The sequence below is a fragment of the Bacillus sp. FSL W8-0519 genome (genome assembly GCF_038005585.1).
In the GTDB taxonomy this organism is placed as follows: domain Bacteria; phylum Bacillota; class Bacilli; order Bacillales; family Bacillaceae_G; genus Bacillus_A; species Bacillus_A paranthracis.
The window spans coordinates 4,251,568-4,309,238 of the sequence record NZ_JBBOTL010000001.1 but is presented as its reverse complement, the minus strand read 5'-3'; the positions used below and the strand labels follow the sequence as shown (position 1 = coordinate 4,309,238).

55 protein-coding genes, 1 pseudogene and 3 other annotated features (1 of these 59 running past the window's edge) are annotated in these 57,671 nt (G+C 37.0%); of the genes and pseudogenes, 49 read left to right on the top strand and 7 right to left on the bottom strand.

Annotated elements, in window-relative coordinates; all coding sequences use genetic code 11:
• Window positions 1-90 precede the first annotated feature (90 nt).
• Window positions 91-323, top strand: a binding site (T-box leader).
• Window positions 324-361: 38 nt separating this feature from the next.
• From NST14_RS22630 to pheA, 24 genes are all read left to right on the top strand, one after another.
• A complete protein-coding gene (locus tag NST14_RS22630; protein WP_000072229.1) occupies window positions 362-3,007 on the top strand; it encodes a valine--tRNA ligase in 2,646 nt (881 codons plus the stop codon).
• A gap of 92 nt (window positions 3,008-3,099) precedes the next feature.
• Complete coding sequence (locus NST14_RS22625) at window positions 3,100-4,401, top strand: bifunctional folylpolyglutamate synthase/dihydrofolate synthase (RefSeq protein ID WP_000582084.1); 1,302 nt, start codon at window positions 3,100-3,102, stop codon at window positions 4,399-4,401.
• Between the two features lie 165 nt (window positions 4,402-4,566).
• Window positions 4,567-5,529 carry a hypothetical protein gene (locus NST14_RS22620; protein ID WP_000360990.1) on the top strand — a complete coding sequence of 321 codons (963 nt, stop codon included), beginning with the start codon at window positions 4,567-4,569 and terminating at the stop codon, window positions 5,527-5,529.
• Between the two features lie 221 nt (window positions 5,530-5,750).
• Window positions 5,751-6,326, top strand: a complete 576-nt coding sequence (locus NST14_RS22615; protein WP_000720488.1) for a Maf family protein — start codon at window positions 5,751-5,753, stop codon at window positions 6,324-6,326.
• Between the two features lie 46 nt (window positions 6,327-6,372).
• Window positions 6,373-7,050 carry a DNA repair protein RadC gene (radC, locus tag NST14_RS22610; protein ID WP_001013381.1) on the top strand — a complete coding sequence of 226 codons (678 nt, stop codon included), beginning with the start codon at window positions 6,373-6,375 and terminating at the stop codon, window positions 7,048-7,050.
• A gap of 157 nt (window positions 7,051-7,207) precedes the next feature.
• Window positions 7,208-8,227 carry a cell shape-determining protein MreB gene (gene mreB, locus NST14_RS22605; protein WP_000466737.1) on the top strand — a complete coding sequence of 340 codons (1,020 nt, stop codon included), beginning with the start codon at window positions 7,208-7,210 and terminating at the stop codon, window positions 8,225-8,227.
• Between the two features lie 41 nt (window positions 8,228-8,268).
• Window positions 8,269-9,120: a rod shape-determining protein MreC gene (gene mreC, locus NST14_RS22600; RefSeq protein ID WP_001135482.1), complete on the top strand. Its 852-nt coding sequence runs from the start codon at window positions 8,269-8,271 to the stop codon at window positions 9,118-9,120.
• A gap of 14 nt (window positions 9,121-9,134) precedes the next feature.
• Window positions 9,135-9,680: a rod shape-determining protein MreD gene (gene mreD / locus NST14_RS22595; protein ID WP_000975746.1), complete on the top strand. Its 546-nt coding sequence runs from the start codon at window positions 9,135-9,137 to the stop codon at window positions 9,678-9,680.
• 35 nt (window positions 9,681-9,715) lie between these two features.
• Window positions 9,716-10,402, top strand: coding sequence for a septum site-determining protein MinC (gene minC, locus NST14_RS22590; protein ID WP_000391517.1), 687 nt, complete (start codon window positions 9,716-9,718; stop codon window positions 10,400-10,402).
• Between the two features lie 2 nt (window positions 10,403-10,404).
• Window positions 10,405-11,202 carry a septum site-determining protein MinD gene (gene minD, locus NST14_RS22585; RefSeq protein ID WP_000503310.1) on the top strand — a complete coding sequence of 266 codons (798 nt, stop codon included), beginning with the start codon at window positions 10,405-10,407 and terminating at the stop codon, window positions 11,200-11,202.
• Between the two features lie 133 nt (window positions 11,203-11,335).
• A complete protein-coding gene (gene spoIVFA, locus NST14_RS22580) occupies window positions 11,336-12,082 on the top strand; it encodes a stage IV sporulation protein SpoIVFA (protein ID WP_048557564.1) in 747 nt (248 codons plus the stop codon).
• Window positions 12,075-12,935 (top strand): stage IV sporulation intramembrane metalloprotease SpoIVFB, encoded by an 861-nt coding sequence (spoIVFB, locus tag NST14_RS22575; RefSeq protein ID WP_000599049.1) that lies wholly within the window; start codon window positions 12,075-12,077, stop codon window positions 12,933-12,935. The genes spoIVFA and spoIVFB overlap by 8 nt, the downstream gene beginning before the upstream one ends.
• A 67-nt stretch (window positions 12,936-13,002) precedes the next feature.
• Window positions 13,003-14,391, top strand: coding sequence for an Rne/Rng family ribonuclease (locus NST14_RS22570; protein ID WP_103102215.1), 1,389 nt, complete (start codon window positions 13,003-13,005; stop codon window positions 14,389-14,391).
• Window positions 14,392-14,468: 77 nt separating this feature from the next.
• Window positions 14,469-14,546, top strand: a sequence feature (ribosomal protein L21 leader region).
• A 14-nt stretch (window positions 14,547-14,560) separates the two neighbouring features.
• Window positions 14,561-14,869 (top strand): 50S ribosomal protein L21, encoded by a 309-nt coding sequence (gene rplU / locus NST14_RS22565; RefSeq protein WP_000270908.1) that lies wholly within the window; start codon window positions 14,561-14,563, stop codon window positions 14,867-14,869.
• An 11-nt stretch (window positions 14,870-14,880) separates the two neighbouring features.
• Window positions 14,881-15,225, top strand: coding sequence for a ribosomal-processing cysteine protease Prp (locus tag NST14_RS22560; protein WP_001993153.1), 345 nt, complete (start codon window positions 14,881-14,883; stop codon window positions 15,223-15,225).
• Window positions 15,226-15,228: 3 nt separating this feature from the next.
• Window positions 15,229-15,519: a 50S ribosomal protein L27 gene (gene rpmA / locus NST14_RS22555; protein ID WP_000944958.1), complete on the top strand. Its 291-nt coding sequence runs from the start codon at window positions 15,229-15,231 to the stop codon at window positions 15,517-15,519.
• A gap of 63 nt (window positions 15,520-15,582) precedes the next feature.
• Complete coding sequence (locus NST14_RS22550) at window positions 15,583-16,131, top strand: sporulation initiation phosphotransferase B (protein ID WP_001037006.1); 549 nt, start codon at window positions 15,583-15,585, stop codon at window positions 16,129-16,131.
• The gene (gene obgE / locus NST14_RS22545) at window positions 16,131-17,417 is read left to right on the top strand and encodes a GTPase ObgE (protein ID WP_000497115.1); all 1,287 of its coding nucleotides are present in this window, start codon (window positions 16,131-16,133) and stop codon (window positions 17,415-17,417) included. The genes NST14_RS22550 and obgE overlap by 1 nt, the downstream gene beginning before the upstream one ends.
• A gap of 139 nt (window positions 17,418-17,556) precedes the next feature.
• Window positions 17,557-18,264, top strand: a complete 708-nt coding sequence (locus NST14_RS22540) for a response regulator transcription factor (protein WP_000276715.1) — start codon at window positions 17,557-17,559, stop codon at window positions 18,262-18,264.
• Window positions 18,254-19,336, top strand: a complete 1,083-nt coding sequence (locus NST14_RS22535; RefSeq protein WP_000864967.1) for a HAMP domain-containing histidine kinase — start codon at window positions 18,254-18,256, stop codon at window positions 19,334-19,336. Before NST14_RS22540 ends, NST14_RS22535 begins: the two co-directional genes overlap by 11 nt.
• Before the next feature lie 93 nt (window positions 19,337-19,429).
• Window positions 19,430-20,206 carry an ABC transporter ATP-binding protein gene (locus NST14_RS22530; RefSeq protein ID WP_000114533.1) on the top strand — a complete coding sequence of 259 codons (777 nt, stop codon included), beginning with the start codon at window positions 19,430-19,432 and terminating at the stop codon, window positions 20,204-20,206.
• The gene (locus NST14_RS22525) at window positions 20,181-22,103 is read left to right on the top strand and encodes an ABC transporter permease (protein ID WP_229143031.1); all 1,923 of its coding nucleotides are present in this window, start codon (window positions 20,181-20,183) and stop codon (window positions 22,101-22,103) included. Before NST14_RS22530 ends, NST14_RS22525 begins: the two co-directional genes overlap by 26 nt.
• A gap of 49 nt (window positions 22,104-22,152) precedes the next feature.
• Complete coding sequence (locus tag NST14_RS22520; protein ID WP_061185544.1) at window positions 22,153-24,066, top strand: ABC transporter permease; 1,914 nt, start codon at window positions 22,153-22,155, stop codon at window positions 24,064-24,066.
• A 96-nt stretch (window positions 24,067-24,162) separates the two neighbouring features.
• Window positions 24,163-25,014, top strand: coding sequence for a prephenate dehydratase (pheA, locus tag NST14_RS22515; protein WP_229143030.1), 852 nt, complete (start codon window positions 24,163-24,165; stop codon window positions 25,012-25,014).
• 62 nt (window positions 25,015-25,076) lie between these two features.
• On the opposite strand, the gene NST14_RS22510 is transcribed toward pheA, so the two are convergent.
• The 3 genes from NST14_RS22510 to NST14_RS22500 all read right to left on the bottom strand — a co-directional run bounded on the left by NST14_RS22510 (window position 25,077) and on the right by NST14_RS22500 (window position 27,489).
• Window positions 25,077-25,724 carry an MOSC domain-containing protein gene (locus NST14_RS22510; protein WP_000510674.1) on the bottom strand — a complete coding sequence of 216 codons (648 nt, stop codon included), beginning with the start codon at window positions 25,722-25,724 and terminating at the stop codon, window positions 25,077-25,079.
• Window positions 25,725-25,804: 80 nt separating this feature from the next.
• A complete protein-coding gene (locus NST14_RS22505) occupies window positions 25,805-26,347 on the bottom strand; it encodes a transcription repressor NadR (RefSeq protein ID WP_000812272.1) in 543 nt (180 codons plus the stop codon).
• Window positions 26,347-27,489, bottom strand: coding sequence for an IscS subfamily cysteine desulfurase (locus NST14_RS22500; RefSeq protein ID WP_000973745.1), 1,143 nt, complete (start codon window positions 27,487-27,489; stop codon window positions 26,347-26,349). Before NST14_RS22500 ends, NST14_RS22505 begins: the two co-directional genes overlap by 1 nt.
• A gap of 153 nt (window positions 27,490-27,642) precedes the next feature.
• On the opposite strand from NST14_RS22500, the gene nadB reads away from it, so the two are divergent.
• The 5 genes and pseudogenes from nadB (at window position 27,643) to NST14_RS22475 (ending at window position 33,948) form a co-directional block, all read left to right on the top strand.
• Window positions 27,643-29,172: an L-aspartate oxidase gene (nadB, locus tag NST14_RS22495; protein ID WP_001138560.1), complete on the top strand. Its 1,530-nt coding sequence runs from the start codon at window positions 27,643-27,645 to the stop codon at window positions 29,170-29,172.
• Between the two features lie 19 nt (window positions 29,173-29,191).
• Window positions 29,192-30,025, top strand: coding sequence for a carboxylating nicotinate-nucleotide diphosphorylase (gene nadC, locus NST14_RS22490; RefSeq protein WP_001092219.1), 834 nt, complete (start codon window positions 29,192-29,194; stop codon window positions 30,023-30,025).
• Between the two features lie 30 nt (window positions 30,026-30,055).
• Complete coding sequence (gene nadA / locus NST14_RS22485; protein ID WP_000025312.1) at window positions 30,056-31,162, top strand: quinolinate synthase NadA; 1,107 nt, start codon at window positions 30,056-30,058, stop codon at window positions 31,160-31,162.
• Between the two features lie 225 nt (window positions 31,163-31,387).
• Window positions 31,388-31,544: pseudogene (gene safA / locus NST14_RS31030) on the top strand (SafA/ExsA family spore coat assembly protein); the annotation flags it as partial.
• Window positions 31,545-33,306: 1,762 nt separating this feature from the next.
• On the top strand, window positions 33,307-33,948 hold the full coding sequence (locus tag NST14_RS22475) for a YhcN/YlaJ family sporulation lipoprotein (protein WP_001093542.1): 642 nt from the start codon (window positions 33,307-33,309) through the stop codon (window positions 33,946-33,948).
• Window positions 33,949-33,980: 32 nt separating this feature from the next.
• Here the strand turns inward: NST14_RS22475 and NST14_RS22470 are convergent, their stop codons facing one another.
• Window positions 33,981-34,415, bottom strand: a complete 435-nt coding sequence (locus NST14_RS22470) for a hypothetical protein (protein WP_000721229.1) — start codon at window positions 34,413-34,415, stop codon at window positions 33,981-33,983.
• 444 nt (window positions 34,416-34,859) lie between these two features.
• Between NST14_RS22470 and NST14_RS22465 the strand changes: the two genes are divergently transcribed.
• The 3 genes from NST14_RS22465 to NST14_RS22455 all read left to right on the top strand — a co-directional run bounded on the left by NST14_RS22465 (window position 34,860) and on the right by NST14_RS22455 (window position 36,828).
• The gene (locus tag NST14_RS22465) at window positions 34,860-35,180 is read left to right on the top strand and encodes an ArsR/SmtB family transcription factor (RefSeq protein WP_000426918.1); all 321 of its coding nucleotides are present in this window, start codon (window positions 34,860-34,862) and stop codon (window positions 35,178-35,180) included.
• A gap of 67 nt (window positions 35,181-35,247) precedes the next feature.
• A complete protein-coding gene (locus tag NST14_RS22460) occupies window positions 35,248-36,177 on the top strand; it encodes a DMT family transporter (protein WP_000723576.1) in 930 nt (309 codons plus the stop codon).
• 120 nt (window positions 36,178-36,297) lie between these two features.
• Entirely contained in the window at window positions 36,298-36,828 is a 531-nt protein-coding gene (locus tag NST14_RS22455) for a BofC C-terminal domain-containing protein (RefSeq protein ID WP_000871180.1), read from the top strand.
• A gap of 13 nt (window positions 36,829-36,841) precedes the next feature.
• On the opposite strand, the gene NST14_RS22450 is transcribed toward NST14_RS22455, so the two are convergent.
• Window positions 36,842-37,786, bottom strand: coding sequence for an iron-hydroxamate ABC transporter substrate-binding protein (locus NST14_RS22450; RefSeq protein ID WP_000823601.1), 945 nt, complete (start codon window positions 37,784-37,786; stop codon window positions 36,842-36,844).
• 187 nt (window positions 37,787-37,973) lie between these two features.
• Between NST14_RS22450 and ruvA the strand changes: the two genes are divergently transcribed.
• The 6 genes from ruvA to yajC are packed head-to-tail and all read left to right on the top strand — an operon-like array spanning window position 37,974 to window position 42,307.
• Window positions 37,974-38,591: a Holliday junction DNA helicase RuvA gene (ruvA, locus tag NST14_RS22445; RefSeq protein WP_000464511.1), complete on the top strand. Its 618-nt coding sequence runs from the start codon at window positions 37,974-37,976 to the stop codon at window positions 38,589-38,591.
• A 5-nt stretch (window positions 38,592-38,596) separates the two neighbouring features.
• On the top strand, window positions 38,597-39,598 hold the full coding sequence (gene ruvB, locus NST14_RS22440) for a Holliday junction branch migration DNA helicase RuvB (protein ID WP_000344462.1): 1,002 nt from the start codon (window positions 38,597-38,599) through the stop codon (window positions 39,596-39,598).
• A complete protein-coding gene (locus tag NST14_RS22435) occupies window positions 39,595-39,795 on the top strand; it encodes a DUF2905 domain-containing protein (RefSeq protein ID WP_000138162.1) in 201 nt (66 codons plus the stop codon). The genes ruvB and NST14_RS22435 overlap by 4 nt, the downstream gene beginning before the upstream one ends.
• A 19-nt stretch (window positions 39,796-39,814) precedes the next feature.
• Window positions 39,815-40,867, top strand: a complete 1,053-nt coding sequence (gene queA / locus NST14_RS22430; protein WP_000354031.1) for a tRNA preQ1(34) S-adenosylmethionine ribosyltransferase-isomerase QueA — start codon at window positions 39,815-39,817, stop codon at window positions 40,865-40,867.
• 12 nt (window positions 40,868-40,879) lie between these two features.
• On the top strand, window positions 40,880-42,019 hold the full coding sequence (tgt, locus tag NST14_RS22425; protein ID WP_000125362.1) for a tRNA guanosine(34) transglycosylase Tgt: 1,140 nt from the start codon (window positions 40,880-40,882) through the stop codon (window positions 42,017-42,019).
• Window positions 42,020-42,046: 27 nt separating this feature from the next.
• The gene (yajC, locus tag NST14_RS22420) at window positions 42,047-42,307 is read left to right on the top strand and encodes a preprotein translocase subunit YajC (protein WP_001068066.1); all 261 of its coding nucleotides are present in this window, start codon (window positions 42,047-42,049) and stop codon (window positions 42,305-42,307) included.
• Between the two features lie 37 nt (window positions 42,308-42,344).
• Here yajC and NST14_RS22415 read toward each other — a convergent pair whose 3' ends face one another.
• The gene (locus NST14_RS22415) at window positions 42,345-42,728 is read right to left on the bottom strand and encodes a TIGR04086 family membrane protein (RefSeq protein ID WP_000349147.1); all 384 of its coding nucleotides are present in this window, start codon (window positions 42,726-42,728) and stop codon (window positions 42,345-42,347) included.
• Window positions 42,729-42,830: 102 nt separating this feature from the next.
• Here NST14_RS22415 and NST14_RS22410 point away from each other — a divergent pair, with 102 nt between their 5' ends.
• Complete coding sequence (locus NST14_RS22410) at window positions 42,831-43,478, top strand: DUF421 domain-containing protein (RefSeq protein WP_000455393.1); 648 nt, start codon at window positions 42,831-42,833, stop codon at window positions 43,476-43,478.
• 29 nt (window positions 43,479-43,507) lie between these two features.
• On the opposite strand, the gene spoVB is transcribed toward NST14_RS22410, so the two are convergent.
• Window positions 43,508-45,067 (bottom strand): stage V sporulation protein B, encoded by a 1,560-nt coding sequence (gene spoVB / locus NST14_RS22405; RefSeq protein ID WP_000198283.1) that lies wholly within the window; start codon window positions 45,065-45,067, stop codon window positions 43,508-43,510.
• 172 nt (window positions 45,068-45,239) lie between these two features.
• On the opposite strand from spoVB, the gene NST14_RS22400 reads away from it, so the two are divergent.
• The 10 genes from NST14_RS22400 to hisS all read left to right on the top strand — a co-directional run.
• Complete coding sequence (locus NST14_RS22400) at window positions 45,240-45,524, top strand: post-transcriptional regulator (protein WP_000886980.1); 285 nt, start codon at window positions 45,240-45,242, stop codon at window positions 45,522-45,524.
• A 270-nt stretch (window positions 45,525-45,794) separates the two neighbouring features.
• Window positions 45,795-48,059 carry a protein translocase subunit SecDF gene (gene secDF, locus NST14_RS22395; RefSeq protein WP_001119080.1) on the top strand — a complete coding sequence of 755 codons (2,265 nt, stop codon included), beginning with the start codon at window positions 45,795-45,797 and terminating at the stop codon, window positions 48,057-48,059.
• A 153-nt stretch (window positions 48,060-48,212) separates the two neighbouring features.
• Window positions 48,213-49,106: a cation diffusion facilitator family transporter gene (locus NST14_RS22390; protein ID WP_000409725.1), complete on the top strand. Its 894-nt coding sequence runs from the start codon at window positions 48,213-48,215 to the stop codon at window positions 49,104-49,106.
• A gap of 101 nt (window positions 49,107-49,207) precedes the next feature.
• On the top strand, window positions 49,208-51,547 hold the full coding sequence (gene recJ, locus NST14_RS22385; protein WP_000941265.1) for a single-stranded-DNA-specific exonuclease RecJ: 2,340 nt from the start codon (window positions 49,208-49,210) through the stop codon (window positions 51,545-51,547).
• A 47-nt stretch (window positions 51,548-51,594) separates the two neighbouring features.
• Window positions 51,595-52,107: an adenine phosphoribosyltransferase gene (locus tag NST14_RS22380; RefSeq protein WP_000346214.1), complete on the top strand. Its 513-nt coding sequence runs from the start codon at window positions 51,595-51,597 to the stop codon at window positions 52,105-52,107.
• Between the two features lie 210 nt (window positions 52,108-52,317).
• Window positions 52,318-54,501, top strand: a complete 2,184-nt coding sequence (relA, locus tag NST14_RS22375) for a GTP diphosphokinase (protein WP_001262809.1) — start codon at window positions 52,318-52,320, stop codon at window positions 54,499-54,501.
• Between the two features lie 17 nt (window positions 54,502-54,518).
• Window positions 54,519-54,959 carry a D-tyrosyl-tRNA(Tyr) deacylase gene (locus tag NST14_RS22370; RefSeq protein ID WP_001266956.1) on the top strand — a complete coding sequence of 147 codons (441 nt, stop codon included), beginning with the start codon at window positions 54,519-54,521 and terminating at the stop codon, window positions 54,957-54,959.
• A gap of 128 nt (window positions 54,960-55,087) precedes the next feature.
• Complete coding sequence (locus NST14_RS22365; RefSeq protein WP_000447391.1) at window positions 55,088-55,783, top strand: alpha/beta fold hydrolase; 696 nt, start codon at window positions 55,088-55,090, stop codon at window positions 55,781-55,783.
• 264 nt (window positions 55,784-56,047) lie between these two features.
• Window positions 56,048-56,224 (top strand): hypothetical protein, encoded by a 177-nt coding sequence (locus NST14_RS22360; RefSeq protein WP_001242605.1) that lies wholly within the window; start codon window positions 56,048-56,050, stop codon window positions 56,222-56,224.
• A gap of 54 nt (window positions 56,225-56,278) precedes the next feature.
• Window positions 56,279-56,509, top strand: a binding site (T-box leader).
• Between the two features lie 69 nt (window positions 56,510-56,578).
• On the top strand, window positions 56,579-57,671 hold the 5' portion of the coding sequence (gene hisS, locus NST14_RS22355; protein WP_000027087.1) for a histidine--tRNA ligase. Its footprint extends 179 nt past the window's final position; the window shows 1,093 of its 1,272 coding nt (coding positions 1-1,093); it begins with the start codon at window positions 56,579-56,581; the stop codon falls past the right edge of the window.

Below are 57,671 nucleotides of genomic sequence, written 5' to 3'. Positions count from 1 at the left end.
TTTTTTTACTCAAAAAGCTGTAGTATTAAATTTATCTTGACGAATAAGGTTTCGTTTTTTACACTATTGTATATAATAATTAACAATCATATAAATGCCTTGAAGGGGAAGAGTATAACAAGAAACGTCTTCAGAGAGGAGAATCATTAGCTGGGAGATTCTCTAGATAGTTATGTTAGAAGGTAGCCCTGGAGCATCTTTTCTGAACGGAATAGTTCTCATTAGGAAAAGACGGATTTGTCCGTTATCAAATTAAGAGTATAAGCAAATTCCTGAATTTGTTTGTAAATAAAGGTGGTACCGCGATGTCCCTCGTCCTTTTTTGGATGAGGGGCATTTTTTATTTTAAGGAGGGAAAATAATGTCAAACACGGAAAAGAATTTACCAACTAAATATGATCATATGTCCGTTGAAGAAGGCCTTTATCAGTGGTGGTTAGAAGGCAAATATTTTGAAGCAACAGGAGACGAGAAGAAACAACCGTATACAATTGTAATTCCACCTCCGAACGTAACTGGTAAGTTACACTTAGGTCATGCTTGGGATACAACTCTTCAAGATATTTTAACTCGTACGAAGCGTATGCAAGGTTACGATGTATTGTGGCTTCCAGGAATGGACCATGCGGGTATCGCAACACAAGCGAAAGTAGAAGGGAAACTTCGTGAAGAAGGTATTTCACGTTACGATCTTGGCCGTGAGAAATTCCTTGAAAAGGCTTGGGAATGGAAAGAAGAATACGCTTCTCACATTCGTCAACAATGGGGGAAAGTTGGTTTAGGACTAGACTATTCTCGCGAACGTTTCACATTAGACGAAGGTTTATCTGATGCGGTTAATAAAGTATTCGTTCAATTATACGAAAAAGGCTTAATTTACCGCGGTGAATATATTATCAACTGGGACCCGGCAACACGCACAGCTCTTTCTGATATTGAAGTAATTCATAAAGAAGTTCAAGGTGCATTCTACCATATGAACTATCCGTTAACAGATGGATCTGGCCACATTCGTCTTGCAACAACTCGTCCAGAAACGATGCTTGGTGATACAGCGGTAGCGGTTCATCCAGAAGACGATCGTTACAAGCATTTAATCGGAAAAACAGTTACACTTCCAATCGTAGGCCGTGAGATTCCGATTATTGCTGATGAGTATGTAGAAAAAGATTTCGGAACAGGTGTTGTAAAAATTACGCCAGCTCATGACCCGAATGACTTTGAAGTAGGTAACCGTCATGACTTACCACGTATCTTAGTAATGAACGAAGATGGAACGATGAACGAAAAAGCTGGTAAGTATAACGGTATGGATCGTTTCGAGTGCCGTAAAGCGTTAGTAAAAGATTTACAAGAAGCGGGCGTATTAGTAGAAATCGAGCCTCATATGCATTCAGTAGGTCATAGTGAGCGTAGTGGTGCAGTTGTTGAGCCTTACTTATCAACACAATGGTTCGTAAAAATGGCTCCACTTGCTGAGAAGGCAGTAGCGCTTCAGCAAAAAGAAGAAGAGAAAGTAACGTTCGTACCAGAGCGTTTCGAAAACACATATTTACGTTGGATGGAAAATATTCACGACTGGTGTATTTCTCGTCAATTATGGTGGGGACACCGCATTCCAGCTTGGTATCATAAAGAAACTGGTGAAGTATACGTAGGTACAGAAGCACCAGCAGATATTGAAAACTGGAATCAAGATAACGACGTACTTGATACATGGTTCAGTTCAGCACTATGGCCATTCTCAACACTTGGTTGGCCAAATGAAGATGCAGCAGACTTCAAGCGTTACTATTCAACAGATGCACTAGTAACTGGTTATGACATCATCTTCTTCTGGGTATCTCGTATGATTTTCCAAGGTTTAGAGTTTACAGGCGAGCGTCCATTTAAAGATGTATTAATTCACGGTTTAGTTCGTGATGAGCAAGGACGTAAAATGAGTAAATCTCTTGGTAACGGTATTGACCCAATGGAAGTTATCGAGAAGTACGGTGCAGATGCAATGCGTTTCTTCTTATCAACGGGAAGTGCACCAGGTCAAGATTTACGCTTCAGCATGGAGAAAGTAGAATCTACTTGGAACTTCATTAATAAAATTTGGAATGCATCACGTTTCGTATTAATGAACATGGATGACATGAAATATGAAGAAATCGATTTAACTGGTGAAAAATCAGTTGCAGATAAGTGGATTTTAACTCGCTTAAATGAAACAATCGAAAGCGTAACACGTAACATGGATAAATATGAGTTCGGTGAAGCTGGTCGCTCATTATACAACTTTATTTGGGATGATTTCTGTGACTGGTACATTGAAATGGCGAAACTTCCTCTATACGGTGAAGATGAAGCAGCTAAGAAAACAACTCGTTCTATTTTAGCTTACGTATTAGACCAAACAATGCGTCTATTACACCCATTCATGCCATTCGTAACAGAGAAGATTTGGCAACATTTACCGCACGAAGGCGAATCTATTACAGTAGCAGCGTGGCCAACAGTACGCGAAGATTTACAAGATGCAGAAGCTGCAGCAGAAATGCACCTTCTAGTTGATATCATTCGTTCTGTTCGTAATATCCGTGCAGAAGTTAATACGCCAATGAGCAAAAAAGTTCAAATGCAAATTAAAGCAAAAGACGAGGCTGTACTTGCTCAACTTACGAAAAACAGCTCTTACATTGAGCGTTTCTGTAACCCAAGCGAATTAACAATTCAAACGGACTTACAAGCGCCAGAAAAAGCAATGACTGCAATCGTAACAGGTGCAGAGTTATTCTTACCGTTAGCTGATCTTATCAATCTTGATGAAGAGAGAGCGCGTCTTGAGAAAGAGCTTGAGAAGTTCGACAAAGAAGTAGAACGTGTACAGAAGAAACTTTCAAACCAAGGTTTCGTAGCGAAAGCTCCTGCAGCAGTTATTGAAGGAGAGCGTGCGAAAGAGCAAGATTACCTAGAAAAACGCGAAGCAGTTCGCCAACGTCTAGCAGATCTTGAGAAATAAAATGCTTTTTAGAGACTCACTATATTGGTGAGTCTCTTTTCTTTGCGTATAATAGGGTTATGAAGGTTGTTTTTTGAAAGGGGAAAGCATACGTGATACATACATACGAAGAAGCGATAGGGTGGATTCATAGCCGATTGAAGTTTGGTATTAAACCGGGATTAGAAAGAATGAGATGGATGCTAGAAGAGCTCGGAAATCCGGAGCGTCACATAAAATGTGTTCACCTTGCTGGTACAAATGGAAAAGGTTCAACGTTAACATATATGCGCTACATGTTAGAAAATGCAAAATATAAGGTAGGAACATTTACCTCCCCTTATATTGAAACATTTAACGAGCGTATTAGTGTGAATGGAACACCAATTGCAGATGAAGAGATTACTGAACTTGTAAAGATGGTAAAGCCAGTCGTTGAAAAACTAGATGAAACGGATTTAGGGGAAGCGACTGAGTTTGAAATTATTACTGTTATGGCAATTTGTTACTTCGGTAAAGTTAATTTCTGTGATGTTGTTTTATTTGAAACAGGGCTTGGAGGGCGCTTTGATTCTACGAATGTGATTCATCCAGTTCTCACGATTATTACGAATATCGGTCACGATCATATGCATATTTTAGGTAATACATTAGGAGAAATTGCATATGAAAAGGCGGGAATTATTAAGTCTGGTGTTCCGGTTATTACTGGTGTGCAAGATGAGGAAGCGTTGCAAGTCATTCAAAAAGTTGCAAAGGAAAATCAGGCAAACTTATACGAGATGGGCAACCATTTTACAGCGTTACATAAACAGTCTAGTGAAGATGGAGAACAGTTCGATTTCACTTGTCCTTTCGCCTCTTTTGAAGATGTGCGAATCACAATGAAAGGCAGCCATCAAGTAGGAAACGCAGCACTTGCACTTATGGCAGTCATGTATGTAAAAACATACTTATCATTTTTAATTGAGGAAGAAGAAATAAGAACGGGATTACAGGAAGCGTATTGGGTGGGGCGCTTTGAAAAACTGCAAAGTAATCCGGATATTATTATAGATGGTGCTCATAACCCAGAAGGTATTGAAAGTCTTGTGAAAACGGTAGAATCACATTACAAAGATAAAAATGTAATAGTTTTATTTACTGCCCTTGGTGATAAACAATTGCACAATATGGTAGGTCAATTAGAAAGCATCGCCGATGAAATTATTTTTACAACATTCGCCTTTGATCGTGCTATTTCAGCAGGCGAGCTTGCATCGTATGCAAAGGAAGAGTCAAAATTAGTTTTTGAAAATTGGAAAGAGGCAATTGATACGAAGGTTGAAATGCTTGGAGAAAATGATGTTTTTATCATAACAGGTTCTCTTTATTTCATTTCGGAAGTTCGAAAATATATTCGCGAAAAAAACTAGATAGTCTTTGCTATCTAGTTTTTTTGTTCTACAAATGAAGTCAAATGCATACATATAAGATAAATATATAGGGTTATTTGGCGAATTCCTCTGACAAATATCTCGTTTTTTTGTGAAATGAATATGATATGATGCGGACAACGATAAGAGGTGAGGTGTGAGTGTATGGACAAGCAATCACGAACGATCTCAGTGAAAGTGAATGGAACAGAAGCGAAGTATGAGGAGAAGAAGAAAGATGAATTTGACTGGATGGTAGTAGAAAGTGAAAGGCCAAAAAACGTTGTTCCGTTTCAAAAATCGAAAGTAGCGTCTACGGAAAAAAATCGAAAGAAGTGGAGCAATACGTTAATTGCAATCGTTGCAACTGCAATTATTATTGGTACGGCGTTTGGGATGGGGATGCTACAGTTACTGAAAGGACAAGGTGCGACAGGAGGAAGCGAAGTAACAGCTTCGAAGCAGATGCGAAAGGAAGAATCAAAGGTGGGTGGAACGGCAGAACAAACAACAGCACCAAAAGAGGAAAAAACAAAAGCACAGACAGGAACGTCATTAGATCCAATGAAATTATTTTTTGTTCAAGGAGGAATCTATTCTTCTGAAGAAAAGGGACAGGCCGCTCTTGAAGAGTGGAAAGGTAATGGAGGTGTAGCAGCCTTAAAACCGAGCGGTGATAAGTATGCATTAGTTGTTGGTATTGCTAGCGATGAACAAGGCATAAACCAATTAATGACGCAGTATAAAAAAGATAATGTCTCCGTATTGAAAAAGGACTGGGATATAACAGATAAAGCGTTACTTAAAGATGATAAAGAAATCGGGGCGTTTTTAACAAAAGTACAGCCATTATATACTCATTTAGCAAAATATGCTTCTAGCGTACAAGCTAGTGAAAAAAGTAATGCAAAAGATATAAGTGCAATCGAAAAAGAGTGGAAAGCGATTGAAAAAGAAGGGAAAAGTATGAAGCAGGAAGAAGCGAAGAAATTGTATATGTATACGTCGGTAGCTGTGCAAACAGTGAAGGACGGAAAAGATGATAAGGAATCTTTAGCGAAATTAAATCAAGTTATCATTGATGGTATACTTTCATACGAAAAAATTGTTTCACAAAAGGTGAAATAATAGGATAATGAAATGACGAAGGAAGAAGTGTAGAGGCTTCTTTCTTTTCTTTTGAATTTAGAGTAAAGTGCTTTCTCTATGACAGGAATATAATCGTGTTTTGGTAAGGAAGTATTATTTTGTTTAGAGAAAATAATATTTCTTTTATTTGTGGACAAACTATTCCTTTGATACGATTGATATAAATGATTCTGCTTCATGTGAGAAAGGAAGGAGAAAATATGAAAAAAATTATTTTAGCTTCAGGATCACCTCGCAGGAAGGAATTGCTTGAGTTAGCGGGTGTACCATTTGAAATTGTTGTAAGTGAAGTAGAAGAAACGATTGGTGCGTATTCATCGCCTTCTGATATTGTTATGTCCCTTGCCCTGCAAAAAGCATCTGCGGTAGCAGAAAATAACAGTGATTATATTGTGTTAGGTGCAGACACAATTGTTACATATGAGTCGCGTATTCTTGGAAAGCCATCTAATGAGGCTGAGGCGAAAGAAATGTTGCAATTATTATCAGGGAAAACACATGAGGTGTATACAGGTGTTGCAATTATAGCAAAGGACAAAACAGTCACTTTTTACGAGCGTACAGAAGTTACGTTTTGGGAATTAACAGAAGAGGAAATTGACACATACATTGCATCAAAAGAGCCTTTGGATAAAGCAGGAAGTTATGGGATTCAAGGTAAAGGATCTATTTTTGTTCAACATATTCAAGGGGACTACTATAGTGTAGTTGGGTTACCAATTTCACGTCTTGTTCGGGAATTAAAACAATTTAATATTGATGTAACCCATGCGTAAAACTGCATGGGATTTTCTTTGAGAGAACAAATAAAGGGGTGGAGAAATGAACGGTATTCGTGATGTTGTCAAAGAAGAACAGCCACGGGAGCGTTTATTGTTAGAAGGGGCTGGAAGTTTATCAAATCGGGAGCTTCTTGCAGTGTTACTGAGAACAGGTTCTAAGGAAGAAACAGTTTTAAAGTTATCGGATAAAATTTTGCATCATTTTGATGGTTTACGTATGTTGAAAGACGCAACGCTAGAAGAGTTAGTGAGTATACATGGTGTTGGAGTTGCGAAGGCATCACAGCTCATCGCTGCTTTTGAACTCGGTAGAAGAATGGTGCGTTTAGAATATCAAAATAGATACAGCATTCGAAGCCCGGAAGATTGCGCCAGATATATGATGGAAGAAATGCGCTTCTTGCAACAGGAGCATTTTGTATGTCTCTATTTGAACACAAAGAATCAAGTTATACATAGGCAAACGATTTTTATTGGAAGTTTAAACTCTTCAATTGTACATCCCAGGGAAGTTTTTAAAGAAGCATTTCGCCGTGCAGCAGCCTCTATCATATGTCTTCATAACCATCCCTCAGGAGACCCTGCGCCGAGCCGAGAAGATATTGAAGTAACAAAACGCTTAGTAGAATGCGGCCGGATTATCGGAATTGAAGTGCTCGATCATATTATAATAGGTGACCATAAATTCGTGAGTTTAAAGGAAAAAGGTCATATTTAAGACTATGCTTTTTACTTATTTTGTTTTATAATGTGATTTATGAGTTTTTTGTAGAAAATTATCTACAAAAAGGATAAAGATATAAAAAACGTACTGTTTTTATAATATAAAGTAAGAAAAAATGAGTCCGTGAAAACAAGAAAGGAAGATAAATAATATGTTTGGATTTGGTGGCTTTACTCGCGATCTTGGAATAGACTTAGGAACTGCGAACACGCTTGTATATGTAAAGGGAAAAGGTGTAGTTTTACGTGAACCTTCAGTAGTAGCGTTACAAACTGATACGAAACAAATCGTTGCTGTAGGTAGCGATGCAAAACAAATGATTGGTCGTACACCAGGAAACGTTGTGGCACTTCGCCCGATGAAAGACGGTGTAATTGCTGATTACGAAACGACAGCAACAATGATGAAATATTACATTCAACAAGCTCAAAAATCAAATGGATTCTTCTCACGTAAGCCTTATGTAATGGTATGTGTACCATCTGGTATTACAGCTGTAGAAAGACGTGCAGTAATCGATGCGACTCGTCAAGCTGGTGCTCGTGATGCTTATCCTATCGAAGAACCATTTGCAGCAGCAATTGGTGCAAACTTACCTGTTTGGGAACCAACTGGTAGCATGGTTGTTGATATTGGTGGCGGTACAACAGAAGTTGCAATCATTTCTTTAGGTGGTATTGTAACAAGTCAATCAGTTCGTGTTGCTGGTGATGATATGGACGATTCAATCATTCAGTACATTAAGAAAAGCTACAACTTAATGATCGGTGAAAGAACAGCTGAAGCATTAAAATTAGAAATCGGTTCTGCAGGCGAGCCAGAAGGTATCGAACCTATGGAAATTCGCGGTCGTGATTTAGTAAGTGGTTTACCAAAAACAGTACTAATTCAACCAGAAGAAATTGCAGACGCATTAAAAGATACAGTAGATGCAATTGTAGAATCTGTTAAAAATACGTTAGAGAAAACTCCACCTGAATTAGCGGCAGACATTATGGACCGTGGTATCGTATTAACAGGTGGTGGAGCATTACTACGTAACTTAGATAAAGTAATTAGTGAAGAAACAAATATGCCAGTTCTTGTTGCAGAAGACCCATTAGATTGCGTAGCAATTGGAACAGGTAAAGCATTAGACAATATCGATCTTTTCAAAACTGCTGCTCGATAATATTGCAAAATAAAAATCAATGAAATTAAGAGGGTGTGAACGTGCCACAGTTTTTCTTAAACAAAAGATTAATTGTTTTGTTAGTTAGTATTATTCTTCTCGTGGCATTGATTGGAATCTCATTGAAAGAACGGAACAGTTTAACATGGCCAGAGCAGTTTGTTAAAGACACTGTCGGTGTTGTAGAACGTGTATTCCAAAAGCCAGCGAAATACGTAGCTGGATTCTTCGAAAATGTAGAGGATGTAAAGCGCACGTATGAAGAGAATAAAGAATTAAAAGCAAAATTAGACAATTATGCAGGTCTATCAGGGAAAGTAAAACAATTAGAAGATGATAACAAGAAGTTACAAGAGTTAACGGGTAAAGATAAGTTAAATAGCGGTTATACTGAAATTCCAGCGACTGTTGTTTCTCGTAATCCAGATAAATGGTACGATTTAGTTGGACTTGATAAAGGGGCACAGCAAGGAATAAAAAAAGATATGGCTGTATTAACTCCACAAGGTTTAGTGGGACGAGTGAAAAGTGTATCTCAGTTTACATCATCAGTAGAATTGTTAAGTTCTATGAGCCGAACAAATCGTGTTTCTGCTATCGTACAAGGAAATGAGAAAATCTTTGGATTGATTGAAGGTTACGATAAAGAAAAGCACTTACTTCTTTTCACAAAGATTGGCTCTGATGCAGAAGTAAAAGCAGATCAATTAGTTGTAACATCTGGGCTCGGTGATATTTTCCCGAAAGGTCTTGTAATTGGAAAAATCGTTGAAGTTCAGCAGGATCCATACGGTTTAACAAAAACAGCTTATGTAAAGCCAGCCGCTGATTTAAATGACGTAGAGCATGTTGTAGTTGCGAAACGTGAAACGCCTTCAGCGCCATTAGAATAGGAGGGGGAGAAGAGATGATGAAGATTTTAAAAAGAGCAGCTCTTCCTCTTTTGCTCCTTTTTGCTTTTTTATTTGAAAATATGTTTGCTACTATTGTTCCAACAGAGGTTTTTTGGAAAGACAGTATAGCATCACCTCATTTCTTTATCATTGTGTTATGTTTTATTACTGTGTACTATAGTCCGGTCCAAGGGATTTATTACGGACTATTATTTGGTTTCTTATTTGATACCGTATACACGGAACTTGTTGGTATATATATTTTTGCGTATCCGATTTTAGTTTATTTAGTTTATAGTGTGATGAAGGTACTACAATTGAATTTATTTATTGTTACTTCTATCGTACTAGCTAGCATAGTAGCATTAGAGTATTATGTGTATGGATTTTTAACTTTGTTAGGACGTACTCATATGTCGGCGTATGTCTTTTTCACAGATCGTCTCCTGTCTACTTTATTGCTAAATGCAATTTTCTTATTGATAGTTTGTTTCCCACTGAGACGATATTTAGTGCGTCTTTCAAAAGCGATGGAAGAAAAAGAAAAAAGGATTTTCTAATTTTATGTCGAATTGAATCGGTGGGGTGAACTTTAGTGGAAGAAAAAAAGCAACAAAATGTAACAATAAAAGGGACAAAAGACGGAATAACCCTTCATTTAGATGATTGTTGTTCATTCTCTGAATTATTGAAGGAATTGGATGAAAAGCTTTCTACACATTACTATGATGGTGATGGACGCTCTTTAATTGAAGTGCATGTGAAAGTAGGAAACCGTTATTTAACAGAAGTCCAACAAGAAGAGATTCGTACGTTAATTCGTAATAAAAAGAATCTCGTTGTGGATTCGATTGAAAGTGATGTTATAACGAAAGAGGAAGCAATAGCTTGGAAAGAAGAAACAGAAATCGTCCCTATTTCCAAAATTGTTCGCTCTGGACAAGTTTTACATGTAAAAGGAAATTTATTGTTAATTGGTGATGTTAATCCAGGCGGAACGGTTATCGCTGGGGGGAATATTTTTGTCGTAGGATCATTAAGAGGAATTGCACATGCGGGGTATTATGGGGATTCAGATGCTGTAATCGCTGCATCTGTTATGAACCCGATGCAACTTCGAATTAGTGATGTGGCAATGCGGGCTCCGGAAGAGAAAGAAGACGGAGCGGAGGCGGCAGAATGTGCGTATATTAATGAGAACAATCACATTGTTGTCGATCGACTGCAACTTCTCACTCATCTTAGACCTAATTTAACAAAGTTAGAAAGGGGAATTGTATAGCTGTGGGAGAGGCAATAGTAATTACATCTGGAAAAGGCGGTGTAGGTAAAACTACAACGTCTGCGAACATTGGGACAGCCCTAGCGTTATCTGGAAAGAAAGTGTGCTTAATTGACACAGATATCGGTCTTCGAAACTTAGACGTAGTAATGGGGCTGGAAAATCGTATTGTATTTGATCTTGTTGATGTCGTTGAAGGGCGTTGCCGTTTACCTCAGGCTCTTATTAAAGATAAACGTTTTGATGATCTTTATTTATTACCTGCAGCACAAACGAGTGATAAATCAGCGGTAACACCTGAACAAATGGATGAATTAATACAAGTATTACGTCAAGATTATGATTACATATTAATTGATTGTCCTGCGGGGATTGAGCAGGGATTTAAAAACGCGGTAGCTGGTGCGGATAAAGCAATTGTTGTTACGACGCCAGAAGTATCCTCAATGCGCGATGCGGATCGTATTATCGGGCTTTTAGAAAAAGAGGATATTGAACCACCGAAACTTGTTATTAATCGTGTGCGTAGTCATATGCTTCATGAACAGGATATGTTAGATGTTGATGAAATCGTACGTACATTGTCAATCGAGCTTCTTGGTGTTGTCGAAGATGATGATGAAGTTATTCGTGCTACAAATACAGGTGAGCCTGTAGCGTTGCAACCGAGCGGAAAAGCAGCGTTAGCTTATCGTAATATTGCAAGACGTTTGTTGGGTGAGAATGTCCCATTACAAGCATTTGAACAAGAAAAGGTATCGGTATTTACAAAGATGAAAAACTTCTTTGGAATCCGTTAAAAGCACTTCGCATATTTGCGGAGTGCTTTCTTTTTTCTTCACACGAATATCTTTCTTTCCTAGCTCATACATATGTACAAACTGTATACAACTGTTTCTATGTACATTAGCTGAACGAAAGAAGGGAGACAGTATGAAGAATAGACGTGTAGAAGAAATTAAAAAACGGATTGCGAAAAGGAAGGCAGAGCAAGAAAGGATGGAGGAAGAGCAGTATTTTGCTGGAGAGAATTTTGATAGTGAAACAGTATTTATTGAAGATGGAGAAAAGGAAATTCATCCTTTATTTCGAAAAGAAGTATTTTTCTTCAAAGTATTGTTATCAGCAATATTAGTTCTTTCTGTCGCTATTTTATATAAGAATGCACCAGCTTCTTTCGACGGTGCTAAAGCTGTTACAGAAAAAGTGATGAAAGAAGAATTTCAGTTTGCTACTGTAGCGAAATGGTACGAAAAACAGTTTGGAAAACCGCTCGTGTTCTATTCGCCTAATGAGAAAAAAGAAGAAACGATTCAGCAAAAAGATTATGCCATTCCTGCTTCCGGAAAGGTAATGCAAGGGTTTCAAAAAAATGGCCAAGGTGTATTTGTACAAACAGCTACAAATGCAACTGTTGAGTCAGTGAATGAAGGGCTAGTAGTTTTTGCGGGCAAGAAAGAGGAACTTGGTAATACAGTTCAAATTCAGCATGCAGATGGTACGGAGTCATGGTATGCAAATTTAAATGATATGTCAGTGAAATTATATGATTACGTTTCAAAGAAACAAAAAATTGGAACAGTGAATAATGATGCGAATAATAAAAATGGTAAGTTTTATTTCGCAATAAAAAAGGACGAAAAATTTATTGATCCGATTCAGGTGATTTCATTTGATTAAATATAGAGATGTTTTAACAAAGATTTCAGTACATCCGTTGTTTTGGGTTATTATTGTCATTGGTATTTTCACGGCACGTTTTAAAGAGTTACTACTGTTATTTTGTATCGTTCTCATCCATGAACTTGGGCATGCTTTTGCAGCGGCACATTATAATTGGCGTATTAAGAAGATTCAACTTTTGCCGTTTGGTGGTGTGGCTGAGCTTGAGGAACATGGGAATAAATCATTGAAAGAGGAACTAGTTGTTGTAATTGCAGGACCTATTCAACATATTTGGATGATGGCGGTAGGCTATATGTTGTTTGAAGCTGGTTGGCTTCATGCGGAATTATATTATTTCTTTATGTGGAATAATATAATTATTTTAGCGTTTAATTTACTACCTATTTGGCCTCTTGATGGTGGAAAAGTATTGTTTAACGTACTATCATATCGTTTTCCTTATTTACAAGCACATGAAAAGATGATGAAATTATCATGTGTTTTTTTTAGTGTCATACTAGGATGGCAGTTACTTTGGAATAGTAACAATATTATGATGTGGGTACTACTCATATTTTTAGCGGTGTCGTTATATCAAGAATGGAAGCAAAGACGGTATGCCTTTATGCGTTTTTTATTAGAACGTTATTATGGGAACAAAAGAGGAATTGAAAAGATTGCACCGATTGAGGTGCAATCAGAAGATCATTTATATAAGATATTCACAAAATTTCGTAGAGGCTATAAGCATTCTATTATCGTCCGCGGAAAATATAAAGAACATTACACATTGGATGAAAATGAATTGCTTTATGCGTATTTTACTGAAAAACGAACAACTTCATCTGTTGAAGAATTAATCGGTTAGTGTTGACGTTAGCACTAACCTTTTATTATTGTAAAAGCAAAGAAGATTATAAAGTGAGGAAAGTATTTTGAAAACGTTATATATGAACTACGCTGGATCGGAAAAACGCGTTGCAATTGAAGAGAAGAAGAAAATTGTTGAGTTTTTATGGAAACGAAATGAAGAACAAGAGATTGTTGGGCATATTTATGTTGGACGTATCGTAAGAACGATTGCTGGAATGAATGCGGCTTTTGTAAATATAGGTTTAGAAAAACATGCTTATCTTTCGTACGATGATGTACCATCTTCTTATCATATACATGAAGGAAAAGCGGTACTCGTACAAGTTGTAAAAGAGGCAATTGATACGAAAGGACCAAAATTGACAGCAAATATAGAATTTACCGGGAAATATGTCGTTTATATGCCATATGATGAAATGCGTGCGGTTTCTCGGAAAATAAAAAACAATAAAAGAAGGCAACAATTACTCCAAATTGAAGTAGAAGGGAAAGGAGGTTATATTTTCCGCTCAGCTTCTGAAAAAGGAGAAATTGAAGAAATACAAGCTGAAATGCAAAGGTTACAGCAGTTATATGAAGAGTTAAAAAGAAAAGAGGGCCAAGGAAAGGCACCGTTACTAGTCCATCGGCCAGCAACCTTTTTAGATCGTGTATTTCAAGAGAATCCAATTGAAACGATTGAAAAAGTAGTTGTAGATACAAGAAGTATAGTAAAAGAATTAGAAGAAAAAGTCGGCAAAGAAAAAATATCTTTTTATAATGAAAAGTCTTCAATATTTAACCATTTTGGCATAGAGCGTGAGATTGAGAAAGCACTTCAAAAAATTGTTTGGCTCCCAAATGGTGCTTATTTAATTGTGGAACAAATGGAGACGATGACTGTAATTGATGTGAATACGGGTAAGTTTACTGGAAAACAGAATTTACAAGATACAGTCCTTCGTACAAATGAAGTGGCAGCTGAAGAGATAGCGCGTCAATTAAGACTGCGTGATATTGGTGGTATGATATTAATTGACTTTATTAATATGAAAAGAAGAGAAGATAAAGAAAAAATAAGAGAATGTCTCATCGCTGCTATGCAACATGATCGTACATATACAAGGGTGCTTGGGTTTACAGAGTTAGGGATTTTAGAGATGACGCGTAAACGTAAAAAACATTCTTTACGTGACGTATTACTTGAAGAGTGTGCATCGTGCAAAGCGACGGGTTATGTCATGTCATATGAAACGATTGCGTATGAGCTAGAGAGAGAGCTAATTACATATGGCAATATAGAAGATGAGGCAGTATTAATCTCTGCACCTAAAGAATTACAAAAACAATTTTTGCAAAAAGAATTACAAAAAAATATTCCATTTGAAATTTATTTCAAAGATGATATGATCGAAAAGTACGCTATTATCCGTTTTGGAAGTAAAAAAGAAATTATAGAACGGAAAAAATAGTTATTAGAACTTTCATTGACAATAGTCTATGATTCATGATAACATCTTTATGTTATAGTTTATAGCACCTAAACGGCTATATGCTACAACCGCACAAGACAGGTTCCTTAAAGGCATTTATGTCTACCTCGTTTTTGGCGAGTCTTAGTAATTAAGAGGAGGTGCAAGTATGTACGCAATTATCGAAACAGGTGGAAAACAAATCAAAGTTGAAGCTGGTCAAGAAATCTACATTGAAAAATTAGATGTTGAAGCTGGTGAAACTGTTACTTTTGACAAAGTTCTTTTCGTTGGTGGCGAAAACGTGAAAGTTGGTAGCCCAGTTGTAGAAGGTGCAACAGTTACTGCGAAAGTTGAAAAACACGGTCGCGCTAAGAAAATCATCGTTTTCAAATACAAAGCGAAAAAGAACAATCGTAAGAAACAAGGTCATCGTCAACCTTACACTAAGCTAGTTGTTGAAGCTATCAACGCTTAATTCTGGTTAACATGATTAAAATTACGATAAGTCGCACGAAATTAGGAAGTATCCAATCATTTAAAATGACTGGACATGCCGATTATGCGCCACATGGACAAGATCTTGTCTGTGCTGGAACTACAGCGGTTGTGTTTGGTTCCATAAATGCTGTGGAAGAACTTTGTAATGTGCAGGCAACTATTGAACTCGGAAGTGATGGTGGATTCTTAACGTATGAATTGCCTAATGATTTAGACGTTCATACAGCAGAAAAAGCACAGATACTTTTAGAAGGATTGGTTGTTTCGCTTAAGACGATCGAACTTGATTACGGAAAGTATATCCGTTTAATAGAAAAAGTGCAGGAGGTGTAACGTATGTTAAGATTAGATCTTCAGTTTTTCGCATCTAAGAAAGGTGTAGGTAGTACAAAGAACGGTCGTGACTCTCAGTCAAAACGTCTTGGTGCTAAACGCGCAGATGGTCAAACGGTTACAGGTGGTTCAATTCTTTACCGTCAACGCGGTACAAAAATTTATCCAGGTGTTAACGTTGGTCGTGGTGGCGATGACACTTTATACGCGAAAGTTGACGGCGTAGTACGCTTCGAGCGTCTTGGCCGTGACCGCAAACAAGTGAGCGTATATCCTGTTGCTCAAGAAGCATAAGAACTCACGGAAAACTCTAACCTGAGTGCAGGTTAGAGTTTTTCTATATTAAGGAGTATCTAAATGAATAAAAAATGGACAATTATAGATGCATTGCGCCATTCAAGACATGATTGGCTCAATCGTATGCAGATGGTGAAAGGAAACCTTTCCCTTGGAAAAGTGGAAGAAATTCATAGTCTCATCGATCGTTTTGTCCAAGAAGCGAGACAAGAATCCAATCTGATGGGGCTATCAATGCCTTTATTTTCAGAGTGGATTTTAACATATAATTGGAAACAGCAGCCGTGCTTATTGGAGTACGAAGTATTAGGGAATTTACATAACTTATCTCACTTAGATGAGACTGTATGTACATGGACGAATCAATTTTTCTCAATGCTTCAGCATAGTTTAGACGTATATGTTGAAAATTATGTTTGTATCACAATTGAATGTGACGCGGAGAATGCTCGTTTCTTTTTTGATTTTCGTGGTAAGCTAACGAGTGTAGAAGAACTACAGAATTGGCTTGCGAACCAAAACAATAAATGGTATTCCATTTCTTATACAGTAAGAGACGAAGAAGTCTCAGTTATATTACAACCAATTGAAAAAAGTGTGGTGAAATAATGTTTGTAGATCAGGTCAAGATATATGTAAAAGGCGGCGACGGTGGTAACGGAATGGTTGCGTATCGTCGTGAGAAGTATGTTCCAAAAGGTGGTCCAGCAGGTGGCGACGGTGGTAAAGGTGCAGATGTTGTTTTCGTTGTTGAAGAAGGCTTACGTACATTAATGGACTTCCGCTACCAACGTCATTTCAAAGCTGATCGTGGTCAGCACGGAATGAGTAAAGGGCAGCACGGTCGTAAAGCTGAAGATTTAATCGTTAAAGTTCCGCCAGGAACGGTAGTAAAAGATGAAAAAACAGGTCAAATTCTTGCGGATTTAGTAACACATGGACAAACAGCTGTAATTGCAAAAGGTGGCCGCGGTGGCCGTGGTAACTCACGTTTCGCAACAGCTACGAACCCAGCGCCAGAAATTGCTGAGAATGGGGAACCAGGTCAAGAACGTGATGTCATTCTAGAACTTAAAGTACTAGCAGACGTTGGACTTGTTGGATTCCCAAGTGTAGGTAAATCTACATTATTATCTGTCGTATCATCAGCACGTCCGAAAATTGCAGAGTATCACTTTACAACAATCGTTCCAAACCTTGGTGTTGTTGAAACAGGTGATAACCGCAGCTTCGTTATGGCTGACCTTCCTGGACTAATTGAAGGCGCACATGCCGGCGTTGGACTTGGTCATCAATTCCTGCGTCATATTGAGCGTACACGTGTAATCGTGCATGTAATTGATATGTCTGGTTTAGAAGGCCGTGATCCATATGAAGATTACGTAACGATTAATAATGAATTAAAAGAATACAATCTTCGCTTAACGGAGCGTCCACAAGTTGTTGTTGCAAACAAAATGGATATGCCAGATGCAGAAGAAAACTTACAAGCATTTAAAGAGAAAGTGGGAGACGAAGTAAAAATCTTCCCAATCTCAGCTGTAACGAAACAAGGTGTTCGTGATTTACTATTTGAAGTAGCGAACTTATTAGAAACAACACCTGAATTCCCAATACATGAAGTTGCGGATGAGTCTGATACAAGTGTAATGTACAAACTTGAGACTGAAGGTGTTAAATTTGACATTACACGTGAAAGTGATGGCACGTTTGTTATCTCTGGTTACGATATCGAGAAAACATTCAAGATGACAGACTTCTCACGTGATGAATCTGTACGTCGTTTCGCTCGCCAAATGCGCGGAATGGGTATTGATGAAGCGCTTCGTGCACGCGGTGCAAAAGACGGAGATATTGTAAAAATTCTTGAATATGAATTTGAATTTATCGACTAAGACTGCCGAAATATGGCAGTCTTTTTTTATATCGTAAAAGTCTGATTTATACAGGAAAAAATCCCCACTAATTAAATTTTCAATTTATAATAGAAAAAGAAGTGGTTTTATAAGAACTTTTTATGGGGAGAAAGTGAACATGTATAAAATATTAATTGTAGAAGACGATGAAAAAATCGCGGGGATATTAGAGGAGCATTTAGAAAGGTATGGCTATCAGTCATTTCGAGCAAGTGATTTACGACATATAAAAGATGAGTTTGTAAAAGTAAATCCACATCTCGTGTTACTTGATATTAATTTACCGTATTTTGATGGTTTCTATTGGTGTCGTCAAATCCGCACTGTATCGAATGCACCAATTATTTTTGTTTCTGCAAGAACGGGGGAAATGGATCAAGTAATGGCAATTGAAAATGGCGGAGATGATTACATTACGAAGCCATTCCATTTAGACATTGTAATGGCTAAGGTAAAAAGTGCACTTCGTCGTGGGTATGGTGAGTATGCTTCTGCGGCAGAAAGCGATTGTTTAGGTGTAAATGGACTGTTGTTATTCCCATCTCAGCACGTTGTTGAGTGGCAAGGGCAACAAACAGAACTGACAAAAAATGAATTTTACTTATTAGAGTGTTTAATGAAACAAGCAGATCAATATGTAACGCGCGAAGAATTGTTAGAAGCCCTCTGGGATGAGGTAGCTTTTGTTGATGATAATACATTAACCGTAAATGTAAAACGTGTAAGAAAGAAACTAGAGGAGCTAGGCATTAAAAATGCAATTGTAACGAAACGTGGATACGGTTATGCGCTTCTTACAGAGTGGGGAGAAGGACATGAAGGTTAAAGATTACCTCATGGACCGCTTTTCTTTAATTCTTTCTTACATTGTTAGCCTCTGTTTATTTGGGCTCGTTTTGCAGTTGCAAAGTCTTTTAGAAAAGCGATCTATTGATTGGAATACGTGGTTATACGGACTTTTATTAGGGACAGTTGTTTTTACTGTATATCTCATTTACGATTACCGAAAACGAAGTGTGTTTTTAAAGAGGATTGAAAAGTATGTTACTGGCGGAAATACATTACATGATTCCTTACTTATTGATACTTCTTATACGGCAGAGCAAGAGATGGTCGTTGAATCGTTTACGCTATTAAGACAGCAATATATGAATGAAGTTCATAAACAACATGCAAAAGAACAACAGCAAATGATATTTATGAACCAATGGATTCATCAAATGAAAACACCGGTATCTGTTATTGAGTTACTATTACAGAAGTTTGGTAAAGAGCATCGTGAAGCAAGGGCAACAGTTGAAAGTATTCGTGAAGAAAATAATCGCATACTAAATGGTTTAGATTTAGCGTTACATATGGCAAGGTTAGAGCAGTTTGCGAAAGATTATAAAGTAGAAGTAGTAAATGTGATAGATATTATTAGAGGTATTATTAATGAAAATAGAAAGTCCTTCATTCAATCGTCTGTATTTCCGAAAGTGATGTTTGAGGAAGATACTTGTATGGTTGCCTCTGATAGAAAATGGCTCAGTATTGCTATAGGACAAATTGTTGTAAATGCAATTAAGTATACAAAAATTTCGGAAGCAGAGAAAAAGGAAATTCAATTTCAAATTGAAGAGAAAGATCAAAAGGTGTTATTACATATTAAGGACAATGGAATCGGTATTCCAGAGCAAGATGTAAAGCGTATATTTGATCCATTCTTTACAGGGGTAAATGGCCGGAAAACGAGAGAAGCGACTGGAATGGGTTTATATATTACGAAGGAAATTTGTGATAATTTACATCACGGTATGTATGTGCAATCGGCTGAAGGGGAAGGGACAACATTCACGTTCCAATTTGCAAAAGATGAAGAATATCATACATTAATGAGAAAAATGACAAAACTGTAAGATAACAAAACGTTTTGTAAGGGAAATCACTCGTTTCTTTTTCTTATTTTTCTTATAGTAAATGTAAGAAGAAAACACATAGGGGGATTAGAAATGAGTGTTCTTGAAGTAAAAGGATTAACGAAGGTGTACCAATCGAAAGGTTCAGTAGCAACGACTGCTTTAAATGATATAAATTTTAAAATAGAAGAAGGCGAATTTGTAGGGATTATGGGTCCTTCAGGGAGCGGAAAAACAACGCTTTTAAATTTATTAGCAACAATTGATAAGCAAACTTCAGGTCATGTGCTTGTAAATGGGGAAGAAATTAATCAAATGCGTGCTGCAAAATTAGCGGAGTTTCGCCGTACACATTTGGGATTCATTTTCCAAGATTTTAACTTACTTGATACGTTATCGATTAAAGAAAATATCATTTTACCACTTGTAATGGCGAAGAAATCTGTAAATGAAATCGATGCAAAAGTGCTTGAGATTGCAAAGTTTTTAAATATCGAGGGCATTTTAAATAAAAAGGTATATGAAGTATCAGGTGGCCAACAACAACGTGCAGCAGCTGCGAGAGCGATCATTCATGAACCGACGCTAATTTTAGCAGATGAGCCAACTGGAAACTTAGATTCTAAGTCGGCAAAATCATTAATGAGCGCGTTGCAAGATTTGCATGAACAAAAGAAAGTAACAATTGCAATGGTAACGCATGATCCAGTAGCGGCGAGTTATTGCGAACGTATTCTTTTCATACGTGATGGAGAGATTTTCTCAGAAATACATAAGGGAAGAACGAAACAAGCCTTTTTCCAAGAAATTCTGGACGTACTTGCGATGCTAGGAGGGGAATATCATGAACTTTCGCCAGCTCGCGCTTAATAATGTAAAAGGAAATTGGCGTAATTATAAAGCGTTTCTTATAAGTAGTTGTTTATCGATAGTCGTATTTTTCATGTATGCTTCCTTCATTTATCATCCAGATGTTGTAGGCGGTAATATTAGTATGAGGGAGATGATTTCAAAAGGGTTAGAATCAATGAATTATATTGTAGTCATCTTCTCAGCACTCTTTATTTTATATGCAAATTCAACGTTTTTACGAGCAAGAAAAAAAGAGTTTGGTCTACTAACATTAATAGGCGGAACGAAATCGCAGCTCGGCCGAATGATTATATTAGAGCAACTGATGTTAGGTAGTATTGCAATTGTAGTTGGTATTGGGGTCGGAATGCTTTGCTCAAAACTATTTTTCCAAGCACTGAGTGTATTACTAAAAATTGATAAAACACTACCGCTCGTATGGAATAGTAAAGCAGTTCTTATTACAGCTGGTGTGTACTTTATTCTCTTTTTAATCCTATCATTGTTTAGTGTTTGGACAGTAGGGCGCTTGCAAATTATTGATTTATTAAGAGAAGCAAGAAAACAAAAAGTAGAGCCTTTTGCATTTACATGGTTATGCATAGTTGGTATAGGATGTATTATTGCTGCATATGTTCTTTGTTTCCAAGTAACCATTATGAATTTTATTATATATTTCTTACCAATTGTAGGATTGACCATTGGCGGAACGTATTTACTATTTACACAAGGAAGTACAGTTGTATTAAAAGCATTGCAAAAACGAAAACAATCTTTTTATACATACCCAAATATGTTCGTACTTAGCAATCTTATTTATAAAATGAAGGATAATGCTCGTTTTTTATTTGTAATTTCTATCATTACGGCGGTAGTATCTTCAGCAGTAGGTACACTGTACGTATATTTTGAAAATATGAGTGCGAAAACGATAGAGCTTACGCCACATGCTATTTCATATGAGGAAAAGGGATTAAATACGCATAGCCTTATTAATGAAGAAAAAGTACAAGAGATTGTAAAAAGAAATGGGTTTGAAGATGCACGAAAAGTAACCTATGTAAAACTACCTGCAACACAGAAAATAATGTTGTTTAACAGTGAACGTGAAGTACCAATAGCGATTATTTCAGAAAAAGAATATAACGCGGAAGTGCGTAAACAAAAGAAAGAGCAAATTACAGAGGTTCATAATGCACCAGGTAGCGCGACGATGGTTATGGTTGATGCAGCAAATGAACTTATGAAAATAGATCGTACGAAACCGTATGAATTTAAGATTAACGGACAAAAGCAGTCTGTTCAATTAAACGAGCCAACGTCATATTCTGTTTTTAACGATAGCGAATATCTTATTGTGAATGATCAAGACTTTGAGAAATATGCAAAGCTTGTACCAGATGAAGAAAAGACGAAATATTATGGTTATTATATTGAAGATTGGAAAAGTACCGAAGATCTTGTGCTAGATTTGAAAAAGGAAATTGCACCAGAAAAGCAAGGGGAATTGAGAAATTCAGTGTTTGCGTATAAGGCTATAAGAGAAGGTGGTGCAATTACAATGTTCATCGGTTTCTTTGTAGCTGTACTATTCTTCTTCTTCGCTTGTAGTATGACATACTTTAAATGGTTTAACGATAAAGAACAAGATCGTATTCAATTTAAATCGTTAAAGAGAATCGGTATGACAGATAAAGAAATTCGTAAAATTGCAATTCGACAAATGGGCGTTATCTTCTTTATCCCAATTGTCATCGGCGCTATTCATAGTGGATTTGCTCTTCATACGTTAGGAAAAATGCTTTATCTCGATTTATGGAAATCAGGTGCGCTTGTAATTGGAGCATACATTTTAGCTTCTGCGATTTACTTTATGATCGCGCAAAGAGGATATTTAAAACACGTAAAAAGCTAGGGGAACCTCTAGCTTTTTGCCTATGTAGTAAGTTACAGGAGGACGATAGATGAACATTCGGCAACTAGCGCTGCAAAATATAAAAGGAAATTGGCGTAATTATAAAGTATTTTTCTTAAGTAGTTGTTTTGCGATATTTGCGTCTTTTGCATACATGTCCGTCATTGTACATCCGTATATGCAAGAGACGATGTGGTATCAAAACGTACGCTGGGGACTGATCATATGTAATGTTATTATCATTTCTTTTTTCGTCATATTTATTTTGTATTCTACTTCTATTTTCATAGAGGCACGTAAGAAAGAATTAGGATTATATATGTTAATGGGAGCAACGAAATCTAACGTAATTGGCGTAATTATGACCGAGCAAATGTTGATCGGGGTATTTGCTAATATTTTTGGTATTGGGCTTGGCATGATTTTTTTAAAGCTCTTCTTTATGGTGTTTAGTATGTTACTGGGGCTTCCGAAAGAACTCCCTGTCATATTTGACTTGAGAGCAATTGGGGGAACATTTATTGCGTATATGGTCGTATTTGTTGTCTTATCATTTATAAGTGCTTTACGTATATGGAATATAAAAATCATTCGGTTATTGAAAGAATTTCGAGCAGATAAAAAAGAGAAGAAAACATCAATGTGGCTTTGTATATTCGGATTTATTTGTTTAGGTATAGGATATGCGTTAGCGTTACAAGCGACCATACTAACGATAGCGGTCTATTTTTTCCCTGTGTCTATACTTGTCTCTTTCGGAACGTATTTTTCTTTTACACACGGCACTGCTCAAATATTAGAAATAATAAAACGAAATAAAAAGATTATGTATACATATCCGTATTTATTTATAGTGAATCAATTGTCACATCGAATGAAGGAAAATGGTCGCTTTTTCTTTATGCTTTCTATGGCAACGACATTTGTAGTTACAGCAACAGGTACGGTGTTCTTATATTTTTCTAGCATGCAAGATATGTGGCGAGATGGGGGCGCACACTCATTTTCATACATAGAAAAAGGTGTTTCTACCCATGAAGTCTTTGAGGAAGGTACGGTTGAACAATTACTGCATCAATATGGATATGATGATTTTCAATTTATGAGTTTTGTTGGAGTGTATGCATCTTTTCAGACCAATAAGGGAGAAACAGAAGTAGCGCCACTCATTAAAGAAAGTGAATACAATCAGGAGGCAAGAAAACAAAAACAGAAAACGTATCATCCTAAAAAAGGAACAGTCACACTTGTTTATTATAATAAATACAATCATCCGAATGTATATGATCAAAAAGAGATTCAACTACAAGTAATGAATCAAACTTATTCCTTCGTATTTAACGGTCAAAAGGAAGGGGTCCAATTTAACTATCATCCTTCGCACATTAACGGTCTGTTCTTCGTCATGAATGATAAAGACTTTGACAGTATAGCAAATCAGGTTCCTGATTCTGAAAAAATGATATATAGAGGCTATACATTACCAAGTATCGAAAATACGAAAGAATTAAATGAAGATTTACGGAAACATATGAAACAAGATAAAGATCATGCATTTCGAAGTAATATGGAATTTTATGTAACTATGAAAAAGGGCGGCGATATTACTCTATTTGTAGGCTCATTCATTAGTATATTATTTTTCCTTACATCGTGTAGTATCGTATACTTTAAATGGTTTCATAATATTGCATCGGATCGAAAGCAGTACGGGGCGCTTTCTAAGCTTGGAATGACGAAAGAAGAAGTGTGGAAGATTTCTCGCTGGCAATTATGTATGCTATTTTTTGCGCCAATTATAGTAGGAAGTATGCATAGTGCGGTTGCGTTATATACATTTCATAATACAATCTTTATGGATGGTTCATTACGAAAAGTAGGCTTGTTTATTCTATTTTATATTGTTGCATGCATCGTTTATTTCTTTTTTGCTCAAAGAGAATATAGGAAACATTTAGACTAGCAAATGCTAGTCTTTTTTTAATATTCGAAATTTACATAGAAGAATATAAAAAAGTATGGTATAACAGTAAGAAAACGAAAAAGAGGGGAAAAGACGATGATTCGAGTAGGATATTTAGGACCAGAAGCAACATTTACAAATATGGCGGTGAGTCGTTTTTTTCCGGAAGCAGAGCATGTACCGTATCGAACGATTCCAGACTGTATGGATGCAACTGCAAATGGAAATGTAGATTATGCAGTGGTACCACTAGAAAACGCTATAGAAGGTTCAGTGAATATAACAGTTGATTATCTCGTGCATGAGCAACCACTTTCTATTGTAGGAGAAATTACAGTGCCCATTCAGCAACATTTACTTGTACATCCGCAGTATGCAGAAGTGTGGGAAGAAGTATATGCAGTGCATTCTCATCCACACGCTATTGCACAATGTCATAAGTTTTTAAATGAAGAATTAAAAGGGATAACTGCTCGAGATATGACATCAACAAGTGCTGCTGCGCAATATGTGAAAGAACATCCTGAAGAAAAAATTGCTGCCATTGCAAATGAAGCAGCTGCAGAGAAATACGGATTAACGATTGTAAGGCGAAGCATTCATACACATAAAAATAATCATACACGTTTCCTAGTACTCCATAAGAAAAAGAAAGTAATACTCTCAAATAATGGAGAAAACCGCGGAGAGAAAACGACGCTTATGATAACGTTACCTGCTGATTATGCAGGGGCACTATATCAAGTGTTATCAGCTTTCGCATGGAGAAAATTAAACTTATCCAAAATCGAATCGCGCCCGATGAAAACAGGACTTGGAAATTACTTTTTCTTAATCGATGTCGATAAAGCATATGATGATGTATTATTGCCAGGCGTAACGATGGAACTTGAAGCACTCGGTTTTTCTGTTACGGTGCTGGGGAGTTATTCTTCTTATTGGTTATAAGGGGAGTTAGGTTATACCGTGTGATAGATCAATAAAATCCCACCTATAAATGGTGGGATTCTTTATTTTAACTTCGCAAGACGATCTTCTAACTGACCACGCCAAACATCAGCTAGTTCTGGAACAGCAAGAATCTTTTCGATGCCATCTCTATCTTTTCTATTATGAAAATAAATTTCGTTAGAGAACAAGACAGAAACATTGCTCGGTTGACGTTCTAGTAAAGTAATTTTAGAATCTTTACGTACAGTACCTTCTTGAAGAACGCGGCATAGATAGCCAGTAAATCCAGTTGCTACAATGCGCGGCAGTATGCCAGGAATACCGAGGCGTTTTGAAATCGTGCTACAAGGTACTCTTGCTTGTGTCACCTGAATGATTGCTTCACCTAATTTGTATGTATCTCCGATGCAAACATCACGCTCTAACATATTTGTTACGGTAATGTTTTCGCCAAATGCAGAAGCGGGGAGTGTTGTTTGGAATTCTTCTTCCCATAGTGCGTAATGCTCGTGTGGGTACACACAAACTGCACGATCAGGTCCCCCATGGTGTTTTAAATCCGCTACGTCATCACCAAGGAAGCCATCTTTTGAGAGAAAAGCTTCTTCCGTAGAATCTTTACATATACCTGTTATCATTTCTTTATCTTCGCCATATTTCATTTGTTTCGGTTTGCCAATGCTAAAGTGAACGAGTTCAATTCCCATCTTTGATCTCCTTTACAATTGATTACAATATTATATCATTAAAAAAGCACAGAGAATGATAAAAAACTCTGTGCTTTACATTAATAAACGAGAAATCCTGCTTTATCTAAAGCCTCGCAAGCAGCGTCTAATTTTTCTTTAGAATCCGCTTCAATTGTATGTAAGTGAATACCATCTGTTAGTTGCGATAGATAGGAAGCGTTTGTATTTTCGATTTTTTGTAAATATTGCTCTACATCAAAGCGATTACTTACCATGATGGATGCTGTTAAGTCACCGTATACAGGATGCTCAACTTTTACATCTTTAATTGTAACGCCGTGGTCAACAAGCATTGTAAGTTCTTGACGTACTTCTGCTGGCTTATGTTGGCATACAATTACGCGTTCGAAAGCTTGTTGTTTTTCTTGTGGTTTTAAATATAAATAGCCCTGAGCAGTCGCAATGATCGGTTCGTTTCGTGCTTTAAGCAAGGAAATATCTTGCACGATAACTTGTCTACTTACGTTTGTCTTTTTCGATAGCTCATTTCCGGATAACGGTTCATTTGCAGCGAGAAGCCACTGAAGGATAAGCTGTCGTCTTTCTTCACCTAAAATCTTTTTTTGTTCATTTTGTTTCATTATGATTTAACACCTCTATAAAATTGATTTCCAATTGTGTGTAGTGCATGAATAGTAGTATCAATTTGATCTTTCGTTGTTTGTTGTCCGAAAGAGAAGCGGACATATTGTTTTGCCTCTTCATACGTTTTTCCAATTGCAAGCATTGTTTTCGAAGGTTCTTGTTTACCAACTTGGCAAGCACTTCCGGTAGAAATGGCAATACCGCGGCGATTACATTCTAGCATTGTATATTGGCCTTCTATTCCTTTTATTGTAACCCCAATAATATGTGGTAAACAAGAAGTAGAATGACCTTCTACTTCAATTTTTAGCGGAAGTGTTCGTATTTGCTCTAAAAAGTAAGATCGTAACCCTTTAAAACGTAAACTTTCTTCTTGTTGATTTTTTAATATATTCTCAGCAGCTGTTAAAAAAGCTGCGATGCCAGGAACGTTCACTGTACCTGGACGAAAACCTCTTTCGTGAGAGATTCCCGGAAATATTTGTGCCCAGCGAACTTGCGGATTGATATAGCAAGCGCCAACACCCTTCGGTCCGTATATCTTATGTGCTGAAACAGAAAGACTATCAATCCCCATCTCAAAAACATGGATAGGAAGTTTACCAAAGGTTTGTACACAATCTGAATGAAATAAAACGTTATATTTTTTTAAAAGTGCCCCAATCTCTGCGATATTTTGAACGGTTCCGATTTCAGAGTTTCCGTGCTGTATACTTGCTAGAACAGTATCTTCTGTAATAGATGCTTCTAAATCTATTAAACGAATGAGTCCATTTTTATCAACAGGAATTTCAGTAATTGTATACCCTTTTGATTGTAAGGATTGAAAATAACTTCGAATGGATGCATGTTCCATAGGTGTCGTAATAATATGCTTCTTATTTTGGGCATTGAGAAGGGACTGAATCGCAAGGTAGTTCGATTCTGACCCACCGCTCGTGAAGAATATCCCTTGTTCCTTTCCGCCAATCATTTCGGCAAATGTTTTTCTACAAACTTGTAATAAAGAAGAGGCTGTTCCTCCAATATCGTGTAAACTTTGTTCATTTCCGAAGTATTGCGATGCTGCTTTCGTATATGTTTGTAATGCTTCCGCGCTCATAGGTGTAGTAGCTGCATAATCAAGATATATCATCATGTAAGTTCCTCTCTCTAGTAAGAGTTACATTTCTTTTATTTTTTTAAATGGTAGTGAAAATAAGAATTATAAAAAAACTCTTGTCATTATTTTAAAACTATGTAAATATAGGTGTCAAGACAGTTGAAAAGTGTAAAGTAGGAGGCAACAATTATGCCAAGTGCAGATGTCTTAATTATTGGAAGTGGCGTTGCGGCACTTCGTGTTGCAAAAGAGATTTGTCACGAAAAGAATGTGATTATTATCACAAAGAAAACGAATCGTAATAATAATACATATTTAGCGCAAGGTGGAATTGCCGCAGCCGTAGCTACATATGACAATCCAAATGATCATTTTGAAGATACGTTAGTAGCAGGATGTCATTATAACAATGAAGATGCGGTTCGTTATTTAGTTGAAGAAGGGCCGAAAGAAATGAATTATCTCATTGAAAATGGAATGAAATTTGATGGAGATGAAACGGGCCCTCACCTTGGAAAAGAAGGTGCACATCGGAAGCGGCGTATTTTACATGCAGGTGGCGATGCAACAGGAAAGAATTTATTAGAGCATTTCATTCAAGAAGTAGTTCCGCATGTTACGGTAGTGGAACAGGAAATGGTGCTTGATTTTATTATAGAAAACGAAAAATGTGCTGGAGTTTTAACGCGAGATAGTGAAGGGAAGTTGAAGCGTTATGATGCAGATTATACGGTGTTAGCCTCAGGCGGGATTGGTGGTTTGTATGCTTTTACTTCTAATGACAAAACAATTACGGGTGATGGACTTGCGATGGTGTACCGCGCGGGTGGGGAGCTTGTAGATTTAGAATTTGTACAATTCCATCCAACGATGTTATATGCGGGCGGGCGATGCTGCGGTCTCGTCTCTGAAGCAGTCCGCGGTGAAGGAGCTGTCCTTATAAACGGAAAAGGGCAGCGTTTTATGATGGATATACATCCAGATCATGATCTCGCACCGCGTGATGTAGTGGCAAGAGCGATTCATGAACAGCTTTTGTCGGGTGAAAAAGTATATTTGAATATCGAGTCTATTCAAAATTTCGAAGAACGTTTTCCAACTGTATCAGCATTGTGTAAAAAGAATGGTGTTGATATTACTAAAAAACGCATTCCAGTCGTACCCGGTGCTCATTTTCATATGGGTGGCGTGAAAACAAACATTGATGGGGAGACGTCTATTCCAAATTTATATGCAGTCGGTGAAGTAGCTTGTAATGGGGTTCATGGAGCAAATAGATTAGCGAGTAATTCATTATTAGAAGGTCTTGTGTTTGGAAAAAGAATAGGACAGCATCTTTTAACGAAAGCGACAAAAGACAGATTGAACAACTTTGCTGAGAAGGAAAAGAAGTTTATCGTTCTGAATCATTTGCCGACGAAAGAAGAAATACAAGAATGCATGATGAAATATGTTGGGATTGTGCGAACAGAGCAAAGTTTATCTTATGCAAAGAGATGGCTTAGTAAGTACGGTGTTCGAAATATGATATTACAACATGATGTTCTTACAAATGAAGAGATAACGCTTATGAATATGTTAACAGTTTGTGAGCTTATCGTCGTATCAGCTTTGCAAAGAGAAGAAAGCATTGGTGGCCATTATCGAAGTGATTACCCACATAGAAATAGCGTAAACAAAGAAATCGTTCGAGTGAAAAGAAAACTACAACTTGTGTAATGAGGGGAAGAGGGGCTTTATGAATACGATAAAGGTTAAAGAAGCATTAAATCGATTTTTTCTAGAAGATATAGGAGAAAGAGATGTAACATCTCAGCTTATTTTTCCAGATAATTTACTTTCAAAAGGAACGTTTCTTGCAAAGGATACAGGAGTCTTTGCGGGACGTTTAGTCATTGAAGAAGGGTTTAAATTAATTGATGAGAGAATTAAAGTGGAGCTTCATAAAAAAGATGGAGATCTTGTAGAAAAAGGCGAAATAATTGCAACTGTCCAAGGACCAATCGCATCGTTATTAACGGCAGAGCGCGTTATATTAAACGTTATCCAGCGTATGAGTGGGATAGCGACAATGACATACGAGGCTGTTCGTGCCTTAGATAGCAGCCATACACGCATTTGTGATACGCGAAAAACGATGCCAGGGCTACGTATGTTTGATAAGTATGCAGTTGTATGCGGAGGCGGATTTAATCACCGTTTCGGCTTATATGACGGTGTCATGATCAAAGACAATCATATTGCTTTTGCTGGTTCTATTACGAAAGCTGTTACATCGGTGAAAGAAAAATTAGGACATATGGTGAAAGTAGAAGTAGAAACAGAAACTGAGGAACAAGTGAGAGAGGCTGTAGCTGCTGGTGCGGATATTATTATGTTTGATAACCGTACGCCAGATGAGATTCGAGAGTTTTCAAAGATTGTACCAAGTGCCATTGTTACAGAAGCTTCAGGAGGTATTACCATTGAAGATTTATCGAAATACGGAAAAACAGGGGTAGATTATATTTCACTTGGAGCGTTAACACATTCAGTGAAAGCACTTGATATTAGTTTCAATATTGAGGCGTAAGGAAAGTGGCTTAGAGGGGGAGAAAGAAATATGAGTATTTTAGAAAAAGTACAACCGATTGAAACGATGTTACCAGAGCGTTATTACACGATGTCAACAGAAAATATGGAAAAGCGGGTTCGTGAAATTAAAGAAAAAATGGGGGAAAAACTATTTATTCCAGGACATCATTACCAAAAAGATGAAGTGGTACAATTTTCTGATGCAGCAGGAGATTCACTTCAGCTTGCGCAAGTTGCAGCGAGCAATAAAGAGGCGAAATATATTGTATTTTGCGGTGTACACTTTATGGCAGAAACAGCAGATATGTTAACGACAGATGATCAAATTGTTATTTTGCCAGATATGCGTGCAGGGTGTTCGATGGCAGATATGGCAGATATAGAACAAACAGAAAGAGCGTGGAAAGAGCTCACAAAATTATTTGGAGATACGATGATTCCGTTAACGTATGTGAACTCTACGGCTGCAATTAAAGCGTTTTGTGGTCGTAATGGCGGAGCAACAGTAACTTCTTCTAATGCAAAACAAATGGTATCATGGGCTTTTACGCAAAAAGAGCGTCTCGTTTTTTTACCGGATCAACATTTAGGAAGAAATACAGCGTACGATTTAGGTATCCCGTTAGATAAAATGGCAGTATGGGATCCACATACTGATTCATTAGAGTACGATGGAGATATAGAAGAAATTCAAGTGATTTTATGGAAAGGGCATTGTTCAGTTCATCAAAACTTTACAGTGAAAAACATTGAGAACGTACGGAAAAATCATCCGGACATGAATATTATTGTACATCCGGAATGTTGCTACGAAGTTGTAGCTGCTTCGGATTATGCAGGTTCAACGAAATACATTATTGATATGATTGAAGCGGCTCCATCCGGAAGTAAATGGGCGATTGGTACAGAAATGAATTTAGTGAACCGAATTATTCAACAACATCCAGATAAAGAAATTGTTTCACTTAACCCCTTTATGTGTCCGTGTTTAACGATGAACCGAATTGATTTACCGCACTTATTATGGGCACTTGAAACGATAGAAAAAGGAGAAGAAATTAACGTCATTAGCGTAGATAAACAAGTAACTGAAGAAGCGGTTCTTGCATTAAATCGTATGTTAGAGCGTGTGTAAAGCAGCGGATTCCCGTTGCTTTTTTTCGTACATATAATCATAACGAGAACAAAATGGGCATACATTGTTTTGAAGAAATCATTGCGATTATCTTATACTTATTCCGCTTCTAATGATATCGAAAATCGAAGAAGTGATACAAGTGAAAAGAGGTTAACGTTATTTAGAAAGGGTTACTTCATGAGATTTGTTACTTATAGATAAGTTATACAGGAGGGGGAAAATTTGAAAATTCATATCGTGCAAAAAGGGGATACCCTTTGGAAAATTGCGAAAAAGTACGGAGTGGATTTTGATACGTTGAAAAAAACAAATACACAACTTAGCAATCCAGATTTAATTATGCCAGGTATGAAAATTAAAGTACCATCAAACAGTGTACACGTAAAACAGCATGCTGGAGCAGGTTCAGCACCTCCAAAACAATATGTAAAAGAAGTGCAACAAAAAGAATTTGCAGCAACGCCAACGCCGCTTGGAATAGAAGACGAGGAAGAAGTTACGTATCAATCAGCACCAATTACACAAGAGCCTGCCATGCAACAAACACAAAAAGAAGTGCAAGTAAAACCACAGAAGGAAATGCAAGTGAAACCACAAAAAGAAGTACAGGTAAAACCACAGAAGGAAATACAAGTGAAGCCACAAAAGGAAGTACAGGTGAAACCGCAAAAAGAGGTGCAAAAAGAACAGCCAATTCAAAAAGAAAAACCAGTTGAAAAACCGTCAGTGATTCAAAAACCACCTGTTATAGAAAAACAAAAACCAGCGGAAAAAGAAAATACGAAGTTTTCGGTAAATGTGTTACCGCAGCCGCCGCAACCACCAATAAAAACGAAAAAAGAATATAAAATTTCAGATGTAATTAAAAAAGGAAGCGAGTTAATTGCTCCTCAAATTACTAAAATGAAACCTAATAACATCATTTCTCCGCAAACGAAAAAAGACAATATAATATCACCGCAAGTAAAGAAAGAAAATGTAGGGAATATCGTATCACCACAAGTGAAGAAAGAAAACGTAGGGAATATCGTATCACCACAAGTGAAGAAAGAAAACGTAGGAAATATAGTATCACCGCAAGTAAAGAAAGAAAACGTAGGAAATATAGTATCACCGCAAGTAAAGAAAGAAAACGTAGGAAATATAGTATCACCGCAAGTAAAAAAAGAAAACGTAGGAAACATAGTATCACCGCAAGTAAAGAAAGAAAATGTAGGAAACATAGTGTCGCCAAATGTATCGAAAGAAAATGTAGTGATTCCACAAGTAATACCACCAAATATTCAAGTGCCAAATATAATGCCAATTATGGATAACAATCAGCCACCAAACATCATGCCAATCATGGATAATAATCAGCCACCAAACATGATGCCGATCATGGATAACAATCAACCACCAAACATCATGCCAATCATGGATAACAATCAACCGCCAAATATAATGCCAATTATGGATAATAATCAAATGCCAAATATGATGCCGATAATGGATAACAACCAAATGCCGAATATGATGCCAATTATGGATAACAATCAAATGCCAAATATGATGCCAATCATGGATAACAATCAACCACCGAATATGATGCCATATCAAATGCCGTACCAACAGCCTATGATGCCGCCGAATCCGTATTATCAACAACAAAATCCATATCAAATGCCATATCAGCAAGGAGCACCGTTTGGACCGCAATATACGTCTATGCCAAATCCAAATATGATGCCGATAGATAATAATATGCCGCCGCTCGTGCAAGGAGAGGAAGATTGTGGATGCGGAGGAGAGAGTAGGCTATATAGTCCGCAACCTGGAGGGCCACAATACGCGAATCCTTTATATTATCAACCAACTCAATCCGCATATGCACCACAGCCAGGAACGATGTATTATCAACCAGATCCACCAAATGTATTTGGGGAGCCAGTTTCAGAAGAAGAGGATGAAGAAGAAGTTTAAAAAAGGTGGGATGATTCCCACCTTTTTTGTATGTAGATTCGTTCTGGAAACGGAAGATTTACACCAAATGTTAGAAAATCCCCAGTGAAATATTAACAGTGTAAAAACCTTCTCTGTTACTCATCATAAGAGGGAGCTTTTCAGAAGAGAAGTTCATTCTAACAGAGGGGGTTTTTGTATTGAATACGAAAGTAAAAGTGATTGCTGCTTCTTTGTTAGTTACTAGTGCATTAGCTGCATGTGGTACACCAAAAAACAATGCAATGGATGGACGTAACTACAATTACGAGCGTACATCTTATAATGATACACACCAGTATCGTGATAATGTGACGCGTAACGATCGTTATACAGACTATGTAACATATAGAAATGGTCGTAACGATACAGGATATAACTATTACCGTGATGTAAATTACAACGGTCAAATTGCTAATCCGCATCCAACACGTAATATTACAATGAACAATTCATACATTAACAATGATGGTAAAACTGCAGAAAGAATTACAAATCGTGTGAAACGTATGAATAACGTAGACCGCGTATCTACAGTTGTATATGGAAACGATGTGGCGATTGCGGTAAAACCACGTAACACAGTAACAAATGAAACGGCAATGGCGAACGAAATTCGTCAAGCTGTTGCAAATGAAGTTGGAAACAGAAACGTATATGTTTCTGTAAGAAATGACATGTTTACTCGTGTCGATGCAATGAGTACACGCTTGCGTAACGGTACAGTTACAAACGATTTTAATCGTGACATAGTGAATATGTTCCGAGATATTCGTTACGGTTTAACTGGTACAGTGCGATAGCAAAATAAAAGAGGAAGGATAGCCCTTCCTCTTTATTCATCGTTGTCTTGTAAACGACGCTTTTTTATAAAATAACTAACGGAGTAAGAGACTAAAAAGCATATGAAGAGAATGCTACCTGTTAAAATAGCTTCAAAGAGAGGTCTTTCTGGACTGAAAATAATATAAATAATAGCCATAATAATTCCAACGATAAGGGAGCGAAAGACAAGTTTATAGTAAGGAATTAATTGGATGTCCTTTTTGCTTTCTTCTACATCAATTGAAACGCTTAACTGTAAATAACTAAGCACAATACTCGTAAGAATAAATAATAGCCATAATGGAGATTTCGTAATTTGATCTAGTCCTTCAGTGAATCCGATATAGCCTAAAATTCCAATTATACCAAGTGATTGAAAAAGAAAGGCAATACGTATATTTTTTAATGTTTGCAGAATGAGACGTTCATCTTTTATTTTTTTCACAATATCCATCTCCTGTTTATGATGATTTCGCTGTTACATTAATTGTAACATATATATTGCATTTATCAATTTATAATTTACATATAATTTGTTTGGATGAAAGAGGAAATAAAATATTTTTATAAACATGTTGCACTTATACTTTATTAATGTTATATTAGCAAAGCGATGAGCTAATTTACGTAAGACGAGAGATATGCTTAAGTGCTAAACACGCGAATGTGGTCGCCTGGTCTCTCGCCGTAAACGCATCAAGACGCCTGCTTTGCAGGCGTCTTTCATTTTGTATGAATGTAATGGGAAGAGTGGAGAAATCCAATCTTCCTTTTTTTATCGAAAAAGAGTCTGAAAATAAAGTTATTTACAACTGCGAATGAAAGAGTTACTATTTAATGGTAATATATTACATGTTTTTTATATATAAAAGGTTGGGATGAATAGGATATGGAGAATTTTGAATGTAGAAATACAGAAGTTGTATTAGAGAAATTTCAGGTCGTAACACCTATATTTCAGGCGTTGGGGGATGAGAATCGTCAGCAAATTATTATGCTATTGTTAGAAAACAAACAGATGAATGTAACGCAAATAACAGATAAAATGGGGATTTCTAGACCAGCTGTTTCACACCATTTAAAAATTTTAAAACAAGCAGAACTAATTGTAGCGGATCGACATGGAAAAGAAATTTTTTATTCTATAATAGCCGGAGAATTTTTAAAACAGGTGAAGGATTTACTTCAAGCAATAGAATCGAATTATTAATTTTTTTTAACTAATAAGTAAACAAGTTTAAACTTTTGAACTTGTTTACTTGAAAGGGGTAATAAAAATGAAAAAAATAAATCGTATGTATGTCATTATGTTACTTGTTCCTTTATTTTGGGGTGGCTCTTTTGCAACAGCAGAGCATGTTATTACTGAAATTCCACCGATTACAGCGGCAACAATTCGTTTTGGTTTAGCGGGTTGTATTTTAATAGGCATAGTTTTTATGAAATCTGAGTGGAATACAAGTTTGTTATTAAAGAATTGGAAAGGGCTGTTATTTGTATCATTAACAGGTATTTTTGGCTACAATGTTTTTTTCTTTATGGGACTTAACTATACTTCCACTTTGAATGGCTCGCTTATTATTGCTACAATGCCCGTTTTTGTAACCTTAGGAGCAATATTATTTTTTAAAGAGTCTTGGAGTATAAAAGTCGGAATAAGTTTAATGTTGTCTCTTATCGGTGTAATAGTTGTTATTACGAGCGGTTCAATAAATACACTTATGTCTTTGTCATTTAATAAGGGCGATCTTTTATTTATAGCTGCTTTAATCTGTGGGGTGTTATATAGCTTAACAGGAAAAAAAGTTATGAGTGGTGTCTCCCCTTTATTAACTACAATGAGTATGACGGTATTGGGTACTGGGTTTTTAGCAGGCCTTTCTCTATATGAAGATGGATGGGGAAAGGTTGGGACGTTTTCTTTACAGGGATGGATAGAAATGTTGTATATGGTCATATGCGGGACGTTAATTGGATATATCGTGTTTAATAAAGGAGTAGAAGAGTTAGGTGCAAGCAAAGCGAGTATGTATTTAAATCTAACTCCTATTGTAGCTACTTGTATATCAGTTGTCCTATATGGAGCAGCTGTTACGTGGCAACAGATAGTTGGAATGGCAATCGTATTAATTGGAGTCTATATAGCGACGGTACAATCCAATAAAGATATAAAAAAGCTTTCAAGTAATCAATATGTTTCGAAATAGGTAGAAATCATTGGACTCTATAAGTCTTAATGAGAGTAATCTATGAATTAGGGATAAAACCCCCATTTCCGGAAAAACTACTAATGAAAGTATGATCTTGCCTAAAAGAGGTGAACGGAAATGAAATGGATACTGATTGCGATGCAAGCTTTCGTTATGATGTTTTGTTTCGTTTATGGAACGAATGCGAAGGCGGAAGGGCCAGTACCAGAAGTAACAGAGAAAGACCCTCAAGTTACAATTTTATTAGAGCGAATGTATGTTGATGGAGAAGTAAGTGAGGAAATCTTTACAGAAAAAGTAGCAGACTTAGAAAAGTTTTTACAGCAATATAAAGAATGGCAGCTCGTTGATCGTGATGATGTACAAATCGTATTACAAAAGAAAGTTGACGATATTTCTCCGTTATTAAAAACGAGCGGTTATTTTGGAGTGTCAGAGGAAGGGATATTACAAATTTTCAAAGGTGTACCGAAAAGCGATAATGCGATTCATTCCTTCTTTCAAATTGATATGAAAAAGCTTGAGAGTTATGAGCGTGCGAAATTGAAACGTGGTATTCGTATTAAATCAAAAGAAGGTTTTGTGAAGACGATTGAAAAAATGAAACAATATGCAGTGCAAAATAAGAAAAAAAGCAGCTCATGGTGAGCTGCTTTTTTTCTTATTTATTTTTATCTAAAATTTGTTTTGCGATTTCATCGATTAGCATATCTTTTCCGATTGGATTGAAAGCTTTCGTATTGAAGATTTCGTTTGATACTTCATATACGTGATTGTTTTTTACAGCTCTATTGTCTTTCCAAACGGCACTGTTTTTGTAGTCTTCGTAAACTTTATCAGCTTCACCGCCAAAGTTTACAATAAACATTTGGTCAGGTTGGAATGCAACAAGACCTTCTAGCGATACTTGCGCCATCGTTTGTTTTAAATCTGTACCTTTTGTTGCTGGAAGTTTTAAGTCGTTAAAGATGATGTCACCGTACCCGAAGCTACCGTATACACGGAAGTTTTGTGGTGTAACTGCGATGAACATAAAGCTCTCATCTTTTGTTTTCTCTTTAATCTTTTTAGATAAAGAGTCGGCTTTTTTATCGTAGTCTGCAATCCATTTGTCGGCTTTCTTTTCTTCGTCAAATAGTTTACCTACTTCTTTAAACTTACCGCGCCAGTCTTCTAAGTTTGTTTCTAGAACAACTGTCGGTGCTACTTTTTCTAGTTGATCATAAATTTTTAATTGACGATTGTTCAAAATAATTAAGTCTGGTTTTAAAGCAGTAACAGCTTCTAAATCAACTTTAGGTGCCCAATACCAACCTACTGCTTTTACTCCGTCTAGCTTTTCTGTCAAATGCTTTTGGATTTTATCTTTATATGTATTTGCTGTACCAACAGGTTTGTGTCCAAGAAGTAATAATTCTTCTGTTGAACCCGATAAATCAACAATTCTCTTTGGATTTACTGGAATTGTAGCTTCCCCTTTAGCGTGTTTTACAACTTTTGTTTTCGGTTGTTCTTTTGCTTTTGATTCTTCTTTTTGAGAAGAACAGCCAACGATAGAAAGAACAACTAGCATAATAGTAAATAAAATAAATAGCTTACGTTTCATCCTGATGTAACCCCTTTAATTAGTATTGATAATCATTATCGACCTCTGTATATTAATGTGCTTTAACCTTTCTGTCAATGAAAATAACAGAAGTTTCAAATAGAGAACATTTGTTGGGGCAGTCTCGCTTTTCTATCATTAAATATGTTAAAATGGAATACATGATTTAAGAGGGAGAGATCGTATTTTGTTTGAATATGTTACAGGTTACGTGGAGTATGTAGGACCGGAATATGTCGTAATTGATCATAATGGAATTGGTTATCAAATTTTCACACCGAATCCGTATGTATTTCAAAGAAGTAAGCAAGAAATCCGTGTCTATACATATCATTATGTGAGAGAAGATATTATGGCGCTTTACGGGTTTAAAACACGTGAAGAGCGTTTATTATTTACAAAGTTGTTAGGTGTGTCTGGTATTGGACCAAAAGGCGCTCTTGCAATTTTAGCTTCTGGTCAAACAGGACAGGTCGTTCAAGCAATTGAACATGAGGACGAGAAGTTTTTAGTGAAGTTCCCGGGCGTAGGAAAGAAAACAGCGCGCCAAATGATTTTAGATTTAAAAGGAAAACTAGCAGACGTTGTACCAGATGCATTTGTTGATTTATTCTCAGATACAGAACGTTTTGATGAGAAGAAAGGTTCGTCAGCTGAGCTTGATGAGGCGCTGGAAGCTCTGCGCGCACTTGGATACGCGGAACGAGAAGTTTCTCGCGTTGTACCAGAGTTATTAAAAGAATCATTAACGACGGATCAGTATATTAAAAAGGCACTTAGTCTTTTACTAAATGGTAAGAGGTGAGTATAATGGACGAACGTCTCCTTTCAGGGGAATCTGCATATGAAGATGCGGATTTAGAATATTCATTACGGCCACAGACGCTCCGTCAGTATATTGGCCAAGATAAAGCGAAACATAATTTAGAGGTGTTTATTGAAGCGGCGAAAATGCGTGAAGAAACGTTAGATCACGTGCTTTTATATGGACCACCAGGTCTTGGTAAAACGACGCTTGCGAATATTATTGCCAATGAAATGGGCGTAAATGTTAGAACAACTTCAGGACCGGCAATTGAAAGGCCAGGTGATTTAGCAGCTGTATTAACATCGCTTCAACCAGGGGATGTATTATTTATTGATGAAATTCATCGTTTGCATAGATCAATTGAAGAAGTACTATATCCTGCGATGGAAGATTTTTGCCTTGATATTGTCATTGGAAAAGGACCGTCAGCAAGGTCTGTACGTTTAGATTTACCGCCATTTACATTAGTTGGAGCAACGACGCGTGCGGGAGCATTATCAGCGCCATTACGTGACCGTTTTGGTGTGCTTTCAAGATTAGAGTATTATACAGTAGATCAGCTTTCTGAGATTGTGGAACGTACAGGAGAAGTATTTGAAGTTGAAATTGATTCATTAGCTGCACTAGAAATTGCAAGACGTGCTCGTGGTACACCTCGTATTGCGAATCGTTTATTACGACGTGTACGAGATTTCGCACAAGTTCGGGGTAATGGAACAGTTACGATGGAAATTACACAAATGGCGTTAGAACTACTGCAAGTAGATAAATTAGGTCTAGATCATATTGACCATAAATTATTGCTTGGTATTATTGAGAAGTTCCGTGGTGGTCCAGTTGGATTAGAAACGGTTTCGGCAACGATTGGAGAAGAATCTCATACGATTGAAGATGTGTATGAGCCGTATTTATTACAAATTGGCTTTTTACAACGAACGCCAAGGGGGCGAATTGTAACGCCACTTGCATATGAGCATTTCGGAATGGAGATGCCAAAAGTATGACGGAGATGCCAAAATTGCTTATTACAGCAGGGATCTTACTTATCGTTGTTGGCTTAGCTTGGAAGTTCATTGGAAGACTTCCAGGCGATATTTTTGTGAAAAAAGGAAACGTTACCTTTTATTTTCCTATCATTACATGTATTGTGTTAAGTATTGTATTATCTTTTATTATGTATATAATAAATCGATTCAAATAAGAAATAGGTGGATATAGTTATGGATATTAATCTGTTTGATTTTCATTTACCAGAAGAACTTATTGCACAAGTCCCATTAGAAGAGCGTGAAACATCAAGATTAATGGTGTTAGACCGTGAAACAGGCGATATTGAGCATAAACATTTTACAGACATTCTTTCTTACTTACATGAGGGGGATTGCTTAGTTTTAAATGAAACGAAAGTAATGCCTGCTCGTCTGCATGGTGTGAAAGAAGATACAGGCGCACACATTGAAGTACTTCTTTTAAAACAAGAAGAAGGCGATAAGTGGGAGACGCTTGTTAAGCCAGCGAAACGTGTAAAAGAAGGAACTGTTATCTCTTTTGGCGAAGGAAAATTAAAAGCAACTTGCACAGGAACTGCAGATCAAGGTGGACGTCAGCTTGAATTTTCATATGACGGCATCTTCTATGAAATTTTAGATGAACTTGGAGAAATGCCACTTCCTCCATATATTAAAGAGACGCTAGAAGATCGCGATCGCTATCAAACAGTATATGCGAAAGAAATCGGTTCAGCAGCAGCGCCGACTGCAGGACTTCATTTTACAGAAGAGTTACTGGAGAAGTTAAAACAAAAAGGCGTTGAGTTAGCATTTATTACACTTCACGTAGGGCTTGGAACATTTAGACCAGTTTCTGCTGATACGATTGAAGAACACCATATGCACGCAGAATATTACCATATGTCTGAAGAGACGGCGGCATTATTAAACCGTGTAAGAGAGAATGGTGGACGTATTATTACGGTAGGTACGACTTCAACTCGTACGTTAGAAACAATTGCGACAGATCATGACGGCAAGCTTTGTGCTGCTTCTGGTTGGACAGACATTTTTATGTACCCAGGTTACGAATTTAAAGCAATTGATGGTTTAATTACAAACTTCCATTTACCGAAGTCAACATTAATTATGCTTGTAAGTGCATTTGCAAACAGAGATAATGTACTTCATGCTTATAATGAAGCAGTAAAAGAAAAATATCGTTTCTTTAGCTTTGGTGATGCAATGTTCGTTGCCTCTCACGCTAAAATGGGAAACAAATAAAAGGAGTAAATTATGACAGCAATTCGTTATGAATTTATTAAAACTTGTAAACAAACAGGTGCCCGTTTAGGACGTGTACATACGCCACACGGTTCATTTGATACACCAACATTTATGCCAGTTGGTACGCTTGCAACAGTTAAGACAATGTCACCAGAAGAATTAAAAGCAATGGATTCTGGCATTATTTTAAGTAATACGTATCATTTATGGCTACGTCCAGGTCACGAAATCATTCGTGAAGCAGGCGGTTTGCATAAATTTATGAACTGGGATCGTGCAATCTTAACGGACTCTGGTGGTTTCCAAGTATTCAGTTTAAGTGACTTCCGTCGCATTGAAGAGGAAGGCGTTCATTTCCGTAACCACTTAAATGGAGATAAATTATTCTTATCACCAGAAAAAGCGATGGAAATTCAAAATGCATTAGGTTCAGATATTATGATGGCATTTGATGAGTGTCCACCATTCCCAGCTACTTTTGAATATATGAAGAAATCTGTAGAGCGTACAAGCCGCTGGGCAGAGCGTTGCTTAAAAGCACATGAACGTCCACAAGATCAAGGTTTATTCGGTATTGTACAGGGTGGGGAGTTCGAAGAGCTTCGTCGCCAAAGTGCAAAAGACCTTGTTTCAATGGACTTCCCTGGTTACGCGGTAGGTGGTTTATCTGTAGGTGAGCCGAAAGATATTATGAACCGTGTACTTGAGTTTACAACGCCACTTCTTCCAGATAATAAGCCACGTTACTTAATGGGAGTAGGTTCTCCTGACTCGTTAATCGATGGTGCAATTCGTGGTATTGATATGTTTGACTGCGTACTTCCAACTCGTATCGCTCGAAATGGTACATGTATGACAAGTGAAGGCCGCCTTGTTGTCAAAAATGCGAAATTCGCAAGAGATTTCGGTCCGCTTGATCCAAACTGTGATTGCTATACATGTAAAAATTACTCTCGTGCGTACATTCGTCACTTAATGAAATGTGATGAAACGTTCGGAATTCGTTTAACGTCTTATCACAACCTTCATTTTCTGTTAAACTTAATGGAGCAGGTGAGACAAGCTATTCGTGAAGACCGTCTTGGCGATTTCCGCGAAGAATTCTTTGAACAGTATGGCTTTAATAAACCGAATGCTAAAAACTTCTAATACATAATTTAAAAGGAGGAACAAAAGATGAATCCAGGTATGATGAATATCGTTATGATCGTTGCGATGTTTGCGATTTTCTATTTCTTATTAATTCGCCCGCAACAAAAACGTCAAAAAGCAGTTGCTCAAATGCAAAGTGAGTTAAAAAAAGGTGATGCTATCGTAACAATCGGTGGCTTACACGGTACAATTGAATCAGTAGATGAGACGAAAATCGTTATTAAATCTGGTGGTTCACACTTAACTTTCGATCGTAATGCGATTCGTGAAGTTGTGAAAAACTAATGAGGAAGGCCCTGCATGAAATGTGCAGGGCCTTTTTTTAGTTATTTTGTTTGGACATATTTACACCGAAAATGCCACCAAGTGTACTCGCGCCCATTAATGCTAATTGGTAAAGTAACTGCGAGTTCGATAAAGTTTGAGAGAAGCCTAAATAGTTAACTAGAAAAACAAGTATAGTGAATGTAAGTCCTGTTGAGAAGCCTACTAGCCAACCTTTCCCTTGTGCTTTTTTGCCGGCAGTAAACCCAGATATAAGCATAGATAAAAGTGCGAGTATAAAAATAGTAACAGCTAATGTTCCTTCATTCATATCTGTAAATTTTAATAAAAGAGCCATAATCATGCTAGTAACTGTTGCGAGAATTAATAGGATAACGATACCGAAGCCGATTGCAGTTGATAATTTTTTCGTTCCATCCATTTATACATTCCCCCTTTTTAATACAAGCATATTTTCCTTTTGCCTAAGTTAGACTATTTTCTTTTTTATAGGGGAGTCTATACGTAAAAAGGAGATGTAAAAATGGAATGGGTATCAGTAATTGGCCGGACGATGCTGTTGTATATTATCATCTTAATTATTTTTCGTCTTATGGGTAAACGTGAGATAGGAGAATTAAGTGTATTAGATTTAGTCGTATTCATTATGCTTGGTGAAATGGCTGTAGTCGCAATTGAAAATACGGATAAATCACTTTGGCATCAATTAGTTCCGATGGTCTTTCTTATGTGTATACAGATCATTTTGTCTGTCATTTCTTTAAAGTTTCAACGATTTCGGCATTTAATAGAAGGAGAACCAGCAATCATTATTAATGCTGGAAAAATTGATGGAAAAAAGATGAGAAACCAGCGATATAATATAGATGATTTAATGATGCAATTAAGAGAGCAGGGAGTCGGAGATATTAGGGATGTAGAATACGCTATTTTAGAACCATCTGGGAAGTTATCTGTCTTTCAAAAACAAAAAGGCGGGCAGGATGCATTGCAGTTTACTCTTCCCCTTATTATCGATGGAGAAATTCAATCGAATCATTTACAAATGATTGAACATACAGACGAGTGGCTTGTTGAAAAATTAAAAAACTTAGGCTATAACGATGTAACACAAATTTTATACTGTAGTTTTCAAAATGGAAAATTTTTTGTTGATTTGAAAGAAAACTAGAGGCTTACTATATGGAATAGTAAGCCTATTTACTTCAAAAATGAAAGTTTTCGAATGATAGGGAGACGACTTAACTCTTCTTTTCGAATGAGCTTGAAAATGAAGAGGAGCACAATATAAACGAGTGTTGTTAAAGTGATTTCCCATAATGTTTGTATGCCAAGTGAATGAGAGAAAACCATATACTTATGAAGGTAAAAACCGAAGGAGCCTGCGATACCGATGGCAAGTCCGCCAAAAATATAGTCTTTTGCGTAAATGGTAAATGTAATTTTCTTTAAAACAGTAGCATAATGAAGAAATGTTACTGTTACGATATTTGCTGCAATTGCAAGGGCAACCCCCATCATTTGAAACTCTGGCCTTGAGGCTAGTACGAAAATAACAATTAATTTCACGATTGCACCAATAAACGTATTCATCATGGCCGCACGTGCTAAGTTTAAAGCTTGTAAGACAGAGGTAAGTGGACTTTGAAAATAATGAAATAAAAAGCAAGGTGCAAGAAGCTGGATGAACGCTGTTGCACTATCCGATCCATACATAAGAGTTAAAACAGGAGAAGCAAATACGTATAATATAACGACTGACCACCCGCCAGTAATGAGTGAGATTCGAAGAGCTTGTTGTAAGCGGTGTTCTACTAATTTATGTTGTCTTTTTGCCATTGCCTCGCTAATTGATGGAACGAGTGCTGTCGAAAGAGCGTATGTAATAAAGGCTGGTAGTGAAAGAAGCGGGAATGCATACCCGTTTAATATACCGTATTGCTGAGTTGCGACGGAGGCAGCAACGCCGGCAATCGCTAAGCTTTGCATAACGACGATAGGTTCAAAAAAATAGGAAACGGAACCGATTAAACGACTTCCTGTAGTTGGAAGTGCAATATCCATAAGAGAATAAAATGTTCCTTTGCTCTCCTTTACAGTAGTGAAAAATCCAGAGCGTATAGATAAATGTTTTTCGCGCTGGAATAAAGTAAGTAAAAATAATAACGATGCCACTTCACCGAGAACGGCTGATAACATAGCGCCAGCTGCAGCATATTCTACGCCGTAAGGTAAAAATAATTGAATACATATAGCGATAATGGTAATGCGGACAATTTGTTCTATCACTTGGGCGTAAGCGCTAGGTTTCATATTTTGTTTCCCTTGGAAATAGCCACGTAAAACAGAAGAAACAGCAATAACAGGAACGACAGGCAAAATGGCCATTAATGGATAGTACGTTCGTTCATCAGTTAATAATGTTTTTGCTAAAATAGGTGTGAGGAGCATAATTCCAATTGTTAAAATGATACTAATAACAGATGTAACAGCTAATGATACTGTTAATATTTTTTTAACTTTTTGTTTATCATTCACAGCTTCTGCTTCTGCTACAAATTTTGCGATTGCGACAGGAAGACCGATTTGTGTTAATGTAATTGCTAGAATAAATGTAGGGACGGCCATCATATAAAGGCCAACGCCTTCTTCTCCTAAAATACGTGCCATTACAATACGATTAATAAATCCTAGAATTTTGGTAATAAAGCCGGCTATCATTAAAATAAATGCGCCTTTTAAAAAGCTTTGTCTCGTCATGGTCTTCTCCTACCTTCTCAAAATCAGTGGAATGATTTACAATAATTTATATGCACGTACGAGACAAGAATGACAAGCATTTAAGAGAGTACTCTTGAAAGTAGTTATTGCTGTCCATTAGAGCGGGATTAAAAGCGACTTTTCGTGCTGAAATAAGAAGGAGATGTTATATATGTTAGATAGAGAGGCTTTGGTAGAATCATACCGCGGACAGTTACAAGTCGTTTTAGAAAGTAAAGTAGAAGAGTTCCAAATGTTCGGCTACGACCGAGTAACAGATGATGACATTTGGAAGTTTCTTAAAGTGAAAAAGTGGAAGAAGATAGACAGTGACGTTAGATTGTATGAATTAGTTAATGACGTATTAACAGTAACAGCTAATGAATATATGACGTATTTAACTGTTGAAGCATATCAAGCCCCGCTTTGGTCATTTGATGAATATGAAAATAAATAACCGACTGCAATTGGTTTGTTCTTCCTTTTGCAGTATAATGATAGGTATTGATAATGAGGAAATAATTATGTCTAAGATCATATATAAAGGAGGTAGTGAAGAGAGAAAACAAATAATGAAAGTGTAGGTAATGTGAAAAACTTACCGACACAGCTGGTGAGGAACTAGCAAAATTATAGAAAGGAAGTCTACTAACTAGGCGTATGCACACGTGTAAAAGTGAATCGTAAAAGATTTATTTGAAGTGTTAGTAGCGGAAAGAGGGTACATATGGCAAAGCGTGGTACAAGAATTGCCGCCTTTTTCCTCATCGTTTTATTAATCGGTGGAGTAATTGGTGCGGCAGGAAAAGACATAGCAAAAGGAATTAGTCTAGGACTAGACCTTCGCGGTGGTTTTGAAATTCTGTATGAAGTAAAACCAGCCAAAAAAGGTGATAAAATCGATCGAGATGTACTTGTAAGTACAGTAGGTGCTCTTGAAAATCGTGTCAATGTTCTCGGTGTAAGTGAGCCGAACATTCAAATCGAAGGGCAAGATCGAATTCGTGTACAGCTTGCTGGTGTACAAGATCAGCAAAAAGCACGTGAAATGTTATCAACACAAGCGAAATTAACATTTCGTGATGTAGATGACAATCTTCTTATGGATGGAACGGATTTAAAAGGCGGCGGAGCGAAGCAAACATTTGATGAGCAAGGCCGTGCGAGTGTAGGTCTTACACTAAAAAGCGCTGAAAAATTCCGTGAAGTAACTGAGAAAATTTCAAAAATGCCACCACCAACGAATTTAATGGTAATTTGGCTTGATTTTGAAGAAGGAAAAGATTCGTATAAAGCAGAATCTGCAAAACCGAATCCGAAATTCTTATCAGCAGCAACAGTAAGTCAAGTATTTAACCAAGCTGAAGTATCTATCGTAGGTGGAAACTTCACAGTTGAAAGTGCAAAACAACTTTCATCTTTATTAAACGCAGGTGCACTGCCGGTTGATTTAAAAGAAATGTATTCAACATCTGTTGGAGCGAAATTTGGTCAACAAGCGTTAGAGCAAACAATTTTCGCTAGTGCGATTGGTATCGCTCTTATTTTCTTATTTATGCTTGTATTCTACCGTTTACCAGGACTTGTAGCGGTTATTATGTTAGGTTTATACATTTTCGTTACATTACTTGTCTTTAACTGGATGCATGCAGTTCTGACGTTGCCAGGTATTGCGGCGTTAGTGCTCGGGGTAGGTATCGCAGTTGATGCGAATATTATTACGTACGAGAGACTAAAAGAAGAACTGAAAATTGGTAAGTCAATGATGTCAGCATTCCGTGCTGGTAACCATCGTTCATTAGCAACAATTTTAGATGCGAACATTACAACACTTGCAGCAGCTGGTGTATTATTCGTTTACGGTAATAGCTCTGTAAAAGGATTCGCAACAAGTTTAATTGTAAGTATTTTAGTTGGTTTTATTACGAACGTATTCGGTACTCGTTTCTTACTAAGTTTACTTGTAAAGAGCCGTTACTTCGATAAAAAACCAGGATACTTTGGTGTGAAACAAAAGGATATTATTCCGTTAACAAAAGGTGTAGTACATCCACCAACGAAATTTGATCGTATTAACTTTGTAAATGTCGGTCATAAATTCCTTATCTTCTCGATTGTAGTTGTAATTGCAGGTGCAATTATTTTACCAATTTTCAAAATGAATCTTGGTATTGACTTTGCGAGTGGTACACGTATCGACCTGCAATCAAAACAATCAGTTACTGTGTCTGATGTTCATAAAGATTTTAAAGAATTGAACATTGACGTGAAGGAAGAAAACATTGTACCGACTGGAGATGACAATAAGGGATTCGCAGTTCGTACATTAGGTGTTCTATCAAAAGATGAAATTGCGAAAACAAAAACATTCTTCCACGATAAATATGGTACAGATCCAAACGTAAGTACAGTTTCGCCGACAATTGGTAAAGAAATTGCAAGAAATGCATTTATCGCAGTATTAATTGCTTCTGCAGTTATCATTTTATACGTAAGTATTCGATTCCGATTTACGTACGCATTATCTGCAGTGCTTGCATTATTACATGATGCATTCGTTATGATTGTTATATTTAGTATTTTCCAATTGGAGGTAGACTTAACGTTTATCGCTGCCGTGTTAACAATCATCGGTTATTCTATTAATGACTCAATTGTTACGTTTGATAGAAACCGTGAATTATACAAACAGAAAAAACGAGTTCGCGATATAAAAGACTTAGAAGAAATCGTAAATGCAAGTATTCGCCAAACGCTTGGTCGTTCGATTAACACCGTATTAACAGTGTTATTCCCAGTAATTGCACTGCTTATCTTCGGTAGTGAGTCACTACGTAACTTCTCGTTTGCGTTACTTGTTGGACTAGTTGTAGGTACGTATTCTTCTGTTTTCGTTGCTTCTCAAATTTGGTTAATGCTTGAAAACCGTCGTTTGAAAAAGGGCAAAAACAAGAAAAAGGTTGAGAAAGTAGAATCTGAACCGCAAGTATAAAAAAGATGATGTCTCTTTATGAGGCATCTCTTTTTTCGTTTGTGGATACAATAAGATAGTTACTTTGAAATGATGAAATGGAAGAAAGTGGTGATGTTATCGCTGTTTTTGTTACAATAAAAAGATAGGTTAAGAAAAGAAGGGATTTTAATGATGGAAAAAGATGAACGTTTTAAACAGGCCGAGTTTGGTGCCATTGTCGGGATCGTTGGTAATATTATATTAGCGATTATAAAGGCGGTAATTGGTTATATTGGGAACAGTAAAGCGCTATTAGCAGATGCGGTGCATTCTGCATCAGATGTAATTGGTTCGCTAGCTGTACTGTTTGGGTTACGAGCAGCAAAGCAGCCGCCCGATGAAGATCATCCGTATGGTCATGGTAAAGCGGAATCGATTTCAGCGATTATTGTTGCAGTATTATTATTTATTGTGGGAATCGAGATAGCGATTTCGTCCATAAAAGCTTTTTCGCAGGAACTAGAACCACCGAAAGGGATTACAATTTTTGCTGTCGTTCTTTCGATTGTTGTGAAAGAAGGAATGTTTCAATATAAATTCCGATTAGGGAAAAGGGTAAATAGTGATGCAATTATTGCAAATGCATATGAGCACCGTTCAGATGTGTTTTCTTCAATTGCAGCTTTAATCGGTATTTGTGCAGCGATTATTGGTGGTAAGTTCGGGTTAGATTGGCTTGTGTATGCCGATCCAATTGCAGGATTATTTGTTTCACTTCTCGTTGCAAAAATGGCATGGAGTATTGGGGCAGAAGCAATTCATGCAACGCTTGATCATGTTCTTCATGAGGAAGATGTTATTCCGCTTAGAGAAGCAGTACTTCAAATAGACGGTGTAAAAAAAATTGGTTCTTTATACGCAAGGGAACATGGTCATTACGTTATTGTTGATATTAAAGTTTCTGTAGATCCATACATTACTGTAGAAGAAGGGCATCGCATTGGAAAGCATGTGAAAGAAACGCTTATGAAACAAGATAACGTACAAAATGTGTTTGTACATATAAATCCGTATTCTCCAAATTAAACATTATTAACATTTTAGTATATAGATATTGCATCGTAGTTTGCATGATATTGTCACCCCTTAATCTGTCTTGTATAATGAACAGGTTAAGGGGTGATTTCGTGTTACAACCGAAGACGCGTTGGAAAGAAAAAGAATATAATGGCGAGCGAGTGAGTGAATTAGCAAGTAAATTACAATTATCACCACTTGTCGTTTCGTTATTCCTCGGTAGAGGATTAGATACAGAAGATAAGATTTTAGATTTTTTAAATACAGAAAATCAAGAATTTCATGATCCATTTTTATTAGAAGGAATGGATAGAACGGTAGAACGTGTAAATAAGGCGATTCAAAATGGAGAGCAAATATTAATATTTGGTGACTACGATGCGGACGGAGTAAGTAGTACGACTGTGTTATATCTTGCCTTGCAAGAATTAGGTGCAGACGTAGAATTTTATATCCCAAACCGTTTTACAGAAGGTTATGGACCAAACGAAGAAGCATTTCGTTGGGCGCATAGCGCAGGATTCTCATTAATTATTACTGTCGATACTGGTATCGCAGCTGTACATGAAGCGAAAGTGGCGAAGGAACTTGGGATAGATCTAATTATTACAGATCACCATGAGCCACCACCAGAATTGCCAGAAGCACTTGCGATTATTCACCCGAAATTAGATGGCGGTGTGTATCCGTTTCACTATTTAGCGGGCGTTGGTGTTGCGTTTAAAGTTGCACATGCACTACTAGGCCGTGTACCAGAACATTTATTAGAAATTGCAGTAATTGGTACGGTAGCCGATTTAGTATCACTTCACGGTGAGAATAGATTGCTAGTGAAGCGCGGTTTAAAACATATGCGCATGACGAAAAATATTGGACTAAAGGCGCTATTTAAAGTTGCTAACGTTTCGCAAAGTGAAATTACAGAAGAGAGTATTGGCTTCTCAATCGCACCTCGTATTAATGCAGTTGGACGTTTAGAAGATGCTACGCCGGCTGTACATCTTTTGTTATCAGAGGATCCGGAAGAAGCGAAAGAGCTGGCTGAAGAAATTGATGAACTGAACAAACTGCGAAAAGATATTGTAAAACAAATTACAGAAGAAGCTATCGCTGAGGTGGAAACGAATTTCCCTCCTGAAGATAATAAAGTATTAGTGCTTGCAAAAGAAGGATGGAATCCAGGTGTAATTGGAATTGTCGCTTCTAAATTAGTTGAACGTTTTTATCGTCCAACGATTGTATTATGCATTGATCCTGTAAAAGAAACTGCAAAAGGTTCAGCGCGTAGTATTGCAGGATTTGATTTGTTTGCAAACTTGTCAGATTGTAGAGAGTTATTGCCACACTTCGGGGGACATCCGATGGCAGCGGGAATGACGCTACATATGAATGATGTAGATGAATTACGCCGCCGTTTAAATGAACAGGCAGATACAATTTTAACGGAAGAAGATTTTATTCCAATTACAGCTGTCGATGCTTTTTGCAAAGTGGAGGACGTAACACTTGCAGCAATTGAAGATATGCAAAAGTTAGCACCATTTGGTGTTGGAAATCCAAAGCCACGTATTGCAGTGAAAGATGCGGAGTTAGAAAGTATTCGTGCAATCGGATCAGACGGTTCTCATTTAAAAATGGCTCTTCGTGATGGACAGGCAACACTGGATACAATCGGGTTTGGATTTGGAGCGTATGCGAAAGAAATTTCTCCAGTTGCAAAAGTATCTGTAATCGGGGAAGCGTCTATTAATGAATGGAATAATTTTAAGAAGCCGCAATTAATGGTGCAAGATATTGCTGTAGAGGCATGGCAATTATTTGATTGGCGTAGTATGCGTAACGTAGAAGCAAATTTAGCAGAACTTCCGAAAGAAAAAATAACGATGGTGTATTTTTCTAAAGAGGTATTGCATAAATTTTCTTTAGAAGACTATAAAGAGCATATGATGCATGCATCAGAAGTAACCGAGTTAGATGAGCAATACATCGTGTTACTTGATTTACCAAAAGGAACAGATGAATTACGAGATCTATTTAAAGTTGGGTTCCCGTCGCGAATTTATACGCTATTTTATCAAGAGAATAATCATTTATTTAGTACTGTTCCAACGAGGGATCACTTTAAATGGTACTATTCATTCTTGAGCCAAAAATCACCATTTTCTTTAAGACAATATGGAGAACAACTATGTCAACATAAAGGTTGGTCAAAAGATACAGTAAATTTCATGACACAGGTGTTTTTTGAGTTAGAATTTGTTACAATAAAAGATGGCGTCATTTTTATGGCAGACAAAAAACAAAAGCGTGATTTAATTGAATCGAACACATATCGTGAGAAAATGAACCACTTACAATTAGAAAAAGAATTGGTTTATAGCACATATCAGCAACTATATACATGGTTTGAAACGATTCGTAATCATAAAGAAGTAGAACAGTTAGGGTAAAGGATTTGTATTTACAAACCTTTTAGATCTGAGGAGGATTCAGAAATATGGATTTCAAGCAACATATCGCAATTGTACCGGACTATCCAAAAGAAGGTATTGTGTTTAAAGACATTACACCGTTAATGAACGACGGTAAAGCATACAAAGCAGCAACAGATGCAATCGTTGAGTATGCAAAAGAGAGAGACATCGACCTTGTAGTAGGTCCAGAAGCTCGTGGCTTTATTATTGGTTGCCCAGTTTCTTACGCATTAGAAGTAGGATTTGCGCCAGTTCGTAAATTAGGAAAATTACCACGTGAAGTAATTACAGTTGACTACGGTAAAGAATATGGTAAAGATGTTTTAACAATCCATAAAGATGCAATCAAGCCAGGCCAACGCGTATTAATTACAGATGATCTATTAGCTACAGGTGGAACAATCGAAGCGACAATTAAGCTAGTTGAAGAGCTAGGCGGAGTTGTAGCAGGAATTGCATTCTTAGTAGAACTTACTTACTTAGATGGTCGTAAAATGTTAGATGGTTACGATGTATTAGTATTAGAAAAATACTAATCGCTATATAGGTAAAACTACGGTGATAAGAAGTACCCGTGAATCTCTTGGAGAGGAGCGGGTACTTTTGTATAATTGAACAAAAAATTATGGTGAAATGTCAGTAAAATCTTTTCCTTTTCACAATTCACAATCATTGGGTTATAATGATAGAATATAATTTATTCTATTTAATAAAGATAAAGTCAATTTTCAATAAAAGGTGATTCGATGGCAAATGAGCAGGTACTAACAGCTGAACAGGTACTCGAGAAAGCAAGTCAATATTTAGTGGATGAAGATATTGAGCTAGTAGCACGTGCCTATGAATATGCACGCGATGCGCATAGCGAACAATACAGAAAATCGGGTGAACCATACATTATTCATCCAATTCAAGTTGCAGGTATTTTAGTTGATTTACACATGGATCCAGCTACAGTATCAGCAGGTTTCTTACATGATGTAGTAGAAGATACAGAGATTACATTAGAAGATATTGAACGGGAATTTAATAAAGAAATTGCTATGCTTGTTGATGGTGTGACAAAGCTTGGAAAGATTAAATATAAATCTCATGAGCAACAACAAGCAGAAAACCATCGCAAAATGTTTATTGCAATGGCTCAAGATATTCGAGTTATTTTAATTAAACTAGCTGATCGTCTTCATAACATGCGTACATTGAAACATTTGCCTCAAGAGAAGCAGCGTCGCATTGCGAATGAAACGTTAGAAATCTTTGCGCCTTTAGCACATAGACTCGGAATTAGTACTATTAAATGGGAGCTAGAGGATACGTCACTTCGCTACTTAAATCCACAGCAATATTATCGTATTGTAAATTTAATGAAGCGTAAACGTGCAGAACGTGAAGAGTATTTAGACGAAGTAATGACTGGTATTCGTGAGAAATTAGACGAAGTTGCAATTCAACCTGAAATTTCTGGAAGACCAAAACATATTTACAGTATTTATCGTAAAATGGCACTGCAAAATAAACAGTTCAATGAAATTTACGATTTATTAGCTGTACGTGTCGTTGTAAATAGTATTAAAGATTGTTATGCAGTACTTGGAATTATTCATACGTGCTGGAAGCCGATGCCAGGTCGTTTTAAAGATTATATTGCAATGCCGAAAGCAAATCTATATCAATCTCTTCATACGACTGTAATTGGACCGAAAGGTGATCCGCTTGAAGTGCAAATTCGTACGAAAGAAATGCATGAGATTGCAGAATTCGGGATCGCGGCACACTGGGCGTATAAAGAAGGAAAAACAGCAGAAACAACAGGTACATTAGAGAAGAAACTTACATGGTTCCGTCAAATATTAGAATGGCAAAATGAAGCTTCTAATGCAGAAGAGTTTATGGAGTCGTTAAAAATTGATTTATTCTCTGACATGGTATTCGTCTTTACACCGAAAGGCGATGTAATGGAATTACCACTTGGATCTGTTCCAATTGACTTTGCATATCGTGTGCATTCAGAGATTGGGAATAAAACAATTGGTGCAAAAGTAAACGGGAAAATGGTGACACTTGACTATAAATTAAAAACAGGTGACATCATTGAGATTTTAACATCGAAACATTCGTATGGACCAAGTCAAGATTGGGTGAAACTTGCTCAAACATCTCATGCAAAAAACAAAATACGTCAGTTCTTTAAGAAACAACGTAGAGATGAAAATATTGAAAAAGGCCGTGAACTTGTTGAGAAAGAAGTGCGTAGCCTAGAGTATGAGATGAAAGAAGTGTTAGCGCCTGACAATTTAAAACGAGTTGCTGAAAAATTCAACTTTGCAAATGAAGAAGATATGTTTGCGGCAGTTGGATATAATGGTATCACTGCATCGCAAATTGTTACGCGACTAACGGACAAGTTCCGTAAGCAACGTGAAGAAGAAGAGATTGTTGAAGTTAAAGAAGTTCGTAAACCGATGAAAATTCGAAAATGGGATTCTGGCGTTAAAGTAAGTGGTGCAGATAATTTATTAATTCGTTTATCAAAATGCTGTAACCCAGTACCTGGTGATGATATCGTTGGGTATATTACGAAAGGCCGAGGCGTATCGATTCACCGCCGTGACTGTGTAAATGTTCATACAGAAGAAGCTATAGAACGTTTATTAGAAGTAGAGTGGGAAGGTAGCCCTGAAAAAGAAATTGAGTATAACGTTGATATTGAAATTTCAGGGTACGATCGCCGTGGTTTATTAAACGAAGTATTACAAGCTGTTACAGAGACGAAAACGTACATTTCAGCAGTTTCTGGTAGAAGTGACCGTAATAAGATGGCAACAATTAATATGTCAATCTCTATTCGTAACTTACAGCACTTGAAAAAAGTAGTAGAACGCATTAAACGTGTTCCAGAAATTTATGCAGTACGACGCATGATGCATTAATAGGGAGTGTAGAAAAGATGAGAGTTGTTTTACAACGATCAAAAGAAGCGTCTGTCACAGTAGACGGTGAGATCGTAGGACAAATTCCGTTCGGTTTAACATTACTAGTTGGCATTACGCATGAAGATACAGAAAAAGATGCAACTTACATTGCAGAAAAAATTGCGAACTTACGTATTTTTGAAGATGAGAGCGGAAAGATGAACCATTCTGTACTTGATGTAGAAGGACAAGTTCTATCCATTTCGCAATTCACATTATACGGAGATTGCCGCAAGGGAAGACGTCCAAACTTTATGGATGCAGCTAAACCTGACTATGCAGAGCGTTTATATGATTTCTTTAATGAAGAAGTACGTAAGCAAGGATTGCATGTAGAAACAGGGAAGTTCGGAGCAATGATGGATGTTTCTTTAATCAATGATGGTCCGGTTACCTTAATTGTGGAAAGTAAATAGTGTTGCAAGAAGAGAGGGGATGAGCCCCTCTCTTCTTTTATGGTTTTTAATGGTATATTTTGTTAATTATTGTTATGATAGTTAAGAAAATAAACGATATAATCGGGGGATTATGGGAGGTAAAACTTATGGAAACATTTGTACTCGTTCATGGAGCATGGGATGGCGGTTATGTTTGGAAAAAACTAGCTGAACTTTTAAGGGAAGAGGGTCATAGTGTATATACTCCTACATTAACTGGACTTGGGGAACGAACACATCTTATGCAACCTAATATAGGGTTGAAGACATTTATTCAAGACATTGTTAATACTATCAAATATCAGGGTCTAAAAGATGTAATTTTGGTAGGACATAGTTATTCTGGTATGGTAATTACAGGGGTGGCAGAAGTAATTCCCGAGTTCATTAAGGAGCTAGTATACGTGGATGCAATGCTTCCGGAAGATGGTGATTCTGTTATGGATATTTCTGGACCGGAAATGGCCGCGCATTTTATAGAAGAAGTAAAAGTATACGGGGAGGGATGGCGTGTTCTTCCTAGAAATACAATAGATGAGAGAAAATCAGCGATGCCATTGTTGGCTTTTACACAATCGGTTGAAATAAAAAACTCTAAAGCACAATGTATACCGCATATATACGTAGAAGTAAAGGATAATCCAGAACATTGGCCAATGACGTCTATCTTTTTAGAATCAGCAAAAAAAGCAAGAGATAGAAAATGGGAGGTTTTTTCTATTGAAGTTGGTGGGCATTGGGTAATGGAAACTAATCCAGAGGCATTGGTCCGTATATTGAATCAGAGTGTAGAAGTAATTTAATGTATACTTTACTTCCTATAGAAGAAATGGCCGCGCAAGTTGTATTACATGTAATGTTAGAAATTCTCGTAATTGGGGTAGGTATTGTATCGTATCGTTATATTATTTGAAGCATCATATGCTAGCAAGTGGACTAGCTCATTGTTATAAATCCAATACTAATGTTTATTTTGAGTCAATAGCTTTTTCGTTTATGTATAACTCTCTAATCAATATGGAACAATAAAAAGTAAAACATCCATATTGAATGTGAGGGATATACGTATGCGTATGAATGAAAAAGGGCATTCTGTTACAAATGGTGCAAATCAACTGTTTAACGTAAATTTTCATGATTTTATTTCAAAAGAGCAAAACAATACTTCAATGGAGCTTGCTTCTGAGTTTGGCATTTCTCTTCAAGATGTAAAGCGTCTAAAGAAGCAGATTGAACGCTCTTAGAGCACTTGACAATCCTACTGAACAAACGTATAGTAATTTTATATTTACATATGAATATAACCTTTGATAGAGAAGAGTAAATGAGACACACATGGAAAGAGAAGAAATGTCTTAGGCTGAAAACATTTCTACATGATGACTGATTGAATGACACTCTAGAGGTTTCAACTTGAACGGCGTATACGCTTAGTAGGGATGAACGCACATTTAAGCGTTATTAAAAAAGTGGAAGCATACGTGCTTCAATTAGGGTGGCACCACGGGTATAATACTCTCGTCCCTACTGTTCAAACAGTAGAGGCGGGAGTTTTTTTATTTTTATTAAGATTAAAACAATTTGAGGAGGAACTGAATATGTCTATTCAAATCCCACGCGGAACGCAAGATATTCTTCCAGGTACTGTTGAGTTATGGCAGTATATCGAAGGGCAAGCACGCGAAATTTGCCGTCGTTACAATTACAAAGAAATTCGTACACCAATTTTTGAACACACTGAGCTATTTTTACGTGGTGTTGGAGATACGACAGATATCGTACAAAAAGAAATGTACTCATTCCAAGATCGTGGAGAGCGTAGTTTAACATTACGTCCAGAAGGTACTGCACCTGTTGTACGTTCTTACGTTGAAAATAAAATGTTCGGTGACGCAACACAACCGACGAAATTATATTATATCGGTCAAATGTTCCGTTACGAAAGACCACAAGCAGGTCGCTATCGTCAATTCGTACAATTTGGTATTGAAGCAATCGGCAGTAACGATCCTGCAATTGATGCAGAAGTAATTGCACTTGCTGTAGAGTTTTACCGCGGCATGGGCTTAAAAAATATTAAAGTTGTATTAAACAGCTTAGGTGATGCAGCAAGCCGTCAAGCACACCGTGATGCATTAATCGCACACTTCGAGCCACGTATCGGCGAATTCTGTTCTGACTGTCAATCTCGTTTAGAAAAGAACCCTCTTCGTATTTTAGATTGTAAGAAGGACCGTAACCATGAATTAATGGGAACAGCACCATCTATTACAGAATACTTAAACGAAGATTCAGCAGTATACTACGAAAAAGTTCAAGAACTATTAACGATGATGGATGTTCCATTTGAAAAAGATCCGAACTTAGTACGTGGTTTAGACTACTACCAACACACTGTATTTGAAATTATGAGTGAGGCAGAAGGTTTCGGTGCTATTACTACATTAAGCGGTGGTGGACGTTACAACGGACTTGTACAAGAAATCGGTGGACCAGAAATGCCAGGTATCGGTTTTGCGATGAGTATTGAACGTTTAATTATGGCACTAAAAGCTGAAAACATTGAATTGCCAATCGAACATAGCATTGATTGTTACGTTGTAGCGCTTGGTGAAAAAGCGAAAGACCATGCTGCAAAAGTTGCATTTGATCTTCGTAAAGCTGGATTATCAGTTGAAAAAGATTATTTAG

Coding starts and splice junctions, on each gene's coding strand:
- NST14_RS22630 (WP_000072229.1), top strand. CDS start 362: ATGTCAAACACGGAAAAGAATTTACCAACTAAATATGATCATATGTCC.
- NST14_RS22620 (WP_000360990.1), top strand. CDS start 4,567: ATGGACAAGCAATCACGAACGATCTCAGTGAAAGTGAATGGAACAGAA.
- NST14_RS22615 (WP_000720488.1), top strand. CDS start 5,751: ATGAAAAAAATTATTTTAGCTTCAGGATCACCTCGCAGGAAGGAATTG.
- radC (WP_001013381.1), top strand. CDS start 6,373: ATGAACGGTATTCGTGATGTTGTCAAAGAAGAACAGCCACGGGAGCGT.
- mreB (WP_000466737.1), top strand. CDS start 7,208: ATGTTTGGATTTGGTGGCTTTACTCGCGATCTTGGAATAGACTTAGGA.
- mreD (WP_000975746.1), top strand. CDS start 9,135: ATGATGAAGATTTTAAAAAGAGCAGCTCTTCCTCTTTTGCTCCTTTTT.
- spoIVFA (WP_048557564.1), top strand. CDS start 11,336: ATGAAGAATAGACGTGTAGAAGAAATTAAAAAACGGATTGCGAAAAGG.
- rplU (WP_000270908.1), top strand. CDS start 14,561: ATGTACGCAATTATCGAAACAGGTGGAAAACAAATCAAAGTTGAAGCT.
- NST14_RS22560 (WP_001993153.1), top strand. CDS start 14,881: ATGATTAAAATTACGATAAGTCGCACGAAATTAGGAAGTATCCAATCA.
- rpmA (WP_000944958.1), top strand. CDS start 15,229: ATGTTAAGATTAGATCTTCAGTTTTTCGCATCTAAGAAAGGTGTAGGT.
- NST14_RS22550 (WP_001037006.1), top strand. CDS start 15,583: ATGAATAAAAAATGGACAATTATAGATGCATTGCGCCATTCAAGACAT.
- obgE (WP_000497115.1), top strand. CDS start 16,131: ATGTTTGTAGATCAGGTCAAGATATATGTAAAAGGCGGCGACGGTGGT.
- NST14_RS22540 (WP_000276715.1), top strand. CDS start 17,557: ATGTATAAAATATTAATTGTAGAAGACGATGAAAAAATCGCGGGGATA.
- NST14_RS22535 (WP_000864967.1), top strand. CDS start 18,254: ATGAAGGTTAAAGATTACCTCATGGACCGCTTTTCTTTAATTCTTTCT.
- NST14_RS22530 (WP_000114533.1), top strand. CDS start 19,430: ATGAGTGTTCTTGAAGTAAAAGGATTAACGAAGGTGTACCAATCGAAA.
- NST14_RS22525 (WP_229143031.1), top strand. CDS start 20,181: ATGAACTTTCGCCAGCTCGCGCTTAATAATGTAAAAGGAAATTGGCGT.
- NST14_RS22520 (WP_061185544.1), top strand. CDS start 22,153: ATGAACATTCGGCAACTAGCGCTGCAAAATATAAAAGGAAATTGGCGT.
- pheA (WP_229143030.1), top strand. CDS start 24,163: ATGATTCGAGTAGGATATTTAGGACCAGAAGCAACATTTACAAATATG.
- NST14_RS22510 (WP_000510674.1), bottom strand. CDS start 25,724: ATGGGAATTGAACTCGTTCACTTTAGCATTGGCAAACCGAAACAAATG.
- NST14_RS22505 (WP_000812272.1), bottom strand. CDS start 26,347: ATGAAACAAAATGAACAAAAAAAGATTTTAGGTGAAGAAAGACGACAG.
- NST14_RS22500 (WP_000973745.1), bottom strand. CDS start 27,489: ATGATGATATATCTTGATTATGCAGCTACTACACCTATGAGCGCGGAA.
- nadB (WP_001138560.1), top strand. CDS start 27,643: ATGCCAAGTGCAGATGTCTTAATTATTGGAAGTGGCGTTGCGGCACTT.
- nadC (WP_001092219.1), top strand. CDS start 29,192: ATGAATACGATAAAGGTTAAAGAAGCATTAAATCGATTTTTTCTAGAA.
- nadA (WP_000025312.1), top strand. CDS start 30,056: ATGAGTATTTTAGAAAAAGTACAACCGATTGAAACGATGTTACCAGAG.
- NST14_RS22465 (WP_000426918.1), top strand. CDS start 34,860: ATGGAGAATTTTGAATGTAGAAATACAGAAGTTGTATTAGAGAAATTT.
- NST14_RS22460 (WP_000723576.1), top strand. CDS start 35,248: ATGAAAAAAATAAATCGTATGTATGTCATTATGTTACTTGTTCCTTTA.
- NST14_RS22455 (WP_000871180.1), top strand. CDS start 36,298: ATGAAATGGATACTGATTGCGATGCAAGCTTTCGTTATGATGTTTTGT.
- NST14_RS22450 (WP_000823601.1), bottom strand. CDS start 37,786: ATGAAACGTAAGCTATTTATTTTATTTACTATTATGCTAGTTGTTCTT.
- ruvB (WP_000344462.1), top strand. CDS start 38,597: ATGGACGAACGTCTCCTTTCAGGGGAATCTGCATATGAAGATGCGGAT.
- NST14_RS22435 (WP_000138162.1), top strand. CDS start 39,595: ATGACGGAGATGCCAAAATTGCTTATTACAGCAGGGATCTTACTTATC.
- queA (WP_000354031.1), top strand. CDS start 39,815: ATGGATATTAATCTGTTTGATTTTCATTTACCAGAAGAACTTATTGCA.
- tgt (WP_000125362.1), top strand. CDS start 40,880: ATGACAGCAATTCGTTATGAATTTATTAAAACTTGTAAACAAACAGGT.
- yajC (WP_001068066.1), top strand. CDS start 42,047: ATGAATCCAGGTATGATGAATATCGTTATGATCGTTGCGATGTTTGCG.
- NST14_RS22415 (WP_000349147.1), bottom strand. CDS start 42,728: ATGGATGGAACGAAAAAATTATCAACTGCAATCGGCTTCGGTATCGTT.
- NST14_RS22410 (WP_000455393.1), top strand. CDS start 42,831: ATGGAATGGGTATCAGTAATTGGCCGGACGATGCTGTTGTATATTATC.
- spoVB (WP_000198283.1), bottom strand. CDS start 45,067: ATGACGAGACAAAGCTTTTTAAAAGGCGCATTTATTTTAATGATAGCC.
- NST14_RS22400 (WP_000886980.1), top strand. CDS start 45,240: ATGTTAGATAGAGAGGCTTTGGTAGAATCATACCGCGGACAGTTACAA.
- secDF (WP_001119080.1), top strand. CDS start 45,795: ATGGCAAAGCGTGGTACAAGAATTGCCGCCTTTTTCCTCATCGTTTTA.
- NST14_RS22390 (WP_000409725.1), top strand. CDS start 48,213: ATGGAAAAAGATGAACGTTTTAAACAGGCCGAGTTTGGTGCCATTGTC.
- NST14_RS22380 (WP_000346214.1), top strand. CDS start 51,595: ATGGATTTCAAGCAACATATCGCAATTGTACCGGACTATCCAAAAGAA.
- relA (WP_001262809.1), top strand. CDS start 52,318: ATGGCAAATGAGCAGGTACTAACAGCTGAACAGGTACTCGAGAAAGCA.
- NST14_RS22370 (WP_001266956.1), top strand. CDS start 54,519: ATGAGAGTTGTTTTACAACGATCAAAAGAAGCGTCTGTCACAGTAGAC.
- NST14_RS22365 (WP_000447391.1), top strand. CDS start 55,088: ATGGAAACATTTGTACTCGTTCATGGAGCATGGGATGGCGGTTATGTT.
- NST14_RS22360 (WP_001242605.1), top strand. CDS start 56,048: ATGCGTATGAATGAAAAAGGGCATTCTGTTACAAATGGTGCAAATCAA.